Below are 57,049 nucleotides of genomic sequence, written 5' to 3'. Positions count from 1 at the left end.
CCGTTGCTGTTGATTTCCAACCGCCGCATCCAGTCCAAATTGTCCGGAGCCACGACGGAACCGGCGGTAACCCCAGAACCCTCAAAGCTTTCCACAGCCTTTTCATACCGTTCCTGCTTGAGAAGCCCGGCCACCGGATCCTGTTGCATCGCAAAGGCCGACATGGCCGCATAGGATGGTAGCTTGTTCGTCGGCGTTCCTGGCTTCGCCTCGTCATCCTGGTCGCCGAATTTATGCAGCCGCACCAGGTCGAAGGCGTTGACCAGGCGACCGCCGCACGGATCCGTAGCGTGGTGGCTGTACAGGAAAGCGCCATCGTCGTATACGATAGCGCCGCCTGTAGTAGATCCGCCCACATAGGTATAGCGCCCGCTGTCGTCATCGGCCAATGAATAGATGCCAGGCAAAAAGGTTTCCATTGCCTGCAGGACGTCGTACACCCGGCAGAATGCCCCTACAACCCCCGGCTTTACTGTTGGATCCCCCTGCTTAGCGGCCATACGAACATGCGTCTGCTGCGTGCCTGGGACCTGCGGCCACTCCGCCACATTCCGCCAATCGGCGTACATCGCAAGCACGCCGTCAGCACTCAGGAACGGCTTATCGCCAAAGGTAAAGACGTACTGACTATCCGCGCAGCAGCTCGGCCAGTACATTAACCGATGCGCCTGGAAGGTAGTCGGGTCGCATAGCTCAATGCCAATGATAGCCGCCAGCTTGCGCGCCAGCGGCTCATATTCATCAGCGGATGTCGTCCGATCGGTCGGGACAAGAACCCGGAGACGAGGCTTTGCTTCCTCGTGCTTCCGGGTAGAATAGACGGCATAGGCGCAGCCGAGTCCATCCAGGCGGCGCAGTATGTCCATAGTGCCGCCTGCAGGAACATTGTCCAGGTCTAGCGTCAGAACGTCCCGTCCTGTCACCGCGTTGGCCTTCCGGCGGCCGCCTGAAAGGGAGCCGGCGACGAAGCCGCCGACGTCCTTCAAGTCGTCTTGCTGGCTTTTTGGCAGGGCCAGATACTCGGCCAGCGTTTCCGTGCCTCGAACGGCCGTCCGCAGCCGCTCTACTAGCTCCGACCAGTAAATCATCTGAGGCTGCCAGTTCGTACTGTGCCGGCTGCCGGCGCTCGATATGGTTAATTGTCTGTCGTTATTCACAGCGCCTTGCCCCTTTCGCTCTACTCTGCCGTAACGCCTTGACCTTCCTTCGTTATCTCGTAGTCCACGATCTCCACCTCTTCCCGATCCGGCGACTCCAGCGAATCATCAAACGCCGACACCGCAGAACACCCGGACTTTATCAGGTGAACCATCACATCATCAGCCGACTCGCTACGTCCTTCCACCGCGTCCAGCAAGCCATTGATATTTTCATCCGTCGGCACCATACCGGTCGGCAGCGTCACGATAGCTTCACGTCGATAAGTCAATGTTTCCGTTACAAAAACTTTGAGTTTAGTTGTCATCGTCCTCGCCCTCCCTCTCATAATGCCGGTCAAGATATTCAACAAAAGCAACGGCGACGGCAGCAAGCTGGATAGCCTCTGCTCTCATGTTCTCGTAACCGCCTTTTTTCCGCGCCTCGGCTCCATTATCAAAAACAGTTTCGTTGATAGCTTCACAAAGCTCGCCGAACTCCTCACCTAAAATACCAATCCACAATGGCGGCTGGTGGTTCTGCTCGCCCCATTTACTATCCTGACGGCGGCGCTCGTAGGCAACAGCCGCTAATACCTCGTTCATCCTGTTACTAAGCATTGTATTTTGCCCCCTGTTCCAACCGATTTCCTTTAACCACCTATCGCCTGAGTAAAAATTAGCTACCGCCATGTCATACCGTTTGAGTCCGTATCGGATCGCGGCCCGTAAGCCACCCTGAAATTCCTCCGTGACTGTTATCTCGGGGGAGGCCGGCCCGCCAGTAGGGAGCGAGAATTCGATTGTGATAGTCATGGTTCTTAGTCCTCCCGTTCATCTGGAATCATGACATTGCATTCCTTGCATTCGTAGATTCCCTGGTTCCAGTGTTCAAGCTCATCGCCGCAGAAGGGGCATAGCAGGGCGTCATCCTCGTCATCGCCTTCGTCCCCATAATCAACGTCACTCTCAAGTGTCCGGCAACCCGGGCAAAACCGTGAACCACAGCAAGGGCACTCTTCCCAAAATTCGTTGCACTCCGGGCATTTGTTTCGGTCTTTCATGATTTCTCATCTCCCAGCACAAACTCGATATATTTCTGGGTTTTCCGTAAGTCTTCGTCGCCGCCTTTCCAGCGCTCTCGACAAACGTATTTGAGCACGTTACCCTTACAATAACCGCGAAACTCCTCTGGCGTTAGCTTGGCACGGATAATATCAATCGTCTCGATGCCACCGACGGTGTAATGGGATGGTCGCTCCACGGGGTCATGCTCCGGATGCTGAGCCATTGGGGCCTTCTCCAGTTGCTGCTTCAGCTCCTCCGCGGTGCGCCGCCAATTGTGTACGTCTTCTTCCAATTCCACGATGCGCTGCCGATTGTCCGCTTCTACCTGCGCCCAGCGTGCGAGCTCGCTTTCATAATCCATGATTCGATTACTTTGCTCAAGAATGCACTCAGCCTGGCTATCACACAGTTGCTTCCAGGACTGCAGGTCATTATCCGCTTCAATGAGCACATCCAGTGGATCTGTTTGCGGCTCCGCCGCCGGGGTGGGGTCTTTGGTTTCCGTCGTGTCAAGCAGCTCGCGCGCCTCCTTTGGAGTTATCCCTTTCAAGCCCCATTTCTTTACCCAATATTGCAACGTTTGGTTTTTCATCTTCCAAGCCCGCTCGATGCTAGACAACGATTTTCCGGCGGCAACGGCCTCAAGTAAATCCCGTTTTGTAAGCCCGCAATCCGGTCCCTCTTTCTCGTTTCTTCCCTTCTTGCTTTGCCGCCTCTGTTCATCATTACCGGCTATCCGAAGTCCAACCGGCATTTTAACCTTCCCGTCCGGAGCTGGCATGGCCCGATACCGCTCCAGCTCCTCCGGCGACAGCTGGTATTCGACAACCGGACCGCTGCCGCTCGATTTCAATTCAACGTCCCGATGGGGAATGGATGTTTTTTTGTCCACCTTCAACCCCTCCACTTTCTCGAATATATGTTCGGTTTGATGGCGAGATCCAGCCCCGCCGCTCCTTCTGCCGCCGCCTCGGTGGGGGATCCGGCAACAGAATATAAACCGTGCCTATCACTCGTCCGGCATCGTCCGTGATGATGTCCCAGGGTATATCCTGAAAATAAGGATCAACATTTGACATGGGGCAAGCCCCCCTAATCCTTTTGATAGAATGATGTGGCGAATCCATCAGCCTTCAGCGGCAGCCCTGGAGCCCAAGGAACAGGCTGCCCCATAATCTCCAGCACATGATCCAACATGTCGGGGTTATCGGCCTCAATGCCCACTTCATCGTGGACGTGAAGCACAGTCTCGTAACCTGCCTGTTCCAATCGTGTCAATGATACGGCCAGGCAGTCCCGAGCAATCGCCTGCACAACGTTCTCCGTCAGCTTCCCGCCGTAGGTGCTGAGCACCGTCCATTTCTTCTTTGTTTGATCCACGCCCCAATAGTGCAGCGCGGGCTTGCCGAAGTCATTTTCCTTTATGAACGGTTTTGCATAATACAACTTGCGCCCGCTAGGCAATGTAATCGTGAAAAAGTCCTGATCAGAACCGTAATGGCTCTCTCGGGAAAAGATGAGTCCCTTAATGCCAATCGTCTCCCCGTGCTGCATGACATCAAGCGCCGCAGCTTCGAGGCTGTACCACAAGTCAACGATGCGCCGATTGGCGTTACGCCAGCGAAGAACGATATCCGGAAGCTCATCTTCGGTCAGCCCCATATCTAGTGCACCCATACTGATGAGTGCGCCTTTCCCTCCCTGGTATCCAAGGGCCAGTTCTGCCACCTTACCCTTTTGCCGTAAATCGCTTCCCTTGCCAATCTGCTCAATAGGGACGCCAAACATCTGCGACGCTGACGCTTCGTAAATCTTCCCATGTGTATTAAAGACGTCCAGCCGCCACTGCTCCCCCGCCAACCAGGCAATTACGCGGGCTTCAATGGCCGAGAAGTCCGCCACAAGGAGTGTCTTCCCATCCGGGGCCACGAACGCCGTCCGGATGAGCTGAGAGAGCGTATCCGGGACATTGCCGTAAACAAACTTGAGCATATCGACTTTCTTTTCTTTGACCAGCTGGCGTGCGTACTCCAGCGTGGAAAGGTAATTTCGCGGCAGATTCTGAATCTGGACAAGACGTCCTGCCCAGCGCCCGGTTCGATTCGCTCCGTAAAACTGCAACAGCCCCCGAACGCGCCCATCCTCACAGGCTGCCTGCTTCATGGCCTGGTACTTCTTGACTGACGTCTTGGAGAGCTCTTGGCGGATCTCCAGCACTCGCCGGGCCCTGCCTTCATCCAGCACATCGATAAGCTTCGACACCGTGCCTTTCTGCAGGTTCTCGATCTCCTCGCCTGTCTCTTCCTCCAACCACTTCGTGAGCTGCTGCACGGACTTCGGATTGTCCAGGCCAGTAATCCGGATGGCTTCGGCCTTTAACTCTCCCGTCACCTGCTCATCAATCGCTAGGGCCCCCTCAACCATCTGCAAGTCACAGGCTAGGCCTCGGGCATTGATTCGCTGGTCAAGCTCCCACAGCCGCCATTCCGACGCCGGCACCGGGAACAAGGATAAACGGCGCAATATCGCCTTTTCGGCTACTACGTCGCCAACGCAGTATTCCTTAAACAACTCCCATTTTGCCGGTTCATGGTGCGGCAGCGTTCTCGTGCGCATACCGTTTTTCTTTGTTGGCTTGCACGGCACGCAAAACGTCCGGATAAGCGCCCCACCCGTACCGAGCTTACGTCTATCCTGCGGGATGCTCAGCGCCTCGCCCACAGCTGCCAAGCCTGCAGGATAACCGCAATACAGGCCGTGAACCTGTGTGCAGTGCCATTGCTCAATCGGCGAGGGCCAGAACTTGTTGAGACAGTACCACTCGAAAGCGGCATTGTACGCATGCTTTATGACCGTGGGGTCATTTAGCGCTTGGATCACTTCCAGCGGTAAAGACTCACCTTGCGCCAGGTCAACAATCTGCACTCGGCGGTCAAAGTCAAAAGACCAAGCAAAGAGAAGGATTTGAAAATCTGGGGACTGCACGTACTTGTACAGTCCCGCTTTTTTGATGTCGATCGACGAATACGTTTCAATGTCGATTGACAGATGCCGGGTCATAGGCCCCACACGCCGCCATTCAACGGCTTGCCAGTAATCGGGTCAATCTGTGGCTGCTGTGGCTGTTGCGGTGCCTGGGCGTAGCCTTGTTGACCATATTGCGGCTGCTGGGGAGCAGGTTGGCCGTACCCTTGCGGCGCTCCCCCTGTCTGCTGCTGTGCTGGCGGATGGCTAGGTTGGCCGTAAACCTGTGACGGTGTAGTATTTACCCGCCCACCGTCAGGAGTCTGCATTGACCATCCGTTTGTAGGTTGCTGACCGTATTGCTGTGGCGGCGCTGCCTGCTCCCAACCAGACGGAGCCGGTGCTGGTGTGAAGCCGGCACCGAATGCCTGCTCGGCGCTGATTCGGCCCCCTAAAGGTTCACCGTCACGAGTTTTCTGGACGGGCCCAAGACCAGCTCCAATTCCTTTTTTCTTGTTGCTGTATGGGTAAAAATTTATGTGTACCCGACCATACATGCCGCTATAGACCTCGGATTGATTAACGATTGGATTCAGATTGACATCAACTACTGATTGTTGCTGCTTGCTACTCAAAGCAATAACCCAATGGCCTTTACACTCCGGACCATACGGCTCACCGCTTTGAGGCTTGCGCCCGTCGCCGTCCCGAATCGGCACATCCGGCTGAGCTGTACCCGTCCAATAATTCAAGGCAGCCCCTTTTTGCATTGCAGCCTGAACGGCAGCGTGGATTCGCTGCATCGTTGCGGTATCTGTTTTAGGAATAAGTACGGTAAGGCTGTATTTTGGCTCCTCTCCAGGGTTATTTGCGCGAGGCGTAAACAAATTTACGTAGCTCAGTCTTACTTCACCAGTCGTAACGCTTGTCGATTCGATTTGAGTTGTCATTTGTCGTTTTCCCCCTGATCGGTTATATTTGCCGCTAGACCAGCGGCCAGATACCATTTGTTCGATATAGTAATCAGCAATTTCACCCATAAATGCTAAGCCTTACACACGTGGAGGCCAGTTCCAGCACCCCGGTTCGTCTCCAAGCTTTACATTTAGTTGGAACTCCAATTCAGTTTGCGTGAAGACGCACAAATGAACCGTTTCATCGTCCAAAATATCCGTGATAATAGCTGCATGCGGAACGACTCCAAAGTAATGCACGATTCTTCCGACAGATGGTTTCATAGAGTCTCTTAACCTCCTATATTTTCATTGCCCGAATGCTTGCTCGGGCGAGATTTGATTCACAATCGCTGGACGCTTGTCGTCAGCCGGGGCCAAGGTCGGCGCGCCCGGCTTACTGATTACATGGCCCGGTTCCTCTAGGAGCTCCCTATATTGCTTTTTACCTAGCGTTTTTTCCAGGGCGGGCGGCGTTAATGGCTGGCGCTCGTATAATAGCGCCTCGTCGATGCCTTTTTCCTGTAGGTGCTTGAATGCCGCATCCAAGTCGGCATAATCTCGGCTACCTCGACCCGCTACAGCCTTCCAGCCTGGGACGTCCCCTCCTTTAAGTGCCTCGGCGAGCGCCAACTTCTTCAGGCTGTTGTACCAAGGTATAAGTCCCTCCGCACGCTTGAGTACAATGCCGACTTCCTCCCAGCCGATGAGCGGCGGCTTCAACGGAGCCAATGGCTCTATGGACAGCAAATGTTCTACCCTCGCCCGGCAAGTCTCTTTTGCCCGGCAGAATCCGCAATGCTCACCAGGGACATACTCGCCTTTGCCCTCATAGGCTCGGGCAGCAATTGGCTTGATTGATTCCCCCCAGGCCAATAATTCCGTGGCCGATATCGACCACTCGGAAGCGTGCTCCCTTACACGGGGTTGCACAATCGCCATGTGGACCGTCTCGATACCATACAGCAGGGAGTAAGCCTGCAAGGCACCGAGAGCATACAGCTTCATCTGCGGGTTGTTCTCGGCTAACACAAGCGCGCCTTTACCGTATTTAAAATCAATGATGTGGAGCTGGCCGCTGCCGATAATGATGCAGTCCGCCGTCCCGAATCCTTCCGGAGCGTAAACGGAGTAGTCAACTCGTCTTTCAATCGCGATGTACGGAGGCACCGGAAAGGCGTGCACTACACCCTGGACATACTCTAGATAGGTGTCTGTGTGTCGAAGCATCTCCTCATCAAATAGCGGCTTGCCTTCATGCGTTTGCTCTTTCATCTTTTTCAACCGACTATTAAAGGATCGGGTGCTCATAGGCTCTACCAGCGCCCGACGCAGCTTTAACTCCGCGATTTCGTGGGCAAGCGTGCCCTCCCTCGCCGCACCGGATGTCGTATCAGGTAATGCGTCCTCCAAGCGGGCCGATGGCCTACAGACTAGCCATCGGTGTGCACTGCTGGCTGACAGCAGCGCATGCGCCCGCTCCGCATGGGCAATCTGCGTCATATTTTAGCCCCCAGGCTACGGAGATACGTCGCAAACTCACCGTACAGCTCCTTCGGGAGCTGTGTCAGCGCCTGAACTCCGCGTTGCTGCAGCCAAGATGTCAGCTCGCCTGAACGCCCCGCGTCGACGATAGGTCCGGCAGCTACGGCAAGCTGATCCAAGGTGTATGCTGGCGCAGTTGTCGGCACACCGACCGCAGCGGCTGGAGCAGGAACAACAGGAGCCTGGGGCGGAGCTACCGGAACCGCTGCTTGTGCAGGGGCGGCTGGGTCAGGTGCTGCACCATAAGCCGATTGCATTGGTGGCTGCTGGAATACGGTAACCGGCTGTTGCGGATCGTTCTGCAGGGTAGTTTGGGCTAACGGCGCAGCGGCTGCCGCCAACTTGCCGCCCAGGGATGTAGCCAGGTTATTGATTGCCCCGACCAATTCAGGGGCTTGGATAGAAATTGTGATGTTCATGTAAATAAGTCCTCCTTATTTTGTTCTTTTTGCTCAAGCAGCTGCTGTCGGCGGTCTGCAATGAGGTTGATACAACCGACGCATATGCTTCTATCACGCGCGAACTTTTTCAGGCTCTTTTCCGTGGAGCCGCAAAGGCTACAGCCTGCCCCATGCTTTTGGAGTACAATGCGATCACCATACGTATAGATTTCCATAGGCTCCTGTTCACCGATGCCCATCGTGCGGCGCAGCTCCATTGGAATAACGATGCGCCCAAGGCTATCAAGATTACGTACAATTCCAGTTGCTTTCATTGATTTCTCCTTCCGCCAGTGCTAAACTGGCTTTGAATAGTGTGTGTTCAGCTCCCGGCGGCTCCTACCCCGCTTGGAGCTGTTTTTCATTGTGCAACCTTCCTGCAGCCCGCTGGTATTGCTGGCGGTACATCTCGCGAGCCTGGCTGCATTGTGCCGTATCCCGCAGCTGTAGCAAGTTACCCAGACTACGAAGGCGTTGCTTCCTCGTCATGCCTCTCTCACCTCCTTATCAGAATTTGAAGCCCATCTTCTCGGCCTCGATGGTCGCCCAGGTCACAAACGGGAACCAATCTGCATCGATTCCGGAGTGGATGTACCTGGCGGCCAGGTGATCCAGCAGTTCATCGGGAATAGTCATGGAAGAAGCCGCCCTTCCTTTTATGCTGGTCACAGGCTACAACATCAACAGGTATAAGCTCGCCCTCTCCTTCTGACTTTCGAGCAAAAACTGTTCCCCTCGTCGTAGCTGGTTTAGAGCAGTTTCGGTAATTGCAAGTCCCTAACTCGGATGATTCTTCTTGACCCGCAATCACGATGACCACCCGGGCATGCTGGACCATGTGATCCACCGAGCAACACAGGTCAGGCCCTACTTTCCAGGCCGCTTGCCCGAAGTAAATTTCCTTTTCGCATATCGGGCAATGGTCGATGACTTCCTTGCTAGTGCTCATATGGCTTCGCCTCCTCAAACGCGCGGCGGCCAATTCCACTGGTCGTAATCATCCCCGCGCTTAACGTTTTGCGCAAAAATAATTCCAGCAGGATTGAAGATACACAGATGCACTGTCTCGTCGTCCACAACACCCGTAATAATGGCCGCACGCGGCGCAATTCCGACAAAATGGACGATCCGTCCGATTGATGGCTTTTGATTCATGCTTTTTCCTCCTAATGATTTTTTGGCTAACATTTATCCAAGCCGTTAAGCCCTTCCTTTCATCGGCTGAGTCAGCTTGTCGATTCGTGCTCGAATCTCTTGCTCCCATTCCACATCGCCCGATACATGGGCGATATATCCCAAGTTGTTGAGCTGATCCAGCCGTTCTACCAACTTGGCATTGGCCTGGATGCATTGAATCATTTCAGCCTGTTCTTTTGATGTCCAGGAGCGTTCTTGCTGGATGAAATGCAATTCCGCCATCCGGCGGTGTACCGGGTGGATGCCGATTTTGATGTCGGTCATGGCAATTCTCCCTTCTCAATGCATTGCTGCTCATACTCCAGCACCCATTCGCGACGAAAACGATACTCCTGACCTTCTTTGTAAAAGCGGATGTCACCGTTTTTTGTGCGTCGACGTATCGTCCATGTGCTGCGCTGAAAATACGCTGCCACGTCCTTGAGAGTCAAAACGGGAGGAAGGCTGTTTGTCGAAGGGTTTGTCATAGTGCTCGCCTCCTGTCATGATGCGCTGATGAGCTCTAACAGCTCGCCAAACTTACTCGCATAGTAGTGCGGTTGAGTCTCACGCGGGTTGACCGGGCTAATAAGGTTCTTCCCATAAATCAGTCCGTCATCGGTCAACGATTTAAATGCCTTGACTCCGCCATTGCTTGATGGCCGTTCCCGCTCCTCTAACAAGCCACGCTGAATTAATAGGGTGTTGAACTTAGCGGCCCCGAACGGTGCACCGTGCTTTTTCAGCAGGACTGTTGCCGATTCCGTTACATCTTCATTGACCGCGTAGGCTGGTAACGGTACATTGAGGCCATGGAGCTTTGCAAAGTCGCCCATCAGCTTCAGCTTCCCGCTTTCCGGAAGTCGGAGTATATTGCTCGCTGCCTCAAGGAAAATCATTTCTTTGCGAAATTGTAGAGTGTCAGCCGATTCCCTGACCGGATATGACTGTTCTGCATCCAGTAGGTAGCTCCGTACCGTCTGTGCAATGATGCTATCTCGTAAGAGCATCCCGATGCGGAGGATAGCCCGACGAGGGATGATGGTTAAAGAACTGGCGCGGCTTTTTATTTGACTCTCCTTCTTAAAGGAGGAGAGTTCAGATCCTGTTAATACCCGCAAACCATCTGATTCCAATTCCTCACGGTGGTCATAAATTAAACTTTCGATTGCTTTAACCCCGACTTCGTAATATTCCGCTGTTAACTCAATGTTGGTATGAATGTCGTCCGGCAGCATCGCCAGCTTCTTCACCTTGTCGAGCACGCCCACCCGGTCAATGACCGATTCCCGCAGCGTCTTGCTCTCGAGCAGTGCCAGTTGATTCATTTGCCCGCCTCTCCTTTCTTTTTTGTGCGTACCGCATTCTCGAATACAGTCTGTGATAAAGCTGTCCCCATCTCTTCCAACTGACATCCCCCGGCTCTTTTGCCCAAGATGGGTTTTGTGAATGTAATACTATCGAGGTGCCAGCCCTTTCAGCCATTCTAAATAACGATTCCTTTTTAATTTTCATGCCTGAGCCCCTATTTGGATAATATTTTTATCCATTGATGTCAAAAAAATATCCATACCCATTGACTGGATAAATATTATTATCTATAATGCATTATAGATAATTAATTTATCGCTTTTTGGACAGACTTATCCCTAGACTGTTCAAAATAGTCGGGAAATAACAACTCAACTGGCTCACCAAAATACATTGAGAGTTGGAACATCAGGTCCCTGCCAGGAGTGAAAGTTCCATTCTCAATCATGCGAAGATACACTGTTGAGATTCCGTTTTCTGAAGCTACTTGTGCTTGAGTCCCTTTTGACTTGCGACACTTCGCAAAGTAAGGGCGTTTCTTTGCCATTCGCTTCCCTCCTTTCGTTAAGTCGATTATACCGGATAATATTTTTATCCGTCAAGGGGGTAATGGATAATTTATTTTTTTGGAGGATGAATGATGACTCTCGGAGAAAAATTAGTTCGCCTGCGGGAAGAAAAAGGGCTATCGCAGTATGAAGTAGCTAACAGATTAGGAATAAAGAGACCACGCTACAACTCGTGGGAGCAGAACATTGCCAAACCTCGATTAGAAATGTTAAAAAAACTGGCCGAGTTTTACGATGTGAAGCCAGAGTATTTGCTTGGATATGAACCAGCGGAAAGCGCAACGATTCCAGAATGGGCTAATGCAAAAGATAAAAGAGACTTCAAGAAGATGCTCCTAGAGGATGCCACCGTAATGTTTGATGGTGTGCCAATCGAAGGAAAAGACCGGGAGCGCGTAATGCAGGTTCTGGAGGCCCTATTCTGGGATGCCAAGAAGGAGAGCAAAGAGAAGTTTACAAACAAACGATACAAAGAGAAATCAGACAACAATGACTAAATGTCTGGGGTGAGTTTGTAACCAATGGATCAAATCATCGGGGACTTGATAAAAAAACATAAAACGAATTGCCCATTTACAATAGCAGAGAACAGGAAAATAAAGGTAGTGCATGACAACCTCGGAAACTCGACAAGGGGATTGTATTATACAAAGCTTCGACGTCGATACATCGTTATCCACAATAAACTATGTCCGAATTGGCAACGCCTCATCTGCGCCCACGAACTCGGCCATGATGTTCTTCATTCTGGTATCAGTCATTTCTGGCTGGACGAGCATTCATTTTTCAACGTGGGTAAGTTCGAACGCCAGGCAAACACGTTTGCCGTGCATTTGCTTGCTCATGGTGACATGCTGCAACCTGGAGAATCAGTTTCCGACTTACTACGTCGGAATTATATTCCGGAAGAAATGCAAAAGTTTTATTTCTAACCTTGCGCTTTCCAGCCGTAAGGCTGTTTACATATACCCTTATACAGAACATATGTTTGGGGAGGAGGAAAAGATATGTCTAAGGAAAAGAAAGAGAAAAAGCTCCCGCCTGGCGTCCGGGAACGGGATGGCCGGTACACGTATCGTTACAGTGTCGAAGTTATTGTTGATGGGAAGAAAAAAAGAAAGCAAAAGGAGACGAAATCCTACCCAACAGCAAAAGAAGCATACGCAGCAGGGATACTTATCGAAGCGGACAAGCAGCGCGGGAAGCTGGTAGATGAGAAGAATATTACACTGGAGGCGTGGCGCAAACGCTGGCTTGAAGATTACACAATCGAGAGGGAGCCGCGAAAGTACACGTTGCGCAACAAGAAAACCGTATTCAACTCCATGCAGAGAGAATTTGGGGACGATACGAAAGTCAAGGATATTACAGGCGACGAGTATCAGCGGTGGCTCAATAATTTAAAAAAGAAGGGGCGAACACAAGGAACCATTAGAGAATACCATCAACAGGCTTCACTGATTTTTGACGACGCAGTCCGAAAAAAGATAATAGCCGAGAATCCAGCAGATAGCGCTGTAATTCCGGCCTTCAAAAAAACATTGGAGCAAATCGAGTCAGGAGAAGTGGATTTACCTAAATTTTTGGAAAAGGAACAACTGAAACATTTCCTTAACTTTGTCCGGTTCCGGGGGGGCGCACAAGACTACGCTATCTACTTGACGCTTGCATATACAGGCTTGCGCGCTGGAGAACTGCAAGCGCTAAAGGTCTCCGATTTTAACGAGCAAGAGCGCTATATCTCCGTGACAAAAACGCTCACAGTGTTGAAAAGCATCAAAGATTACGAGCTTGGCCCGCCTAAAAATGCATCATCCATTCGTAAAGTGTCGATCGGCGACAGCGTAATTAAGGCCATCAAAGCACAGTTAGAATGGAGAGAGCAAAAATTGAAAGACGGCGAAGTAGTGCATGACGCCGATTTCTTGTTCTGGTCCATCAAGTACCCTGGATATCCGGCGAGCATTAGTTCAATCGAGTACCGATTCGAACGTCTGCTCGAGGACGCTGGTCTGCCAACGTGGCTCACTCCACATAGCCTGCGTCACACTCACGTATCACTTTTGGCAGAAGCAGGCGAGCAATTGGCGGTGATCCAAGAACGACTAGGCCATAAAAACGATGAGACAACAAAGCGCATCTATCTACACGTTACGGAGCGGCAACGCAAGTTGGTACCGGATAGATTCGAGAAGATCATGAGTTCATGACACCTTACTGTGGGTAACTTGTGGGTAAATGTCTACCCTCCCCTATGACTCCTCCCCTTGCACCGCTCTACGGTACTGCCCGGGAGTCATCCCGGTTTCTTTCTTGAATTTGCGGATAAAATTCGGCACATCCATGTAACCGACCCGGATAATAATATCCTTGAGCGGTTCGTTGCCGCTCTTCAGATGGCGGATCACTTCATCCATGCGGAGCTGCCACACATGCTGCGAGAACGTATGCCCGGTCTTCTCCTTGATGGACCGGCTCAGATAAGAGACGGATACGCGATACATCTCCGCCAGCTTCTCCAGACTCAGATCATATTCGCAATAATGCTCCGAGATATAGGTGACGACCTCGTCGGTCAACGAGCGCTGCTCCGACTCCTCCTGATGCTCCACTTGACTGCAAATATAGACAACCAGCTCGCACAGCTTCGCCTCCAGCTGCTCCAGCGTCTCGAACTTCGCCAGATCGGGCACCTGCTGCGCTGTCTCCGTCAAGCCCAGCTCAGAGGCGGTCTTCAGCACGGTATTCAGCACATCGAAGCACATGCAGCGCAGCAGCGGGATCGCCGGCTCCTGCTGCTGCAGCTTCCGGAACACCGCTCCGATCGTATCCACGGCTACGGTCGCATTGCCCTGCTTCAAGCTCTGCGTCAGCTTGATGAGAGAATCTTTGGCGATCCAGAAGTTCTGATCCTGCTCATAGGTCAGATTGGAGAAGAACGTGACGCTGCCCTTGCCGTTCACGATCCGGTATTCCAGCGCCGAAGCGGCCTCGATATAAGATTGATTGAGCCGTTCGGGGCTCGCGTACAAGCTGCCGATACCCATCGTCGGAATGGCGGTCATATGCTCCTCGACAAGCCGGTGCACATCCTCCACGATCGCTTCCATGCGCGCTTCGTCATCCGTATCCGGCTCTGGCTCCATGCTGACAATGAGAGCCAACTGCTCGGTGTGGGACAGCTCGACGCCATAGGCCATCGCTTTGCCCCTCGCCAGCCCGAACTCCGTAAATTGCTGCACGAACGCTTCCCGTTCCTGGGCGGAATAAACCCGATCTACCATATATTCCCATGCGATAATAATAACAAACAGGCTCCTGCCAGGGAGGAAAATCCCTAGTTGCTGCAGCATTTCCTCCGCATCCTCCCGGCTCGGGGCGCCGCGCTTCAACAGTGTCAGCAAATACTGATTCCGGGCATACGGCTCCTGCAGATCCACCTGATTCCGATAGGAGAGCAGCGTCTCCCGAATCCATTCCAGCTCCGTCTTCCCTTTGACTCCATCCTCCGCCGCTTCGCCGGTTCCGCGCTTCAGATTCGCGAACTCGAGAAGATCGCGAATCGGGTGATACTGCCGCTTGGCAAGCAGGATGGCCAGCATCGAGCCGAACAAAATCGTCACGGCGAAAATCATTAAAATAAAGGTCTGGATATGAACGACGCGGCCGAAAAACTGCTTCGACGGCATCGCGGTGACATACGTCCAGCCGTTGGAATCCGACTTGACGGCGACGACGGATTGCTGCACTTCGCCGAGCTGTTCCGTATGGATCCCCGCCTCTACGGAGGCAAGCCGCCGCACCGCTTCCTCCTCCATCTCGCCGCCATGGCTCGCTGCGGCCAGCACCCGGCCGTCCTGGTCAAAGATATAGGCATTGCCCTGGAAATTGCTCAGAACCGACTCCATCATCCCCGTCAGCATCGACTCTTCAATCAAGTAGGTAACGGTGCCTTGCTTATAGCCCTGATTCGTCGGAATCGGCACCAGATAAGCCAGCATCCGGTTCTGGCCATGGCGGTTCACCGTCACCTGCTCGGTGGGCCGCATCGTCGGCACCTTCACGGCATTCAGGTCCCGCACGAACGTATTCTTGTTCCAGCTGGAGAAGTCGTACACATAGTCGAACATCGTGTCGACCGACATCATCCCCCGTGAGGAGTAGATCACATCGTCGCCATGAAAATATAAAAACATTTCATTCACGATCGAGCTGTTCGCCTTATATTTATCCAATGTATCGATCGCTTCCCCGCCATAATAGGCGTGACGGACCATATAAGGAGTCAGCTTGCTGTCGAAGCTGATCCGGGCCGCGATCTCTTCCAGCTCCTTCATCCGGCCGTCAATATTCCGCTTCGCCTGCTCCAATTGGCTGATGCTGGATTGCTCGATCTCGGATCGGAGATTATTAACGGCATTCTGATATATAATAAACGTCATCACAATCAAGGGCACCAAAAAAATCGATAAATACGACAGTATATATTTAAACAACAGCTGGGATTTAAAATGATTCCATCGCATTTCCCATGGCCCCCTACTATCGAATTGACAAATTGCGAATGAGACTTTTTTCGTCTGTAAGCGTTTTTATATTATATCATATGGTATATCATTTTTATATCTTTTTCGACAGTTTACGACCACCCCCCATTCTGCAGGCATAAAAAAGCACCATCCGGACTGATATTCCGGATAGTGCCATAAAATAAACTTCAAATCTTGCATCCATTTTCGATTTGATATACCAGCTTCCGCCCTTATCGGCCGCTCTTCAGCTCCGTCCACAGACGGTCATACAATTGAATCGACTTGCCGACATCGAGCAGCCACTCCGTGCGCCCAAGCTCTTCATCGGTCAGGTTGATCATCGGATTGTTCAAGTATTCCTCGCTATGGAATTCCTTCGCCTTCGTAACCGGGTTGCTGTAGCCGACAAACTCGTAGTTCTTCGCGCTGTTCTCTGGATCAAGCATGAAGTTGATGAATTTCTCGGCCAACTCCTTGTTCTTGGCTCCCTTCGGGATCGCATAGGTATCCGCGAAGATCGTGCTGCCTTCCTGCGGAACGACATAGGCCACATCCGGATTCTCCGCCGCGATGAAGGCGGCGTCGCCGGACCATACCGTCCCGATCCAGCCCTCTTCCTGGATCATCTTCTGCTTGATGTTGTCCGTATCGAAAGCGACCACATTCGGCACCAGCTTCCGCAAGTCGTCCGCCGCCGCATTGATGTCGGCCTCATTATCCGTGCTGTTGGATTTGCCTGCTTTTTTGAGCGCCATCCCGATAATCTCCCGATTGTCGTCCAACAGCAGAACCTTGCCCTTGTACTCGTCCTTCCACAGATCGGCCCAGCTTGTCGGCGCCTCGGCAATATGCTTCTTATTATAGGCAATGCCCGTTACGCCCCACATATAGATAATGGAATGCTCGCTGTTCGGGTCATATGCCGGATTTTTGAAACGGTCTACTACGTATTGGAAGTTCGGGATGTTGTCCTTGTTGATCGTCTCAAGCAAATCCTGCTTAATCATGCTGGCCACCATATAATCCGATGGCTGTATGAGATCATAATTAGCTCCGCCGGCCTTGATCTTGGCCAGAAGCTCCTCATTGTTGGCGAACACCGCCATATTTACCTTGACGTTATTCTCCTGTTCGAACTTCTCAATCATCTCTGGATTGAAATTATCCGCCCACGTATACAAATTCAACGTGTCTTTGCTCGAAGAGCATCCGGCCAACGCGGAGATTGTCAGCACTCCCGCCAATACGGCAGCGAACCATTTCATTTTTTTCAATTCTTTCTACCCCTCTCTGATCCGCAGGATCCCCGTGTTTCATTTTCAGTTGCAGCGATTCGTTTTAAAACGGCAGCATTGAGCTTTTCTTCTCGCCGTTGCCGCGGTTCAGCATCCACTGCGCCAGCACAATCAGACCGACACTGAGTAAAATGAGCAGTGTGCACAGCGCATTAATTTCCGGCGATATGCCGCGCTTGACCGAGCCGTAAATATAGATCGGCAGCGTCGTCGAGTTCGGCCCCGCCACGAAAAAGCTGATCAGGAAATCATCGATCGACAGCGTAAAGGCAATCAGCGCTCCCGCGATAATCCCCGGCCATATCGACGGCAGGGTGATGTAGCGGAAGGTCTGCCATGGCGTCGCTCCCAGATCCGAAGCCGCCTCTTCCAGTTGTCCCCCCATATTCGCCAGCCGCGAGGAGACGATGACATATACATACGAGATGCTGAACGTAATATGCGCGATGATGACCGTCGTCTTGCCTAGCGGCATATTCAGCTGGCTGAACAGCACGAGCAGCGACAGGCCCATAATGATGTCCGGCACGATGATTGGCAAGTAGAGCAGGCCGGCGATTCCTTTTTTCACCCGGCTCAGCATGCGCCGCATCGCAAGCGCTGCCATCGTGCCGAATACCGTGGATAACACCGTCGAGACGAGCGCGATAATGACGCTGTTGCTCAGCGCCTCCATCACCTGCCGGTTCTGGAACAACGACCCGTACCATTTGAAGGTAAATCCGCTCCAGCTTGCATTCAGCCGCGAATCATTGAATGAAAAGATCATAATCAATATGATCGGAATATAAATGAACAGAAGCAGCAGGAACGAGTGGCAAGCCAACAGCGGGTGCTGCTTCGATGCGGATGCTGTCTTCATGCCCTCGCCTCCTTCGATGCCTCATACTTGGATCGGAGCGCCCGTTGGAACAATCCGATAATGATCAGGGCGCTGATGACGAACACCACCGACAAGGCAGAGCCGAACGGCCAGTTGCGCGCCCCGAGGAACTGGTTCTGAATAATATTGCTTAGCATCTGCGCCTTGGCGCCGCCCAAAATATCGGTGACCACGAACATGCCTGTCGTCGTGACGAAGACGAGCACGCTTCCGGTCATAATCCCCGACCTCGTCTGCGGCAGCGTAATATGCCAGAATGCGCTCCAGCGGCTTGCGCCGAGATCGCTGGCCGCCTCCAGCAGCCGCTTATCCATCTGCTCCAGAGCGACATAAATGGGCAGCACCATGAACGGGATGAACGTATACACCATCCCGAGCAGCACGGCCCCTTTGGTATACAGCATCTGGAGCGGCTCTTGAATCCAGCCGAGATCCAGGAGCATCTGGTTCACGATGCCCTGCGTTCGCAGCAGCAGCACCCAGGCATAGGCGCGGATTAAGAAGTTAATCCAGAACGGAACCGTAATGAGAATGAGCCACATCTTCTGCCGCCCCGGGCTCGCCTGGGAAATGTAATAGGCCAGCGGATAAGCGAGCAGCAGGCAGATCGCTGTCGTCACAAGCGAGAGCCATAGCGTATCCCAGTAAATGCCCAAATAGAGCGGGTCAAAAAAGCGGGCGTAATGTTCGAGCGTAAACGTAAATACGACATTGCCCAACTCGTCGCGTTGCATGAAGGATACGGCAAAGACCGCGATCATCGGCACGACGAGAAATATCGTCAGCCACAACACGACCGGCGCAATGATGCCGAAGGAGCGTCTCATGGGCCGATAATCACCTCGTCTCTCGCGTTCCATTGAACGCCGACACGCTGTCCGATCTGCCAGGAACGGGTGTCCGTAAAATCAAGCACGGCCGTCACCGTTGTCTGTTCATTTTCCATATGAACAATCAATTTATGAATATTCCCCAAATAGACAATGTCCTGAATAATTCCTGCCTTCCGCGCCCCTTCCATCTCCTCCGAGATGCGAATCTTCTCCGGACGGACGGCGAACATATTGTCCTCATAGAACACGTTGTTCTCGCCGACGAACGTAGCCGCAAACAACGTCTCCGGGCGTTCGTAAATTTCTTTAGGCGATCCCACCTGCTCGACGCGGCCGTTGTTCATGATGACGATCCGGTCGGACATCATCATCGCTTCTTCCTGATCGTGGGTGACATAGACAAACGTAATTCCCAAATTCCGCTGCAGCTGCTTCAATTCGCTCTGCAGGTTCTTGCGGAGCTGCAAGTCAAGCGCCCCGAGCGGCTCATCGAGGAGCAGCACCTTCGGCTTGTTTGCAATCGCCCGCGCAATGGCGACGCGCTGCTGCTGTCCGCCGGACAACTGATGCGGATAGCGCGCAGCGAGCGGAGTCAGCTGTGTCAGCCGGATCGCCTCGGCAATGCGTTCACGCTGTTCCGCTTGCGGAATTTTTTTCATTTTCAGTCCAAATTGAATATTTTGCTCCACCGTCATATGGGGGAACAGAGCGTAATGCTGGAATACGAGATTCAGATCCCGTTTGTTCGGAGGCAATTGCGTCACATTTACGCCGTCCAACCGAATCTCTCCTGCCGTAGGCAGCTCGAAGCCGGCAATCATGCGCAAAATCGTGGTCTTGCCACAACCACTTGGGCCGAGCAGCGTTAGAAATTCTCCCTCATCAATCGTGAGCGACAAAGGATGTACTACGGGTTGCCCGGCAAAGTGCTTCTCCACGTTTACCAGTTGTATCAAGAGCATCAACCCCTTATATCGTCAGCCTATCCACGGGATACGGCAAGCCGCTCCGGTCGGGACGACGCCGCCGCGAATATCGGATAATATGCGATAAGAATGCATATGCGCATACCTTGTCCTCTTATCCATTAAGCAAAAAAAGCCATATCCGTTGGTATGGCTTCCCGTTCGTTCACGTTGGCGTTTTTGCATATTCAATATACATCGTTTTGCTTGGTGATACAACTATTTTTACGTAATTTCGACAATTGCATACATTCATCTTCAATGGATTGACTCATTTCATCCAGCTAAAGGACTCCCACCCACATTTTTGTAACCCCGCGCAAAAGCCCCTCGCCCGTCCGCGAATGGCGCGGAGCCGGGAAGGGGCCTTCCGTTACTTCCGATTTTATTTCATTTCGAACAGGACCTGCACCTGCGCGCGCAGCTTCACCTGGCCGCCCTGAGGAGCGGAACCGGCAGCGTCAGCGGCGGAGACGTTCATCATCGACAGCTTTTCGTTCATGACCCGCACCGTCTGCCAATCCGCGCCGGATTCCACAATCGCAAGCGCTGGGCCGACTTGGCGGTTCGCTGCCTTCGCCAGCGCCCCGGCCTTGCTCGCCGCATGCTTCACCGCCTTCTCAAGCACCTGGGACTCGAAGGCATCGCGCTTCTCGATATCGAATTGAATCTGCTGCACGCGCGTCGCATCGGCTCCGGCTACCGCGTCCACCAGATTGCCCAGCTTCGCGAGGTCGCGGTACGTCACCCGAACGGCGTGGCGGGCTTCATAACCGACGACCTTCGGTTCGCTGTTCTCCGCATATTTATATACCGGGTTGACGGAAAAATCGGTCGTTTTGACTTGGGTATCCGCAATTCCGTATTTCGTTAACACCTGCTTCGCCTTGTCGAATGCCGCGGCATTCCGCTTTTGAGCTTGCGCTGCCGTATCCGCCTTCGATTCCGTGACGATATCGACGTAAGCAATATCCGGCGCAACCTCCAATTCGCCTTGTCCCGCAACCGTAATCGTGTTTCTGTCCATAATCGCAGCCTCCCCTGCCGCCTGTGCCGACTGTGGAGCGGCGGCTCCCCATGCGCCGAACAGCAATGTGCCGACGACGACGGCTGCCACCGCCGTCCGCCGCCACTTCCGTCCATGTGCGTTCACATTCATCATCCCATACCCCTCCAGCGCTTATATTGGTAAGTTTAGCAACTTGCTTACGTTTTAAACGAGGGGAGGACCAAATAGGTTGCACCCGCGCATGAATTATTTTCCGAACAGCCTGCCCGTCTATCTTGCGGGCCGCCGCTTTCGACTAGACGGGCTACATGATTTTCATTGTCATTTGATGTAACTTGTGTTACATTCTAGTTGTCATTATTCTATTTGTTGAAAAAGGAGGGAATTTCTGTTGTTTACGCGCAAATGGGCGAAACGTGTCGCCGCAATCGTTATGGCAGTCAGTCTCCTTTCCCCCGCCACCTTGTTCGCGCAAGGTTCCGGTGCGCACGGCTTGAATCCGCAGAATGCACCTGAAAGCGGGAGCTCCCAGATCTACATAAAGAATGCGGTTCCATTTAACGGCACGGCCATCTATCACTGGACGGCCAGCTTCCAGACAACGACCCACTATCAGATTCCGAACGATATCGACATTCCGAAAGACAGCCACCGCAAAAATATTTTGGTCTATCTGACGACCGAGAAAAATACCGGGAACAACACCGAATTCGATGTCGAGCTGGAACGGTACTATCCATGGTCCGGCTGGATCAGGGAGGACACGAAGACGGGGTATGTCGGCTGGACGGCAGACGAAGTCGCCTTCAAGGGCATCAAGGATGGCGAGAGATACCGCATCCGCATCAGGGGCAACGTGAAGGGTACCGCTGATGTGTTCAGCCAATGGTAACCCGGGCTCGATACGGCACAGGACCTGAGCATGATGCTCAGGTCCTGTCTTGGTTCCGGCTCTGGAACAACGCGGCGCGTGCAGAGAGGCGCCTGGTTCGCCGGACAATCGGTATGGAGTCGGGCGGCCATCTCTTAGGCCGCTCGTGTATCATCTGCCTTATGCCTACAAGCGGCACTCAGGTCCAATTAGTTTTCCAACTCTTCCTTGCTGACCAAGGATACTAAAGCGCTTACAGCCTGTTCTGCGTCCGCGCCATCCGCTGTAATGGTGATGGACGTGCCTGAGCCGATTGCAAGACTCATGATCCCCATAATGCTCTTCGCATTTACTTTTTTATCTTCCTTTTCCACGAAGATATCCGAAGAATATTTATTCGCTTCTTGAACGAACAAGGCCGCCGGTCGTGCATGCAATCCTGTCTTCAAACGTACCACAACTGGTTGTTGAGCCATGCGGATCATACCCCCTACATTTCCTGTATAGTTTACTAATCAATTCACGTTTACGCCATTTCATTCAGTTTATCACATTATAGCATTTTAAACGATGGTACACTAGGAATAAAATTCATCCGTTTCTTATTCTTTCAGCCATCTCATCGATTTTGCGCAGCCGGTGATTGACCCCCGACTTGCTGACCTTCCCCTTCAGCATCTCCCCGACCTCCTTCAGATTCAGATCGGGATGAGCCAGGCGAACCTCCGCGACCTCGCGAAGCTTGTCAGGAAGCTGATCCAGTCCAATCTCCTTCTCAATCAGGCGGATATTCTCGATCTGGCGCACAGCCGCGCCAATCGTCTTGTTCAGATTCGCCGTCTCGCAGTTGACAATCCGGTTCACGGAGTTCCGCATATCCCGCATGATGCGGACGTCTTCGAACTTGAACAACGCCTGATGCGCCCCGATAATATTGAGGAACTCAATAATTTTCTCGCCTTCTTTAATGTACAGCACGAACCCTTTTTTGCGTTCGATGAACCGGGCATTGAGCCGGAATTGATTGGCCAGTTCGACAATAGCCTTGCAATGCTCTTCGTACATCGATGAAATCTCGAGATGGTAAGAGGATCCTTCCGGATTGTTAACCGATCCGCCGGCAAGAAATGCCCCCCGCAAATAAGCCCGTTTACAGCAATTGTTCGCGATAATCCGCTTATCTATTCCATCCGTGAACTGGAACCCTTCGGATACGATATGCAGATCATGCAGAATCTCCTGCACCTGGGAAGGAATGCGGACGATATACACATTATTTTTCTTCAAGCGCATTTTTTTACGCACGAGCAGCTCCGTATGCGCCTGATAGAACTTCTTGATGAACGTGTATATCCGGCGGGCAATCGCCGCGTTCTCCGTTGAAATATCCAGAATGACCTTGCGGTTCGAAGAGAGCTGCACGGAGCCGTTCATGCGCATTAACGCCGCCAATTCTGCCCGTTCACAGCATGCATCGGACTCCATTAACGTCAATTCTTTTTTCGTCTGCGCTGCAAAGGACATTCTCCGCTCACCTCTTTCGTAACATCCAATTCTCCACCAGCTGATAAATGTGATGGCTCAGCTTTTCCGCATCATGCCGCAAATAGGTGCGGAACAATACGAGGGAATCGGCGATCACCTTGTAACCTCTCTTCGTCACTTCATCCAAGTCCAAATGCACTGCACGCGCCCCCTGCTCGGCGTAGCGGTCCTGCACTTGAGGCGGTATCTCCCCGTCGTTCACGATGACATAATCGAAAAGATGCTCGCCCACATGCTGCTGGATGGCTTCGAGATGGTCACTGACCTTATAATTATCTGTCTCTCCCGGCTGTGTCATGACATTGCAGACGAAGATTTTGACGGCATCCGACTCCTTGACCGCCTGTGCCAGCTTCGGAACAAGCAGCGTCGGGATAATACTCGTATATAGACTTCCCGGACCGACCAGGATCGCATCCGCCTCCTGCAGCGCCTGTACGGCCTCAGGAAGCGCCTCCACCTGCTCCGGCTCAAGGAAGACCCGCTTGATGCGCTGGCCTGCCTGCGGTATGGCTGACTCGCCCTCCACGATGGTGCCGTCGGTCATCTCCGCATTCAGCACAATCGCCTGATTGGCGGCCGGCAGCACCCGCCCGCGCACGGCCAGCACCCGGCTCAGTTCACGGATGCCCGCGACGAAGTCGCCCGTAATATCCGTCATGGCGGCCAGGATCAGATTCCCAAGGCTGTGCCCAGCCAGGCCGGTTCCATTCGGAAAGCGGTATTTCAGCATCTCCGACAACGAGGGCTCCACATCCGCCAACGCCGTCAAGACGTTGCGAATGTCCCCCGGCGGCGGCATTTGCAGCTCTTGGCGCAAAATACCGGAACTTCCGCCGTCATCGGCGACCGTCACGATAGCCGTGATGTCAAGCGGCTTCTCCTTCAGGCCGCGCAGCATGACAGACAGACCGGTACCGCCGCCCATAACGACGATGCGCGGCAGCTCGCGCTCTTCTCCTATCCGCACTTCAGTATCCCCCCATCAATGCCGATCGCGTTCGGAATCCCGATGGCTTACGCGAACGACCTCCGTCTCGCTGGAACCGAGCGTGCGGCCCAAATATTCCGCGACGGCCACGGAACGGTGCTTCCCGCCAGTGCAGCCGATGCCGATGACGACCTGGCTCTTCCCTTCCTTGCGGTATTGGGGAAGCAGAAATTGAAGCAAGTCGAGCAGCTTGCTCAAGAAAGCCTGCGTCTCCGGCCATTTCATAACATAATCATACACTTCGATATCCTGGCCGGTATGCGGGCGCAACTGTTCCACATAATGAGGATTTGGCAGAAACCGCACGTCAAAAATGAGATCCGCATCGATAGGAACCCCATATTTGAAGCCGAAGGAGGTGACGTTGACCGACATGCAGTTCTGATCGGCCTGCGTGAACCTCGAGACGATGCGTTCTTTGAGCTGTGCCGGCTTGAGACTGCTCGTGTCAATCACCTGATTGGCCCAGCCCTTCAAATCCTCCAGCAGCTTGCGCTCCATCTTGATGCCTTCCAGGGGCATGCCGTTCGGCTTCAGTGGATGGCGGCGCCGGCTCTCCTTGTAGCGTTGGACGAGGACTTCATCCGTCGCATCCAAGAACAAAATTTCACAATTAATTGTATAATGTTCTCTAATATAATTCAAAGACTCCGATAAGGCCGTGAAAAACTCCCGCCCGCGCAAGTCGATAACGAGCGCGACCTTTCCGATTTTCCCTTTGGACTGCTCAATCAGCTCCGCGAATTTGGGGATTAGCACAGGAGGCAAGTTGTCTACGCAGAAAAATCCGAGATCCTCCAGGCTTTGTACCGCTATGGTCTTGCCCGCACCGGACATCCCCGTAATGATGACTAATTTGGCAAGCGCTGCCGTTTCTGTTGAATCGATCATCGTTCGTCCTCTCCCTTACCAATGCCGATTACGAACGCAAGAACAACCCAGCCGCACCAATCATACCTGCATCATTGCCTAGCTCAGCCGGCACGATCGATACGCCGCGCGTAACCGGTTCAGGTGTTAGCTTCATGAACGTCTCACGGATTTGCTCGAACAAGAACTCGCCGGCCTTCGACAAGCCGCCGCCGATAATGAACCGCTCCGGATTCAAGGTGACCGCCACCGCAGCCATGGATTTGCCCAAGTAGAAGGCTGCGCGCGCGATAATGCGGACGGCAACCTCGTCACCGGCCTTCGCCGCATCGAACACATCCTTCGCCGCGATCTCCTCCAGCAGCGACAGGGACGTGCGATCGCCGCGCTCTACCGCATCCTTCGCCATGCGGATGATGCCGGTTGCGGAGGAGACCGTCTCCAGGCAGCCCATCTTGCCGCAGCCGCACTGAATCGCTTCCAGATCCGGAATGACGGCGATATGGCCCAGCTCTCCGGCCATGCCGGAAAATCCTTGCACAATCTTCCCGTTGATAATAATGCCGCCGCCGACACCGGTTCCCAGCGTATAGCAGACGCAATTGTCGACGCCTTTGCCCGCGCCGCTCCACGCTTCTCCCAACGCCGCCACATTGGCGTCATTGTCGATCTTGACCGGCTTGCCCAACCGTTCTTCCAATATGGCACGAATCGGCACATCCTTGAAGCCTACGTTGGGCGCCAACAAGATAACGCCTTCCTTCACATTCGTAAACCCAGCGACCCCTGCACCAATTCCAGCCACCTGGCTCCAATCGTAAGGAGACTCCTCCACGATCCGGCGAATATAGTTCTCAATGTTGTCTATGACGGTATCGGGGCCCTTGGCAACTTCAGTCGGACCTTCGAACGTTTGCAGCAGCCGGCCTTCTGTATCACAAATACCGACCTTGATAGCCGTTCCGCCCAAATCGACACCCACGTAGATTTGCTCAGACATGCGTCATCCACCTTTATACTTGTAATCGTATCCTTAATCGTATGTTACTTCAGTACCCACTATACGCGAACGCCGGAAACAGGTCAAGGCGTGCGGGGCCCGCCCGCAGGGGCGATCCGGGCCCTTCCCGGGCCGATTCCGCGCGCTCTTCGCCGCCAGCCCCGCGAGATCAAATACGGAGCCCGCAGGCTCCGTCTCGACGATGAAATTGTTGCAAAAAATCTACTTATCTCGCTGCCGGGAAGTCTCGCTCCCGAGTCCGGGAAACCCCGGCCACACAGAACGGTTACCCCAAAGTCGTGCTCCAGTCGTGAACCATGCTGCCTTCCAGGAATTTCTCGCAATCCAGCGCGGCCTGACAACCGGAACCTGCCGCGGTAATCGCTTGGCGGTACTTCATGTCCTGCACGTCGCCAGCCGCGAAGATGCCCGGAACGCTCGTCTCGGTCGTGCCCGGCTTCACGATCACGTAGCCTTGCTCGTTCAGCTCGACCTTGCCGCGCAGGAAGTCGGTGTTCGGCTTATGCCCGATCGCCACGAACAAGCCGTCGGTCTCGATGACTTCCTCTGCGCCCGTGTCGTTGTTGCGCACTCTGAGGCCGGTGACGCCCATGCCCGTCGACAGCACCTCCAGCGGCGTCCGGTTCAGCGCCCAAGAGATCTTCGCGTTTTCGCGCGCCCGCTCCTGCATGATTTTGGAGGCGCGCAGTTCGTCGCGCCGGTGCACGATCGTCAGCTCCGAGGCGAAGCGAGTCAGGAAGTTGGCCTCCTCCATCGCGGAGTCTCCGCCGCCGACGACGACGATTTTTTTGCCCCGGAAGAAGAAGCCGTCGCACGTGGCGCAAGCGCTGACCCCTTTGCCGATGTTGTCCTGCTCCCCAGGAATGTTCAAATACTTCGCGCTGGCTCCGGTCGAGATAATGAGCGTCTCGGCCCAGATTTCTTCCAGACCTTCCCCCGTCAGCTTGAACGGGCGCTGCGATATATCAATATCCGTCACCCAGCCGGTCACGAATGTCGTGCCGAAGCGCTCCGCCTGCTTGCGCATGTTTTCCATCAGTTCGGGGCCCATAATCCCGTCCGGGAACCCGGGGAAGTTCTCTACGTCGGTTGTCGTCGTAAGCTGGCCTCCCGGCTGCGGACCTTCGATGACGAGCGGATTCAGATTGGCGCGCGCCAGATAGATCGCCGCTGTGTACCCCGCAGGTCCTGTTCCGATCACGACCGATTTATATACTTTCTTCTCCATATGAAAAGGCCTCCTTCACTATTAGAGGTTATTCAAAAAGTACGCTTTTGAGCCCGAAGGGATTCAGGAAAAAAGCAGCCTTCTGAACACGCCGCGTTCTCAACTTGGGAAAACGCGACTATTGGTAGATGTTCGTCTCGGTTGCCTCTGCGCCGAATGCCTCCTCGATGCGCTTGGCATGCTTCGCGACGGTCGCGGCGGATACGGCGTACCGTTCTCCTGCCTCGCTGCGGGTGATCGGATGGCCGTGCTTCTTCGCGATAAGATATTCAATCGCCGCCGCCCAAGAGTCCGCCTTCGCGATGCGCGGCACTTCATTAGGATATGACCGACGGAGAAATTCAATCCAGAGCTTCTCCGCGTCATGCATCCGAATCATGTCATACCGCCCGTTCATCCCGGTCCGGATCGAATCGATCACCTGCTGCCAGCCCGGTTCCCAGGCGGAGAGACCGCCCCCCAGATAATACCCGTCCACGAGCTGCTTCTTGCCGTTCCACTCCACTTCAAGCGCGCCCTCTACGCCAAGCAGGCGCAGCACATAGACGGTCAATTCCTTCACGTAACCGTCCTGCTCCGGATCGAGCAGCAGCCCCCGGAGCGCCTGCTTCGCCTCGTCATCATTAATGAGGCTCATCGCCTGAAGCGCCTGCAGCTTCGTCGCGGAGTCGCCCGAGCGAAGCGCCCAGAACAGGGACGAGCGTACGAGCGGATCCGACTTCAACTGCCGCTCCCATTCCTCGGCCGCCACCGCATCCCCAGCTTCGCGCCGGACATTGCGTTCCGCTGCCGCGGACCGCTCGGCCCGCCGGCCGGAGCGCGCCTTCGCCTCGTAAGGAACGCGGTAATGATAACTCGGCACCGGATCCGGAAGGCCTCCGGCGCTCCGCTGGAGCAGCTCCAAGTAATACGAGCCGATGCCGCTCTCCGGATCGAGGCGCCGGCAGGCGGCCCACCAGCCGGCCGCTTCATCGTACCGGCCGAGATGGCAGGCGGCCACCGCCGCGCAATGATAGACGCCAGGCTCGGCAGGAGATCCGGTCGCGAGCAGGCGCCGCAGATGGCGGTAAGCCTCCTCGTGCCGGCCGAGGATACCGAGCGTGTTCGCCAGCTTGAAGGCCGGCTCCCGATGGAACGGCTGCAGCTTGGCCATCCGCTCCATCAGCTCCCGCTCCTGTTCGGTCCGTCCCGCCTGCCGCTCGAATATGGCCAGATTGCATAGCGCATGCAGATGACCGGGATCCAGAGCCAGCACCTGGTGAAGCATCTCGCGGGCTTCCTTGAAGAAGCCCATATAATAATAGGCCAGCGCCAGATTGTTCCGGGCAGGCAGATCCCCGGGATTGGCTTCCAGCAGCCGCTCCAGAACGCGCCCCGCTTCCAGGAAACGGCCTTCTTCCATCATCCGCCGGGCTTCCTGATGCTCGGCTTCCGGCCCGCTCCGCGCTTCCCGGGCTTGTCCGGGCAGAGACGCCAACTCGCCGCTTCCTTCCGGCTCTGCCCCCCGGCTCAATGCGGCCGCCGCTTCCTTCAAGCCTCTGGCCGCTTCTTCGAGGGCTGCCGCATTGGCTGGAGGCTTGGCTTCCGCGTACGATCCGGGCCGGTTCATCTCGTCATGGAGCATTTCCTTCATTTCCAGCGCCTCGTTCCGGTATGCCCCCTGGGGATCAAGCGCCAGGTAAATATCCAGCGCTGCCTCCGCCTCCTGAAAACATTCAAGATAAGCGAAATTATTCGCCATATAGTAGTAGCATTCACTCATAGATGGATCAAGCTCGTTCACAATATGGCGGAGGATGAGATTCGACTCCTCGAAGCGCCCCGTCTCTGCCAACGCCCCAGCCAGATTGCACTGGTGAATCGCATCGCCGGGCTCGCATTCGACCGCTCTGCGGAAATACCGCAATGCCTTGTCATATTGCAGCCGATCTAATAATTTTACCGCGCGATCGGAATACGCGGCCGCATCTACCGGGAACATCACGACATTGCCGTGCGCATCCGCGTTGTCCCTGCCGGTTCGATGTGGCTTCTCTCCTGCCATCGCCAAGGCACCTCCTGCCGCATCATCGTTGTATACATAACCTTCAGTATACCATAATGACGCGCCTTCCCCCACCCCTTCGTTAAGCCGTTCCGAGCGGAAAGGGAATGGCTTTCTCTTGAGCAGTGGAGCGAAGACGGGAGGCAGGCAGAACCCGGGGGCGGTTCCGCCCGAATCGGCGCCCTGACTCCCCTGACGATTCCGCTTCCCGCACACAAAAAGCGGCCCCCGCTCCTCGCAGTCAAGGAACAGGCGTCCGCCCATGCAGCTGCTTACGATTCAGTTGAACTCTTGATCTTGCCGTGAACATTATAGGCATCGCGGCGCGGCCCTTGATGCCGGCGCTGCAGCTCATTCAGCACCTGCGAGAACGGCAGCTTCCGCTCGCGCAGCAGCACCAGCAAATGGAAGAGCAAATCCGCGGCCTCGCCGGTAAGCTCTAGATTATCGCCGTTTTTGGCGGCGATGAGCACCTCGGCGCTCTCTTCGCCAAGCTTCTTCAATATTTTATCGATGCCGGAATCAAATAAATAGGTCGTATACGCCCCTTCGGGCCGTCTCTCCTCCCGCACGGCGATTACCTGCTCCAGCTCCGCCAGCACCGGATACGGATCGGCGGGCCGTTCCCGTTCTGCACCATCCGCTCCGTCCCGCCATGCTCCCGAGGCCTCCGGCGCTTCAGACCCCGAATCCGTCTCGCTGCGGTCTGCGTCGAAGCAGGTGTACGTGCCCGTATGGCAGGCGGGTCCGTTCGGGATCACCTGAATCAGCAGCGTATCCCCGTCGCAATCGGCGGCCAGCTCGACAATGCGCTGCGTGTTGCCGCTGGTGGAGCCTTTATGCCACAGCTCCTGCCGGGAGCGGCTCCAGAAGATAGTCTCCCCCGTCTCGCACGACTTCAGGAGCGACTCGCGGCTCATATAGGCCATCATCAGCACCTCCCGGGTGCCCGCATCCTGAACGATCGCCGGCACGAGCCCCTGCCCGTCCCAGCGGATGCGATCCGCCAATGCCGCCCCATAGGCGCTCAGCCCTGCCGTCTTTCCCGATTCTGTCATCGCACATTCACCCCTTGCAGGCGCAGCATCGCTTTGACTTCCTGTACCGACACCTCTTTATAGTGGAAAATAGAAGCCGCCAACGCCGCATCCGCCGCGCCCTGCTGGAACGCCTCCAGGAAATGATCGGCGCGCCCGGCGCCGCCGGAAGCGATCACCGGGATGCCGACCGCATCGGATACGGCTCGGGTCAGCCGAATATCGAAGCCATCCTTCGTTCCGTCCGCATCCATGCTCGTCAGCAGTATCTCGCCGGCGCCCAGCTTCTCGGCTTCCCGGACCCATTCCAGGACGCGGAGACCGGTTGGCGTGCGGCCGCCGTGAATATAGACCTCCCATTCGCCCCATTCCTCATGGTAGCGGGCGTCCACCGCGACGACGATGCACTGCGAGCCGAAGCGGCGCGCCCCATCGCGGATAAGGGACGGCTGCTGCACGGCCGCCGTATTGATTCCGATCTTGTCCGCGCCCGCGCGCAAAATCCGCATCATATCGTCGACATGGCCGATGCCCCCGCCCACCGTGAAGGGAATCGAGATCTCGGCCGCCGTCTGCCGGACGACCTCGATCATCGTGGCCCGCCCCTCCACCGAGGCGGAAATATCGAGGAAGACCAATTCATCGGCGCCTTCCCGATCATACAAGGCGGCCAGTTCCACCGGATCGCCGGCATCGCGCAGCTGGACGAAGTTAACGCCCTTGACGACCCGCCCGTCCTTGACGTCGAGGCAAGGGATGATTCGTTTGGCTAACATGTGCATTCCTCCGTTCTCCAGGCTGTTGAGAAAGAAGTTTTGAGTAGGGAAACGGATATTTCCACCATTCTGAAAACTGCACCATTTCCCTAGACACGCCCATCCGGCAGTCGAAATCCGCAAAACTCCACGATTTCTCCAGACGCTCCTATTCAGTAAGCGAAATCCTGCATAAATACAGCAATTCGATATGGACGACTATTCCAGAAAGGGAATCCTGCAAAATGACAGGAATTTTCCCCGTTTCGCTTCGGCTTGAAGCAAAAGGGCCTAAAATGATGCAGATTTGCAGCAATTCCTCGGGATGTGGACTCATTAAGCCGAAATTCCTGTAAAATAGCAGCAATTTCCTCCGCACGTCCAAGCCCCAGGAGGCAACGATGCTTCCAGCAGGCCGATAATGCCTCCAGCAGGCCGGATAATGCGATGATGCCCCCAGCATCCGACGCGGTCGCTTGGATCCCGTAAAATCAGGCCATTGAGTAGTCTATGGGGCTTTTTACTTGTGATTGATCTCTTCTCCCGGTAGAGAAAATCGATTTAAAACGCTCTAAGAGCCAAAGTTTGGATGAGGAAAATGGACCTTCTCCACCCCTTCACAAAAAACAGGGGTTTTCCAACCGCCTGGTTCTCGCAGGCATTCGTTCCCTGAAATGAGGCTCGGTCTGTCTGTTCCCAAGACCCTTGGTTCAGGCCGGATCGGCCAGCGCCATCCTTACACGGAAGACTGACGCCCTCCGCTTCCGGCCGTCCCGGCCAGCCGGACCGCCTCCTCCAGGCGAACGCTCCCGGTATACAGCGCCTTGCCGATAATGGCTCCGCTGACGCCATCCTGGGCCTGAGCGGCCAGCGTCTCCACATCCGCCATGCTGCTGACGCCGCCCGAGGCGATGACCTGCTGGCCGCAAGCCCGGGCCAATGCCGCGATCGCCTCCACATTCGGCCCCCGCATCATGCCGTCGCGGGAAATATCCGTAAAGATGAACGTCCTCGCGCCCGCTTCGGCGAGCTGGCAAGCCAGCGCTTCCGCCTGCACCTCCGACGTCTCGAGCCAGCCGCGCGTCGCCACATAGCCGTCGCGCGCATCGATCCCGATCGCGACATGGGCGCCGTGCCGGGTCAGCACGTCTTCGACGAACGCGCGATCCTCAATCGCGGCCGTGCCGAGAATGACTCGCGCCACGCCCGCTTCCAGCAGCCGCTCCACATCCGCTCGCGTCCGCAAGCCGCCGCCCACCTGCACCGGCACGCCGACGGTGCGGGCGATCTCTCCGATGAGCCGGTCATTGACCGGGTGCCCGGCCTTCGCGCCGTCCAGATCGACAAGATGAATCCAGGATGCGCCCTCCCGCTCCCAACGGCGAGCCACATCGAGCGGAGATTCATCATAGACCGTCTCTTGGCCGTAGTCGCCCTGAACAAGCCGCACACAGCGTCCTCCCCGGATATCGATGGCCGGATAAATTGTAAATGCCGTCATACGGTTACCTCCCTTGTCACTCAAACCCCTTCACTGGAACCCCTTGTGTTTCCGTTCTGACATACTTCCTCTCTTCGGATGCAACACCTGCACGCGCTCCCGCTGTCCTGCCAATCCTGCAAAATTACAGTTTTGTTTTTTGGGGCAAAGCGTATGCGACGCCAATCCTGCAAAAAAATACATCATCTAGCCCATAGATTCCGCAATCCACCCTTTATTTCACGAAATGGATGCAACGCTGCAGGAATTTCTTCTTTTCACTGAAGAAACAGTCAAAAAACTGCACTTTTGCAGCCTTGGCCCATCATCGCCCATACCGCGCACTTTTGCAGCTTTCCCCCATCATCGCCCCCATTGCACTTTTCCCGCTCATGCCTCGCGCATTTCCTTGCCCGCGCCTCCGCCTTCTCTCCTTCTCCTTCGCGACAGACCTCTTCGACAATAGAGCCTCGGCAATCAACCCTCTTCCGTCCCGGATCGCAAATCACTCCCGGGCCGCTCGCGGGCCCTCGGCCAGACGGAGGAACCGCTCCAGCAGCACCCGGCCGGCTTCTCCGCTCTTCTCGGGATGGAACTGCATGCCGTACAGGCGGCCCCGGCCGACCATCGCCGTCACCGCATGGCCTCCGTACTCGCAGGCGGCGATCACGTCCTCCTGCTCCCCGGCGAGCACATGGTACGAGTGGACGAAGTAGACATGCCCTTCCTCCAGCCCGGCCGTCAGCGCATGATCCGCCTGCCGCCATTGCAGCCGGTTCCACCCCATATGCGGCACCTTGTAATGGCCGCCCTCGAAGCGGACGACCCGGCCGGGCAGCAGCCCGAGTCCGGCATGGCGGCCATGCTCTTCCCCTTCCTCGAAGAGGAGCTGCATGCCGAGGCAGATGCCGAGCGCCGGCTTGCCGGCCTGCACCGCCTCCGTGAACGACCGGCCGAGGCCGGTCGTCTGCAGCGATTCCATCGCATCGCCGAACGCGCCCACGCCGGGCAGAATGATGCCATCGGCCTCCGCCAGCTCTCCGGGCTCGCGGCAGATCGCCGCTTCATAGCCCAGTCGTTCCACCGCCGTGCTGACGCTGTGCAGATTCCCCATTCCGTAATCCAATACCGCAATCATCGCTTACAGCACTCCCTTGGTGGACGGAACGCCCTGCACGCGCGGATCGATCGCGGTCGCCTCGTCCAAGGCCCGGCCGAGCGCCTTGAATACGGCCTCGATAATATGGTGCGTATTCTGCCCGTAATGGACGATAACATGGAGCGTCATGCGGCTCTCCAGCGCCAGCTTCCATAGAAATTCATGCACGAGCTCGGTATCGAACGCCCCGACCCGGGCGGCCGGATAGACCGCGCGGTGCTCGAAGTGAGGCCGGTTGCTCAGATCGATGACGACTTGGGCAAGCGCCTCGTCCATCGGAACGAACACCGAGGCATAGCGCCGGATGCCCGCTTTGTTCCCGAGCGCCTCGCGCAGCGCCTGGCCGAGACAAATGCCGATATCCTCCACCGTATGGTGGTCATCGATATCCGTGTCCCCCCTCGCCTGAACGGCGAGATCGAACTGGCCATGCTTCGCGAACAGGTCCAGCATATGGTTCAGGAACGGCACGCCTGTCTCCAGGCGGCTCGTGCCCCTTCCGTCTACATTGAACGACAACTGTATATCCGTCTCATTCGTGGTGCGGGCAATGGCCGCTTCCCGCGTGTGCAATGCTTCATATTCCATTGATGGTTCCGCCCTTCTTCTCGTGTATGCTGTATTGCGGTATCGGCGCCGGACAGCTATCCCTGTCCCGGCAGCCGGTGTTCTATTCGTTCATCTGCCCGAGCCGGATTCCAATTGCGCGGGCATGCGCCTCCAAGCCTTCGTGGCGGGCGAGCTCCATAATCCGCTCCCCGTCCCTCTGCAGCGCCTCCCGGCTGTACCGGATCAGACTCGACTTCTTCATGAACATATCGACGTCGACCGGCGAAGAGAAGCGCGCCGTGCCGTTCGTCGGAATGATATGATTCGGCCCGGCGTAATAATCGCCTACCGGCTCGGAGCTGTACTCGCCGAGGAAGATCGCGCCGGCATTCTCGATCGCTCCCACCCATTCCATCGGATCGGACGTTACAATCTCCAGATGCTCCGGCGCGAGCCGGTTGACCAGCTCCACGCCTTCCTTCAGCCCGGGCGCCACTACAATGGCGCCGTACCCTTCCAGCGACTTCGCCGCAATCTCCCGTCGCGGCAGCGTGGCGAGCTGCCGCTCCACCTCGGCCGCCACCGCTTCAGCCAGTTCGCGCGAGTCGGTGACGAGCACGGCGGACGCCATCGCGTCATGCTCGGCCTGGGAGAGCAGATCGGCCGCCACATAGGCCGGCGTCGCCGTCGCATCCGCCAGGACGACAATCTCGGAAGGGCCGGCGATGCTGTCGATATCGACCGCGCCGTACACCTCGCGCTTCGCCAGGGCGACATAAATGTTGCCGGGCCCGCAGATTTTGTCCACCGGGGCGATCGTCTCCGTGCCGTAAGCCAGGGCGGCGATCGCTTGCGCTCCGCCAACCCGGTAGACTTCCTTCACGCCGGCTTCCGCCGCCGCGACCAGAATATGCGGGTCGATGCCTCCCTTGCCGCCGGTCGAAGGCGGCGTGACCATGACGATCTCGGGCACGCCCGCAACCTGAGCGGGGATGACGTTCATCAGTACGGACGAAGGATAAGCGGCGCTCCCGCCGGGCACATAGACGCCGACCCGCTTGAGCGGCCGCATGATTTGCCCCAGCAGCGTGCCGTCCGGCTGGAAATCCATCCATGACGTCCGCTTCTGCTTCTCATGGAACGCGCGGATATTCGCGGCCGCCTCGCGCAGAGCGGCGAGGAAGGTGTCCTTCACTTGCCCGTAGGCGGACTCAATCTCCTCCGGTGCGATTCGCAGCTGGGCCGGAGACAGCTCCATCCGGTCGAACTGTCCGGTATAACGGAGAACCGCCGCATTCCCCTCCTTCCGCACATCCCGGATAATCGCCTGAACCGCCTCCAACTGCTCCGGCGTTCCGTAATCCACCTTCCGCTCCACACGCCAATCCGCTGCTTCGATAATCCGCATACCTGCTCCTCCCGTCCTCTCCTGAAATGTAACGCAGGCGCCCGGGCGCATCGCCGGCTCTATCCGGCGGCGGGTCCCGTCAACCGCGAGCCTGCCATTCCGTCTATCCTTCCATATCTCCTCGCAACTGTATCTGCATAATGGCCCGCGCCCCCTACGGCTGCGGCGGCACGACGCGCTGAATCCTGTCGCATAACTGCTGAGTCGCTTCGTTCTTCATCCGATAGCTGACCCGGTTCGCAATGAGCCGGCTCGTAATGCCGAACATCTCTTCCAGCTCCACCAGCCCGTTTTCCTTCAACGTTTGGCCGGTCTCGACCATATCGACGATCCGGTCCGCCAGTCCGATTAACGGGGCCAGTTCAATCGAGCCGTTCAGCTTAATCACTTCCACCTGCTGTCCCTGTTCCCGAAAATACTGCGATGCGACATTCGGGTACTTCGTCGCGACCCGCAGATGAATGGATGGCTTCCAAGACGGAAGGCCAATCACCGACATCCGGCAGCGGGCAATGCCGAGGTCAAGCAGCTCATAGACATCCTTATTCTCTTCCATCAGCACATCTTTGCCGGCGATGCCGACATCCGCCACGCCGTATTCGACATAAGTCGGAACGTCGACAGGCTTCGCCATAATGAACTGCAGCCGCGCTTGCGGCACATCGATGATCAGCTTGCGGGAATCCTCCTCATCCTCGGGGACCGGCAGCCCCGCATCGCGGAACAGCGTAGAAGCCTGCTTGTAGATCCGGCCCTTCGGCATGGCCACCTTCAACCAATCCTGCATCATATCCCTCCTGTCTTCACGCGGGCCGCGAGGCGCAGCGCCTTTCCCGCTCCCGGCCCTGCTCCCGTCATCTCTCCTCTGTCACGATTGCCTAAAAGTGAGCACTTTGTGGTATCGGCCCCCGTCCGGCAGACCTTCGGCTTCCGCTCCGTCCCGGGAGGTTCCTGCCGCCGCACCTTCACCAAGCAGCCGGGTAACGGCAATCGCGCCTTCCGCCCGCAGCCGGGCCGCTTCCGCCAAGGCGTCCGCCCGCCTGGCCGCCTCATATTGAATCAGCACCGGCTTCGCCTGCTCCTCTTCGTACTCGCCTGGCCGGGACAACGCATCCATAATGCGCGTCGTCTTGAGCGCGAAGCCTGTCGCCGGAGCAGGGCGGCCGAATTGCTGCAGCAAATGATCATAACGCCCGCCGCTCATGACCGGGAATCCCATCTCTGCGGCATATCCTTCAAAAATGGTGCCCGTATAATAAGAAAAGTCCCCCAGCATCGTCAAATCGAGCAGCAGATGATCCGCCGCTCCATACGCTTCCAGCACTTCCCATACCTGCTCCAGATGAGCAAGCGAGGCTGCCATCTCCGGCTTCCCGGACAGCGTGCGCGCCTGGTCCAGCACCGCGCGCCCGCCCCGGAGCTGCAGCAGCGCCTCCAGCTGCCCGCTCCTCCTGGCATCCAGCCCGAGCAGGCTCGCCTGCGTCCGGTAGCCGACCACGTCCCGCTGAATCAGGAGCTGCTTCAGGCGGAGCTGATTCTCCTCATCCCCGGGCAGCGCATCCTCGAACAAGCTCTGCACATATCCGTGATGGCCGAGCGCCACCTTGAACCGCTCGATCCCCGACGCCTTCAGGCAGGCGATCGCCAGCGCGATGACCTCCGCATCCGCCTCCGGGGAACCGTCGCCCGCCAGCTCCGCGCCCGTCTGGAAGAACTCGGCCTCCCGCCCCGCTTCGTCTTCCATCGCCCGGAACACATTCGCATGATAAGACAGGCGAATCGGGAACGGCTCCTTGCCGAGCAAGGAAGACACGACGCGCGCGATCGGCCCCGTCATATCCGAACGCAGCACCATCGGCGTTCCGCGCTGGTTCAGCAGCTTGAACAGCTTCTGATCGGAGGTGGCGCTGGCCGTCCCTACCGTGTCATAGAATTCCATCGTCGGGGTAATAATTTGCGCATATCCCCAGCACTCCATCGTATGGAGCACCTTCCGCTCGATTTCTCTTAGCTTGCGAACCGCTTCCGGCAAATAATCCCGCACGCCGGACGGCTTCTCGAACATTCTCGGCTTCGACATGGACTCACCCCGTATTGATAAACATTTTACTTTAATATGGTACAGTACTACCAAGTTAATTTATTAGCAAAATGAAGTAAAAATTTAAAGGTAATATTATCACGGATCATCGTCATCGTCAATCCCTAGGCAGGTCTTCTGCAACGCTCCCGTGCACGGCAAAAAGACCGCCTGCAGAGACAGACGGTCTTGTACATTCATTATGCGCCGGTACCCGGGGTGACGGATCCCGACTTTTGCCGCGGCGCCCGCTTCGCCTTGAAGCTTCGCGGCACGGCCCCGAATCCGATCCAAGCGAGCGGGATGAAGCGGAATGCGGCATAGACGACGAGCCAGGACAAGCCGAGCGCGACGGCATAACCTCCCGCGATATACAGCATATATGCGAGCGACCCGCCTCCATGCCAAGCATATTTGCGGTACAAGGCAAGGAACACGGGATGCAGCAGGTAGATGCCGAAGGACAGATCCCCCAGCTGCACGAGAGCCTTGCGAAGCCAATCGGGCAGCTTCCGTTCCAGGAAAAAGGATAGCTGCATCAAGACGATGGCCGACGTGAGCGTGTGGAAGTTCCACAGCATCTCATAGACCAGCGAGTTGGTCCATTCGTTGGTCGAACGCGACCAGAACCACACCTGAACGTGCAGCATGGCGAACAGCAGCCAAGCGCCCCACAGCGCCAGCGACCCGATCCGGTAGCGAGACGGATTGCCCTTCTGCCCGAGCGACGTCAGCCACGGCCGAATTTTCTCGAAATTCAGCCCGACATAAGCGCCAAGAAAATAATAGCTGACATAAGACAGCGAGATGCTGCCTTTGTTGACAATCTGGAGGTCATACTTGTTCCACAGCACGAAGCCCCACTGCAGCAGCAGCCCGAGCGGAATCGACCAGGCCAATATCGTCTTGGACCGGAAGAGCTTGAGCATCAACGGGAACAAAATGTAGAACTGAATGCTGATAAAAACAAAGTATAAGTGCGTGTAAGCCGAGCCGGTCAGTAATTTCGCAAAAAAGGAATACATCGAATCCTCGAAGCCGCGGGTACGGTAATACATTAGATGCTGCATCAGAAAGTACCCGGTCGATGCGACGATATACGGTATGATCACATACAGCAGCCGGTTCCGGTAGAACTTGCCCAGCACGGCGGGCTCCAGCTTGTCCCGTCCGCCATAGTTGTAGAAGAGCACGAAGCTGCTCAGCAGTATGAAGGTCGGGGTACCGTATTTAAAAAAGATATTGAAGAAGTTGTACAGATAATACCAGTTCGAATCAACCATATCTACCGTTGCCTGCGAGGTGGAATGCACGCTGATGACGCCAATCATGGCCAGCGCTCGCACAATAGGAATGGCAGTAATGTGCTCTTTTCGGCTCATTGTCCTCCCTTTCCGACACCTGCCGGCAGGCAAGCATCTGATCAGACAGGCGCGGCCAGTTTGTACAGTCCGGCAGCGCCTGCTCCTAAGTTAACAAGGTTGGGATGTTGTAAAATGAAAAACATTTACAACATAACATTATATGTCAAAATTCGCCCGATCTCAACCGAAAAGCACCGCTTCTAATGGAGGATTCGACTAGTAAAGTTTCCGCGTGACGGTATTTTATATGCCATTATCCGAATATTTTCCCGGGAACAACTCGATGCTGCGATCCGCATCTCTCATCTTGTAGCTCAACCGGAAGTGATGCTTTAAATCGTTGAGCGCAACATACCATTTTCCGTTCTTCACGATAGGAGGGACAGACATCATCAGCTCCGCGCCGTTCCAGGTCACGGTTCGGCTCGGCTTGACCCGGGCCACCTTCGTATGCGCTCCCCCGTTCCGCATCTGCTCGATAAGCCTTGGGGTCGCAATCTGCTGATTCCCTGCATTGATTCGGAACCCGTTCCGGTTGGTCCGCCCGTTAATCCCGGGGCGAACGGTGAACGTAACCGGGATATCCAGCTCGCGGCAAATCTCCAGCACCTTGCTGTTATAGGCGCCGAACGGGAATGCCAGCAAGCTGTGCGTATTGCCCAGCTCCTGCTTCAGCACCTGCTCCGCCTTGGCCAGATCGTCCCGAACCCGCGTTTCGTATTCCTCTTCGGTCTCCTTGCGATCTTCCTTCTTCAGATACCTCTTCCAGGTCAGCATTGGCCGGAGATAGCCCCGTTCATTCACCGTGCGGTACGCATGAGAGTTGAAGGTATGGCTGTAGAAGCTCATCCCCTGCTCCTTCATCTCGCGCATCTGCGCCCAGGTCAGCTTCTTGTGCTTGGTCTGCTTCGGATTATCAATCGTCTCGACGATAACGAAGTTCGTGGCGGTCAGATGATATTTCCGCAGCACCGGGTACACCTCCGTATAGAATGTCTCGTACCCGTCATCGAAGGTAAGCAGCACCGCATTCGGCGGGACCGGCGCGCCGTTCAGCATATAATCGATATATTCATCCATGGTTATAAAATGAAACCCGCTGCTCATTATCGCCAGAAGCTGCTCCTCGAACTGCTCCGGCGAGATAAACGTGACGTTGTCCGGGTTCTTCTGCACATTGTGGTACATGAGTACAACAACCTTATCCTCATAAAAGACCGGATTATAATCCCACTGCGATTCCGGCCTCGTCGTCGGGAACAGCTGAAGCTCGTATCCTTCATCGACGATATGTACGTCTACTCCGTATGCTTGCTGCAGCGCATCAGCCGGGATATACCATTCGCCGCCCGCTTGAAGCGCGTACTCGCCTTGGTTGGCTTGACCCTTCCAGACGAGAGGGCGGCTGACAGTATCCTTCCTGTCAAGATCAATGAACAGCGCAACGCACAGCAGAGCAATCAGGAGCACCGCGCCTGCAGCACGTCTCATCCTCATTCCCTTCATCCTCTACACCATCTCTTTGTGGCATCTATCCAACATTAGCACATTCCCCAATGTTTGTCATTTCTCGCATACAACGCACCCGCTGCCACAACCTCCAACAGGAAAAACCGGCAGCCTCCCATTCGACTGCCGGATCATGATTCGGCCCCCGAACCGTCTGCCCCGCCGGAAGCCGGGTCGGCTTCGCGGATCACCCGCATCGGGTTGCCGGCGACCATCTGGCCGGGCAATACATCCTTATGCACGACCGTCCCGGCCGCGATCACGGCATGATCGCCAATCGTCACGCCTGCGAGAATGGTGCTGTTCGCTCCAATCATCACATGGCTGCCGATACAGACCTTGCCGAGACGGTATTCCTTTGTCAAATACTCATGGGCCAGCAGCGTCGTATTGTAGCCGATAATTGTGTTCTCCCCGACCTCGATATACTCCGGGAAAAAGACATCGACCATAGCCATCAGCCCGAAGGCGGTATGGCGCCCGACTTTCATCTTCAACAGATGCACATAAACCCAGCGCTTGAGCCGCACCGAAGGGCAGTAACGGGCGAACTGAACCCAGATGAAGTTCCAGACGCCCTTCCACGGGCTTACCGACCGGTAGATTTGCCACAGGCTGTTCGGCCCTTCGACAGGATGCCGCTCCAGATCTCTCACTTGGATTCCCGCTCCCATCCAACGAGTGTAAAAATATCGCGCATATCATGGATGATATGGCGCGGTTCGTATTGGCGAAGCACCGCTTCGCCCTTCAATGACCAGGCTACGCCGCAGGAGATAGCGCCCGCCGCGTTGGCCGCCTGGATATCGGCCGGGCTGTCGCCCACCATAAGCGTGGTCGCCGGATCGGCCTTCAGCTTCTCGATGGCGAGCAGCACCGGCTCCGGATGCGGCTTCGCATGCTGGACGTCGTTAATCGTGACGACGACGCCCATCTTATCCAGCAAGCCGAACATGCGCAAGGCCCGCTCTGTCGTCTCGCGCATCTTCGTCGTGACGATGCCGAGCCGGATGCCGCCCTCATGCAAGGCGCCAATCACGTCCTTCACATGCGGGAACTCACGCACCAGCTCATCATGCCGGGAAAGATTGTAGCGGCGGTAAGCGGCTTTAAGCTCCTCGACATCGTCCAAGCCGCTGAACTTCCGAAGCTGAAATTCGAGCGGCATTCCCATGCTCGGAATAATCTGCTCCCGCGTCAGCGGAGTCGGCGTGCGCTCCAGCAGCACATGCAGGAAAGTCTCGATAATCAGTTCATTGGTATCGATAATTGTTCCGTCCAGATCGAACAATACGGTACGAATCATGTTGCTATTTCTCCTTTATGTCACGTTCCTCTTGCGCAGCCGCAGACTGCTCCGCCGGTTCAGGCTTGTCCTCGGCCCCGTCCCGGGAAGAGCTGGCCTCCTCACCCGACTGCGGCATCGCAGGAGCTTCCGCCTCCGTCTTGCTTCCGGCGTCGTTCGTGCCGCGCTCGGCCGCTTCCATAACCGAGGCGGACTTGGTCGATACAATCGGATCGCGGTACAGCGCCTTCGAAGCCCCGGTTACCCGGCGGATGATGATAAGCGCGAGGCCGCCGACGATCAGGAAGATAGCCAGCAGCTGGGAGATCCGAACATTGCCGTAATTCGGATCGAGATACCCCGGCTCGAATACGACCCGCATCGGCGACCATAGCGTGCCGATGATCGATTCCACCCATCCGGATCCCTGGTAGGCCAGACTGTCGGTACGCAGCCCCTCAATGAAGAACCGGCCGATCGAATACCAGATTAGGTAGCCGATGAACACTTCCCCGCTTCTCACCCCGCGCAGCCGGCGGAAGCCGAACAGCAGCAGCACGCCCACGAAGCTCCACAGCGACTCATACAGGAAGGTCGGATGATGGAAGGTTCCGTTCACATTCATCTGGTTGACGATGAAGCTCGGCAGATGCAGCGTATCGCGGAGGAACGCTTCGGTTGTGGGCCCTCCGTACGCTTCCTGATTCACGAAGTTGCCCCACCGTCCGATCGCTTGTCCGATCAGCAAGCCCGGCGCGCAAATATCCGCGATGCGCCAGAACGAATATCCTTTTTTTCTGACATAGATAAGCGCACAAATCACGGCGCCGATTAATGCGCCATAAATGGCAATTCCGCCATGCCAGATTTTAAAGATTTCCAATAAGTTATCTTTGTAATCATCCCATTTGAAGGCAACGTAATAGATACGTGCCCCGACAATGGCGGAAGGCACGCCGAACAGCAGCAAATCCATGAAAAAATCTTGAGAAATCCCAAATCTTTTGCCTTCCCGAATTGCCAGCAGCAAGCCGACCACCGCGGCTGTGCCTAATATAATGCCATACCAGTGGACCTTGATCGCGCCGATCGAAAATGCCACCGGATCCAGCAACATCGTTGCCATCCATCCACACTCCTTATGGGTTGAGAATGCTAATCTCAATCAAAGTCTTCCATGTCCTCGGCAATCGTCTCGGTCAGCTTGTTCGTGAATTGAAGCGCCGCATTGTAGCCCATCCGCTTCAGCCGGAAGTTCATTGCAGCCACCTCGATGATGACGGCCAGATTCCGTCCGGGACGAACCGGCACAGTGACGAGCGGCACATCCGTCTCGATGATGCGCGTCGTCTCCTCATCCAGGCCAAGACGGTCATATTGCTTATCCTGTTGCCAATTCTCCAGGCGAATGACGACGCTGATCCGCTTGTTGTTGCGGATGGCGCCGGCTCCGAAGAGCGTCATCACATTAATGATGCCGATGCCGCGAATCTCGAGCAAATGCCGGATTAGCTCCGGTGCGGAACCGTGAAGCTGGTTGTCCGACGTCTGCCGAATCTCGACCGCGTCGTCGGCGACCAGACGATGGCCGCGCTTGACCAGTTCCAACGCCGTCTCGCTCTTCCCGATGCCGCTCCCTCCGGTAATCAACATGCCGACGCCATAGACATCGACCAAGACGCCGTGAATCGTCGTCGTCGGTGCCAGCTTCTTCTCCAGGAAGCTCGTAATGCGGCTGGAGAGAATGGTCGTCGCCAACTGCGTCCGCAGCAAGGGCACGTCTTCTTCCTGGCATACGTCGATAATCTCCCCCGGCACATCCAATCCCCGCGTCACGATGATGCAGGGCATCTCTTCCGAACAGAAATGATACATCCGATCCCGTTTCTCCTCTGGAGTCAGCGTCTCGAAAAACGCAAGCTCGGTCTTGCCGAGGAGTTGAACGCGCTCCTTCGGATGGTATTCGAAGTAACCCGCCATTTCCAGGCCGGGGCGATGCAAATCATCCACTGTAATCGGCCGCTTCAACCCCGGTTCCCCGGCCAGTACCTCCAGATGGAACTGCTCCACCATCTCGGCCACTTTTACTCTCTTGGCCATTCTGTTCACTCCTTCGTCTCCCGCACTCCAACCGTCCCCGCTCCTCGTCTACGCAGGCCACGAAGTGCCTATTCCTCATTGTAACCATCGTATCGGAAATCGCCGGTCAGATCAATTAGCGCGCAGGCGCATGCTCTTTGATCGGGATTGTTTTTTCATGATCGTTTCCATATATGAATATTTTGTGCAGAGTCCTCCAATTTTCAGTGTTACGTATTTACCAAATCGTGACACCATGCTATAGTGTTACTTGTTGCATGATTCGTGTTACGGGATATCCGCAGATTGGAGGTTTGATTTGCTGAGATATCTCTTTTCCAGGGCGGGCGAGGCCGTTATCGTCTTGCTGATCGTCAGCCTGCTCGTCTTCATCTTTATTCGTCTGCTGCCGGGTAATCCAGCCATGGCGCTCTATGGGGATCAGGTTCAGAAGCTTACCCCCGCCGATCAGCTGCGCATACGCGCCAACCTCGGTCTGGACGAGCCGCTCTATTTGCAGTACGTCAAGTGGCTGCAGGGCATGATCCAAGGCGATTGGGGACGCTCCTATCTGAACGGCGAACGCGTCGACGTCCTGATTGGCCAAGCCATCGGCCCGACGGTGCAGCTTATGCTGGCCGGGACATTTCTTACTCTTCTCCTCTCCCTCCTCTTCGGTACGATGACAGGCTTGAGGCCTTCCTCGAAGATGGATCGCACGGTGACTGCGGTCAGTCTCGTGCTCATGTCGTTTCCGACCTTCTACCTCGCTCTGTGCTTGATTCTGGTGTTCTCCATTGCGCTGCAATGGTTCCCCATCGCCGGAATGGGCAGCGGCATGGAAGGCTGGATCGGACGGCTCCGGCATCTTGCGCTGCCTGCCGCCGCCCTCGCGCTGTCACATATTGGTTATTACATTCGACTATTGCGGAATCACGTTACCGTCATCAACGACAAAGAATTTGTGCGGGCCCTGCGCATGCGCGGCGTCTCCCGGCATCGAATCATTTTCCGCCACATGCTGCCGAATGCGGCGCTTCCTTTCTTATCTTATATCGGCATGTCCCTATCTTTAACTTTTGCCGGATCGGTCGTTATCGAAACGCTGTTCTCCTGGCCCGGACTAGGCATGCTTGCGCTCAAATCGGCGCAAAGCCATGATTACCCCGTGCTGCTGGCCGCCATTCTGCTCAGCACCTTCGTCGTCGTGGCCGGAAGCCTCCTGATCGACCTGTTCTGCGCCTGGTACCATCCGCAGATTCGGCGGCAGCTGTTGTCAGGAGGGAGAGCGCCATGAAGTCCCGCCGCTGGATGACGAACTTATCTGTTCTGTACTTGGCTGTACTGGCCCTATGCGCCGCAGCTGCTCCGCTTCTGACCGGCTACCATCCGGTCGATGTCCAACTGGACGCGATTTTGCTGCCGCCTCAACCTGCCCATCTGCTGGGGACGGATGAGATGGGGCGTGATGTGTTGACCCGGTTTCTGTACGGAGGCCGCGTCTCCCTGGCGGTCGGGTGCGCTTCGGCATTGGTCTCGCTGCTGGCCGGCGTGGCCTACGGCATGATCAGCGGCTACTGCGGCGGCTGGATCGACCGCATCCTGATGCGGGCCGCCGACGCCCTGCTCAGCATCCCGAGCCTGCTGTTCATGATCGGGCTGCAGGCTCTGCTCAAGCCAAGCATGGTGACGGTCGTGCTCGTTATCGGCCTGACCGGCTGGATGCCGTTGGCGAAGCTGATTCGAACCGAGATTCTTGCCCTCAAAGAAGAAGCATTCATTCAAGCTTCCGCCGTGATGGGGGCCAGTCCCGTTCAATTATTTGTCCGGCATTTCGCCCCCCACTGCTTGCCGACGATACTCGTCATGACGACGACCGGAATCGGCCATGCCATCCTGTCGGAGTCGACGCTCAGCTTTCTCGGCCTGGGGATTCCTCCGCATGAGCCCTCCTGGGGCAATATGCTGGCAGGGGCCCAGAATCATCTGCTGTCCGGAGCCTGGTGGGCGGCGGTCTGCCCCGGTCTGGGCATTGCGCTCACCGTGCTGGCCGTCACCTTCCTGGGCGATGACGGGCAACAGCGATGGGGGAGCCCGCAATTCTATCGGAGGGATCGACGATGACTCAACCGCTGCTGGAGGTGCGCGATCTGACGTTAACCCTTCCGTCCACGGCTGGCATAGACGACGACATATTGACTCAACTGTCATTCACCTTGCCCGGGCGGGGCGTGACGGCGCTCATCGGCGAGAGCGGATCAGGGAAGAGCGTCACCGCCCAGGCATTGCTCGGCATGCTCCCGCGCGGCGGAGCCATCACTTCCGGCTCCATCCGCTTCAAGGGAGAGAATATTCTGAAGCTCCATCCCCGCCAGCTTCAGCGCTATCGGGGAAGCCGGGTCGGCTACGTGTTCCAGGATACGAGCGGAACCTTCGATCCGCTGCACCGCATCGGTCGCCATTTCGCGGAATTGCTCGCGATACATACGCCGCTTCCCCGCGCCGAGGGGAAGGAGCGGGCGCTGCAACTGCTTCGGGATATGCAGCTTCCCGAGCCGGAACGAGTATATGACGCCTACCCTCACGAACTGTCGGGCGGCATGCGGCAGCGTGTGCAGCTCGCGCTCGCGTTGGCTGCGGAGCCGGAGCTGCTGATCGCCGACGAGCCGACGACCGCGCTTGACATGCCGGTACAAGCCGACATCCTGCGCCTCATACGCCAATGGAGCGCTCGAACCGGGGGCGCCGTCCTGTTCATTACTCACGATCTGGGCGTCGTCGCCGAGATCGCGGACGAGGTCCTCGTCATGCGGCGCGGGATGATAGTCGAATCCGGGCCCGCCGCGCGGGTGCTTCAACGTCCGAATCACCCGTATACCCGGCAGCTCGTCGAGGACTATGCTTCCTTCTCCGCCCCGGGCGCGAAGCCGCTGCCGGACGGGCCGCTGGTCGTGGTGGCGAGCGGCTTGACCAAGACCTACCGCGCCGGACGCCGCTGGCTGCGGCGTGCCGCCCCGGTGCCGGCCGTCCGCGAGGCGTCCTTCGCGATTCGCCGCGGCGAGATGGTCGGCCTCATCGGCGAGAGCGGCAGCGGCAAAAGCACGCTGTCCCGCTTGCTGCTGGAGCTGGAGCGGCCGGATCGCGGCACCTTGGAGTGGTCCCTTGCCGGGGAAGAGGGAACCGTCGGGCCTTCCGTCCAGTGGGTTCATCAGGATCCGTTCGCTTCGTTCGATCCGCGCTGGTGGGTCGGCCGGATTATCGGTGAAGGACTCGATTATCAGCCGCGGCGGAATCGCGTTCCCGGCTCCGCCGCCGAACGGATTCGGGCAATCGCCCGCGAGACGGGGCTGTCCCCGGATCTGCTCGACCGGTATCCCCACGAGCTGTCCGGGGGCATGCGGCAGCGCGCCGCGCTGGCCCGGGCGCTCTTGTTGGAGCCGAGATTGCTTATCCTGGACGAGCCCTTCGCCAGTCTCGACATGACGCTGCAGCGGCAGATGCTGGGGCTCATCCGGTCCTGGAACGAGCGCACCGGCATGGCCGTCCTGTTCATCACGCATGACCTTCGAGCCGCTGCCCACCTCTGCCATCGCGTCATGGTCATGTATCGGGGCGAGCTGGTGGAGCAGCTTCCGGCCTCGGACTTGTCTGCTTCGGACCATCCTTATACGAAGCGCATGCTCGCATCGATTCCGGGCGCCCGATGGGCGGCGGAGCGATATGAGCCGGATTCAATTGCATTGAACTTAATCCATGGTAAGGAGTAGATATAAATGAAGCTACGATATCCATCCCTGCTCGCGTTTCTCTGCCTGGTCGGCATGCTCCTGGCGGCCTGTTCCGGGCCTGCGCCGGCGGCTCATGCGCCCTCAGGCCAAGCGCCGGGGGGAGCATCGGGGCAGACTGCTGCCGGGGTGAAGCGGCTCGTGTATGGCGCGGAGAAGGAAGTCGAGAAGCTGAATCCGATCTTGAATGACGAGCATGATGTCGATTCGATGCTGTTCCGCGGATTGACCCGCCCGACATCGGACAATGAAGCCGCGCCGGATATTGCCTTGAGCTGGACCGTCTCCGACGACCAGTTGACCTATACGTTCAAGCTGCGAACCGATGCACAGTGGGATGACGGGGAGCCGGTCACCGCCGAAGATGTCAAGTTTACGCTCGATACGCTGTTGAGCCCGCAGACCAATTCACCGATGAGCGGAGACTTCACGGAGATTCGGCAGGTGGATGTATTGGCGGCGGATGAAATCCGGATTACGCTGGCCCACCCGTTCCCGCCGCTCCTTCACAAGCTGAAGCTGGGTCTCATTCCGAAGCATGTGCTGGAGGGCCAGGATATTCATACCTCCGATTTCAACCGCAAGCCGGTTGGGAACGGGCCGTTCAAGCTCCGGGAGTGGAGAGCGGACAAGACGATCGAGCTGGTGCGAAGCGATACCTACTATGGCACCAAGGCCAAGCTTGATGAGATTCTCGTTCGTCCTGTCCCGGATCCGAATACCCGCCTGCTTCAGCTCAAGACCGGAGAACTGGATCTCGCCTTTGTCGAGCTGAACCAACGGGACAGCGTGAAGGAGCAGGATCCATTCCGGGTCATACAGATGAAGACCGTGGACTATCGCGGGATGCTGTACAATTTCCGCAATCCTTTGTTTGAAGACGCGCGCGTCCGCCAAGCCATCAGCGCCGCCATCGACCGCAAGGCGCTGGTACAGGGCGTTCTGTTCGGACATGGGGAGCCGGCTTACGGGCCGCTGCAAAAGTCATGGGCCAACTCCCCGTATCCGGAAGGGGCGGAATACCGGCCGGAGGAAGCGAAAAGGCTGCTTCAGGAAGACACCTGGCGAGGACGGCATCTTGACGAAAGACGGAAAGCGCTTCGAATTCGAATTTGTCGCGCCCGCCACCGATACTGTACGGGTCGCCCTGGTCAACGCGATCAGCACGCAGCTCAAAGCGGTCGGCATCTCCGTGATTCCGAAGCCGCTCGATTGGAACGCTATTCACTTCGATCAGGCGGATACGTTCATGATCGCCTGGGGGAGCGAGTTCGATCCGGATGATCATACCTATCCGGTCTTCCACAGCAGCCAGAGCGCAGACGGACTGTACAATTACGGGGCTTATCGCAATGCCGAGGTCGACCGGCTGCTCACGGAAGCGCGCATCGAGCCGGATCGCGAGAAAAGACGGAAGCTGTACGGCCAATTCCAGCAAGCGCTGAACGAGGATCCCGCCTTCGCCTACCTCGTGTATATTGACGCGCTCTACGGCGTAAGCAAGAAAGTCACCGGCGTCGGCGATCGTCCATTGGGCCATCACGGTTCCGGCGTGCTGTGGAACATCGAAGAGTGGGATATGAATTAAAAACGGGGGAGGGTATGCCTATGTTTGCCGGGCATGCCCTCTTGCTTTATTTTGTGGTACAGTAATAAGAAAAAGCGTGTAAGTAAGAGGTGTCCCATGAATGAATCGAATCTAAAGCGCTTTGGCGTATCCATGGACGGGAAGCTGTTGGACAAGTTCGATGAGTCGATCAAGGAGCAAGGATATGAGAACCGATCGGAAGCGTTTCGCGATCTGGTCCGCGACGCGCTGGTGAAGCAGTCGCTGGAGGCGGAAGACAAGATCGTCGCCGGCTGCATACTGCTGTTCTACCGCCACCATCACCGGAACCTGCTGGAGGACTTGGCGCGGATTCAGCATGAGATGCATGATTCGATATTGGCCACGACGCATTTCCATCTCGATCAGGACAACTGCCTGGAGATGATTGTCGTCAAGGGAAAGAGCAGCGAGCTGCGGGCGCTTAGCGATCAGATGACGACCTTGAAGGGTGTCACCTACAGCAAATTTACGGTCGCCCCGTTGGAAGAGATTCATACGTAGGCAGCGTTGCACGGCAGGCAGGTGGAGATCTTCCGCGGACAGTAGGTGACAATAGAAGGCTGCAGCCGATAGTGGGGACAGTAGGTGGCGGTAGAGGACCGCAGTCGAAGGAGAGGGCATCAGGTAGCTGTGGAAAACCGCAGTCGATAGGAAAGGGCATTAGGGTAGCTGTGGAAAACCGCAGTCGATAGGAGAGGCCATTAGGGTAGCTGTGGAAAACCGCAGTCGATAGGAGAGGGCATTAGGTAGCTGTGGAAAACCGCAGTCGATAGGAGAGGGCATTAGGGGAGCTGTAGAGGACAACAGTGGACGGCACGGACGATGACTTGACGGTCCGGTCCCAGAGAGGCGGATCTCCGCGCGTTTCGACAGTGCTTTGCACTTATCAAGCAGACTTAAGCGGGGGACGCATTTTATGACACTCAACCTAACCCAAAATAGTGCATAAATGCAGGATTGTCTCCGGTGCTTCTAGCCTCCAAAGGAAATCCTGCAAATGTACATCAATTTCATGCCTAGCCGCGATGAATTGTGATGATATAGGCAATAAAGATGTCTTTTTGCAGGAATATCCCATAAATCACCCTTAAATGGGGGAAATTGATGTAATTTTGCATTATTTTCACTAGAAAAGCTAGTTACCCTGAGTACGTGTACTCTCCCTAAGGTTGCCACCCGGATCTGACCGGACTCCCACAAGCCATCTGACTCTCATAGTTCATCTGCCCCAGTTCTCACCTAATTCCCGCATGGCATCCGACGCTCATAACCCATCAGCCCCCAGATCTCACCTGACTCTCGTAGCTCATCTGCCCTAGTTCTCATTTAATTCCCGCATGGCATCCGACGCTCATAACCCATCTGCCCCCAAATCTCACTTGACTCCCTCAAGGGCATCTAACTCTCACAACTCTTCTGCTCCCCTATTCACCTGACTCCCACTCATCTGACGTTCTGAACTCAGGCGGAACCGCAGATGCAACCTGCGCATCACCGCGCCGCGTTCTTGCCGGCCTCGCCGTGCCACGCGGTGCGCTCGTATATGCCAAAAAGCGGAGGCTCCCAGTTAGGAGACCTCCGCTTTCCATATATCGGATTAGTTTTCGAATACGTTCAATTCAGACTCCGTATCGAAAACATGCACTTTGTTCATATCGATGGCAAGCTTGACGTTCTGTCCTTCTCTCGAGTTGGAGCGGCCGTCTACGCGCGCGATTACCGTCTCGGAACCGATGCCGGTCAGGTACAGGAACATTTCATGACCCATGTTCTCTGTCACTTCAATCGACGCCGTAAATACGGTGTTCGGCGAAGCTTCCAGGAAGACTGGCTCTTCATGAATGTCCTCTGGACGAACGCCCAGTATGACTTCTTTGCCAAGATAGCCTTTTTCCTTCAGCACTTGCGCCTTGCCTGCTGGCACAACCACGTCGAGACCTGTCGTTCTGAAGCGGGTCGTGCCGTTCTCTTCGACCAGGGAACCCTTGATGAAGTTCATCGTAGGAGAGCCGATGAAGCCGGCAACGAACATGTTGAGCGGATTGTTGTAGAGCACGTCAGGTGCTGCCGCTTGTTGAATGATGCCGTCCTTCATAACGACGATCCGATCGCCCATTGTCATTGCCTCGATCTGATCGTGCGTTACGTAGATAACTGTCGTTTGCAGACGCTTCGACAATTTCGTAATCTCGGAACGCATCTGTCCACGAAGCTTCGCGTCCAAGTTGGAGAGCGGTTCGTCCATCAGGAACACTTGCGGCTCACGAACGATGGCGCGGCCGAGAGCGACACGCTGACGCTGACCGCCGGACAAAGCCTTCGGCTTGCGATCCAGCAAATGCTCGATGTCAAGGATGCGAGCGGCTTCGCGCACGCGCTTGTCGATGTCTTCTTTTTTGAACTTACGCAATTTCAGACCGAACGCCATGTTTTGGTATACGTTCATGTGCGGATACAACGCGTAGGATTGGAATACCATCGCGATGTCGCGGTCTTTTGGAGCCACGTCATTAACAAGGCGGTCGCCAATGTACAATTTCCCGTCGGAGATTTCTTCCAGACCTGCAATCATGCGAAGTGTTGTCGATTTACCGCAACCGGACGGACCAACCAGTACGAGGAACTCTTTGTCCTGAATATCGAGGTTGATGTCTTTTACCGTTGCATTATCGGATCCCGGGTACTTTTTGTAAATATGCTCTAAGCGAACGCCTGCCATGTGCGTTTCCCCCTTAACGTATATTCCTGAAATCGGTTACCCTTATTGTATCGGAACCCTGTACAAATAACTATACACAATATGCACAAAAAATGATCGTCTTATTTTGTTACTTTATACAATAGCAATATCAGTTTCACCAAGACCGCGTCGGAAAATTTACGCACATCGAGCCCGGTTTCATGCTTGATTTTATCCAATCGGTATAAAAGGGTATTGCGATGAATGTACAGCCGCTTGGCGGTCTCGCTCACGCTGCAGTCGAACTGGAAAAAATGCTGCAGTGTCGCCATGGTCTCCGGATCCGCGAAGCTGTCCGCCTTCGTGACGACCCTCTGCAGGAACTGCTTCCGCACCTCATCCGGAATGCTGTTGACCAGCCGCTCCAGATGCAGCTCCCAGGGCAGATGAATCGTGTCGGTCACGTGAAAAGCCCGGCCCAAATACAGCGTCTCCCTCAATTGTGAGACGACGCCCGGAATGCCCTTCACCGGCGTGAACGGATATCCGATGGTGAGGTGGCTCTCTCCGACCCATTCGCTTGACAATAGCTCATAGAGTCCGAGACAGTAGGACGTCAGGAGCTCTTCCATCGTCTCGCGCTCTTCGTTCTCGTCTTCTCCGGAGCCAGGCTGAGTCAACTGCTCAGGGCACAGAATGAGCCATTCCTTATCCGACAGCGGAATGAGAATAACCTCTCCGCCGAAGTAAGAGCGGAGCAATTTGTACAATTCTTGATAAGCGGGCCCCTCCCGATGGGCATGCTCGGCGACGAGCAGGAACGGCACGACTTGAATGAACAGCTTGCTTTTCCAAGAAAGACTGTCCGGCACCTCCGCATTCGCCTCGCCCTCCTTAACCCGGTCAGCAACCCAGTGCCCGAACAAGCGAGCCTGCTGCTCATCGTTAATATCCGTTGCCGCCAGCGAAGGCTTCGGACGATGCTCCATCCGCAAAATAAGCTGAAGCCATTGCCGTTCCTTCCCGGCAAGCTCCCGGCCTTCCAGCTTCAATACTTCCGTCGCCGACGTCCCCGGCTTCCACAGCATATACCAGGCGTTCCCCTGCTTCGCCAGGACCGCCGGCTGGCCGTCCGCCATCGCGTCTTCTCCGGCCCATTCCCTCCATGTCGATGATGGCACGGACAGCTTCTCCAGAGAGGTAGCCAATATATGTTCAATCTGCTGCTGCAGCGCATGCTTATCCATACCGAATCTCTCCACCCGTCTTATCCTTCTGCGTTATTGTTCCCATTGTATCATATCTGAGAGGCTGTCTTCATATGCTGCCGGACAGGTGATGAGACCGGGCGTTCAGCGGCCGATATAGACACGGCTGCCATAATTCTTCCGGTTGCCGATCGAAAAAAGACCGGGCTTGATCTAATCAAACCCGGCCGGAAAACAAAAAAACTTCAGTTCATCCACTGAAGTCTTGAAGTAAAAAACTGGTGAGCCATGAAGGACTCGAACCTTCGACACCCTGATTAAAAGTCAGGTGCTCTACCAACTGAGCTAATGGCTCTTATAAATGGTGGAGGATGATGGATTCGAACCACCGAACCCGTACGGGAACAGATTTACAGTCTGCTGCGTTTGGCCACTTCGCTAATCCTCCATATTTGAATGGTGGCTCGGGACGGAATCGAACCGCCGACACGAGGATTTTCAGTCCTCTGCTCTACCGACTGAGCTACCGAGCCTAATATTTAACTTTTCAAAAAAATAAAGTGGTGCACATAAAGCGTCGCCACTCTCACGAAAGTTAAAATGGCGGAGCTGACGGGATTCGAACCCGCGTTCTCCTGCGTGACAGGCAGGCATGTTAGGCCTCTACACCACAGCTCCTTGGTTAAATGGTGCCGGCGATAGGAGTCGAACCCACGACCTACTGATTACAAGTCAGCCGCTCTACCAACTGAGCTACACCGGCGAAGTATGGTGGACGCTGACGGGATCGAACCGCCGACCCTCTGCTTGTAAGGCAGATGCTCTCCCAGCTGAGCTAAGCGTCCTTATGAAATTGGTAGCGGCGGAGGGGATCGAACCCCCGACCTCACGGGTATGAACCGTACGCTCTAGCCAGCTGAGCTACGCCGCCATATTATAAAGGTTGTAAATCACTGTGGCGGAGAGAGAGGGATTCGAACCCTCGCGGCTGTTACACCCTAACGCTTTAGCAAAGCGCCCCCTTCGGCCTCTTGGGTACCTCTCCACATCGCATGTAAAATGCCTGTCCACCGTATTATACGCGATTCACATGCTCATATCAAGACCTTGTACCTTAAAAACTGAATGCGAAAGCAAATCATCAAATCATCTTCGTTAGGATAAGCCCTCGACCGATTAGTATTGGTCAGCTCCATGCATTGCTGCACTTCCACCTCCAACCTATCTACCTCGTCGTCTTCAAGGGGTCTTACCAATGTGGGAAATCTCATCTTGAGGGGGGCTTCACGCTTAGATGCTTTCAGCGCTTATCCCTTCCGTACTTGGCTACCCAGCTATGCCTCTGGCGAGACAACTGGTACACCAGCGGTACGTCCATCCCGGTCCTCTCGTACTAAGGACAGCTCCTCTCAAATTTCCTGCGCCCGCGACAGATAGGGACCGAACTGTCTCACGACGTTCTGAACCCAGCTCGCGTACCGCTTTAATGGGCGAACAGCCCAACCCTTGGGACCTACTTCAGCCCCAGGATGCGATGAGCCGACATCGAGGTGCCAAACCTCCCCGTCGATGTGGACTCTTGGGGGAGATAAGCCTGTTATCCCCAGGGTAGCTTTTATCCGTTGAGCGATGGCCCTTCCATGCGGTACCACCGGATCACTAAGCCCGACTTTCGTCCCTGCTCGACTTGTAGGTCTCGCAGTCAAGCTCCCTTCTGCCTTTGCACTCTTCGAATGATTTCCAACCATTCTGAGGGAACCTTGGGGCGCCTCCGTTACTCTTTAGGAGGCGACCGCCCCAGTCAAACTGCCCGCCTGACACTGTCCCCGAACCGGCTTCACGGTCCCAGGTTAGAACTCCGATACGATCAGGGTGGTATCCCAACGGCGCCTCCACCGAAGCTGGCGCTCCGGCTTCTAAGGCTCCCACCTATCCTGTACAGACCGTACCAAAGTCCAATATCAAGCTGCAGTAAAGCTCCATGGGGTCTTTCCGTCTTGTCGCGGGTAACCTGCATCTTCACAGGTATTAAAATTTCACCGGATCTCTCGTTGAGACAGCGCCCAAGTCGTTACGCCATTCGTGCGGGTCAGAATTTACCTGACAAGGAATTTCGCTACCTTAGGACCGTTATAGTTACGGCCGCCGTTTACTGGGGCTTCGGTTCATAGCTTCGCCTTACGGCTAACCACTCCCCTTAACCTTCCAGCACCGGGCAGGCGTCAGCCCGTATACTTCGCCTTACGGCTTCGCACAGACCTGTGTTTTTGCTAAACAGTCGCTCGGGCCTATTCACTGCGGCCCCCTCGGGCTATAAACCCTACCGGGGCACCCCTTCTCCCAAAGTTACGGGGTCATTTTGCCGAGTTCCTTAACGAGAGTTCTTCCGCGCGCCTTAGAATTCTCTTCTCGCCTACCTGTGTCGGTTTGCGGTACGGGCACCTTCACCTGGCTAGAGGCTTTTCTTGGCAGCATGAAATCAAGACCTTCGGTACTGTAATTTTCCCTCCCCGTCACAGCCCAGCCTTACGGTCAGCGGATTTGCCTACTGACCAGCCTCACTGCTTGGACGAGCATCCATCAGCTCGCGTCCCTATCCTTCTGCGTCCCCCCATTGCTCATAACGGCTGCGGTGGTACAGGAATTTCAACCTGTTGTCCTTCGACTACGCCTTTCGGCCTCGCCTTAGGTCCCGACTTACCCTGGGCGGACGAGCCTTCCCCAGGAACCCTTAGGCTTTCGGCGGACATGATTCTCACATGTCTTTTCGTTACTCATACCGGCATTCTCACTTGTGTACAGTCCAGCAGTCCTTCCGGTCTGCCTTCAACCCGGTACACAACGCTCCCCTACCACTGATGCAAGCATCAATCCATAGCTTCGGCGGTACGTTTAGCCCCGTTACATTTTCGGCGCAGAGTCACTCGACCAGTGAGCTATTACGCACTCTTTAAATGATGGCTGCTTCTAAGCCAACATCCTGGTTGTCTGGGCAACTCCACATCCTTTCCCACTTAACGTACACTTAGGGGCCTTAGCTGATGGTCTGGGCTGTTTCCCTCTTGACAACGGACCTTAGCACCCATTGTCTGACTCCCGGATAATAAGTCCATGGCATTCGGAGTTTGACTGAGCTTGGTAACCCTTGGCGGGCCCCGCACCCAATCAGTGCTCTACCTCCACGACTCTTCCTCCGAGGCTAGCCCTAAAGCTATTTCGGGGAGAACCAGCTATCTCCGAGTTCGATTGGAATTTCTCCGCTACCCCCACCTCATCCCCGAATTTTTCAACATTCGTGGGTTCGGGCCTCCAGTGCGTGTTACCGCACCTTCACCCTGGACAGGGGTAGATCACACGGTTTCGGGTCTACGCCTACGTACTCATTCGCCCTATTCAGACTCGCTTTCGCTGCGGCTGCGGCTTTTCACCTTAACCTTGCACGTAAACGTAACTCGCCGGTTCATTCTACAAAAGGCACGCCATCACCCATAGAACGGGCTCTGACTTCTTGTAAGCACACGGTTTCAGGTTCTATTTCACTCCCCTTCCGGGGTGCTTTTCACCTTTCCCTCACGGTACTGCTTCACTATCGGTCGCCAGGGAGTATTTAGCCTTAGCAGATGGTCCTGCCGGATTCCCACGGGGTTTCACGTGTCCCGCGGTACTCGGGATCCGTCTCGGAGGGCATTTACTTTCGAGTACAGGGCTATTACCTTCTACGGCGGGCCTTTCCAGACCTCTTCGTCTAATAAACACCTTTCTGACTCCATGTGAGACGTCCCACAACCCCGGAGAGCAAGCTCTCCGGTTTAG

The 57,049-nt window shown here is 55.8% G+C and carries 56 protein-coding genes, 8 tRNA genes and 1 rRNA gene (2 of these 65 cut by a window edge); 11 read left to right on the top strand and 54 right to left on the bottom strand.

What is annotated here, in order from left to right; genetic code table 11:
• From L6439_RS29170 to L6439_RS29135, 8 genes are all read right to left on the bottom strand, one after another.
• A protein-coding gene (locus tag L6439_RS29170; RefSeq protein WP_213468475.1) for a virulence-associated E family protein crosses the window boundary here: on the bottom strand, window positions 1-1,157 show its start. Its footprint begins 1,264 nt before the window's first position; the window shows 1,157 of its 2,421 coding nt (coding positions 1-1,157); its start codon is at window positions 1,155-1,157; its stop codon lies beyond the left edge, outside the window.
• A gap of 20 nt (window positions 1,158-1,177) precedes the next feature.
• Window positions 1,178-1,465, bottom strand: a complete 288-nt coding sequence (locus L6439_RS29165; RefSeq protein WP_213468474.1) for a hypothetical protein — start codon at window positions 1,463-1,465, stop codon at window positions 1,178-1,180.
• Window positions 1,455-1,952, bottom strand: a complete 498-nt coding sequence (locus L6439_RS29160) for a MazG-like family protein (RefSeq protein WP_213468473.1) — start codon at window positions 1,950-1,952, stop codon at window positions 1,455-1,457. Before L6439_RS29160 ends, L6439_RS29165 begins: the two co-directional genes overlap by 11 nt.
• A 5-nt stretch (window positions 1,953-1,957) precedes the next feature.
• Window positions 1,958-2,200, bottom strand: coding sequence for a hypothetical protein (locus tag L6439_RS29155; RefSeq protein WP_213468780.1), 243 nt, complete (start codon window positions 2,198-2,200; stop codon window positions 1,958-1,960).
• A complete protein-coding gene (locus tag L6439_RS29150) occupies window positions 2,197-3,096 on the bottom strand; it encodes a DUF3310 domain-containing protein (protein ID WP_237096684.1) in 900 nt (299 codons plus the stop codon). Before L6439_RS29150 ends, L6439_RS29155 begins: the two co-directional genes overlap by 4 nt.
• Window positions 3,097-3,296: 200 nt before the next feature.
• The gene (locus tag L6439_RS29145) at window positions 3,297-5,264 is read right to left on the bottom strand and encodes a DNA polymerase (RefSeq protein WP_213468472.1); all 1,968 of its coding nucleotides are present in this window, start codon (window positions 5,262-5,264) and stop codon (window positions 3,297-3,299) included.
• Window positions 5,261-6,208, bottom strand: coding sequence for a DUF2815 family protein (locus L6439_RS29140; RefSeq protein WP_213468471.1), 948 nt, complete (start codon window positions 6,206-6,208; stop codon window positions 5,261-5,263). Before L6439_RS29140 ends, L6439_RS29145 begins: the two co-directional genes overlap by 4 nt.
• A 222-nt stretch (window positions 6,209-6,430) precedes the next feature.
• A complete protein-coding gene (locus L6439_RS29135; protein ID WP_213468470.1) occupies window positions 6,431-7,624 on the bottom strand; it encodes a DUF2800 domain-containing protein in 1,194 nt (397 codons plus the stop codon).
• A gap of 178 nt (window positions 7,625-7,802) precedes the next feature.
• On the opposite strand from L6439_RS29135, the gene L6439_RS29130 reads away from it, so the two are divergent.
• Entirely contained in the window at window positions 7,803-7,946 is a 144-nt protein-coding gene (locus tag L6439_RS29130; RefSeq protein ID WP_213468469.1) for a hypothetical protein, read from the top strand.
• Window positions 7,947-8,081: 135 nt separating this feature from the next.
• Here L6439_RS29130 and L6439_RS29125 read toward each other — a convergent pair whose 3' ends face one another.
• From L6439_RS29125 to L6439_RS29095, 8 genes are all read right to left on the bottom strand, one after another.
• Window positions 8,082-8,381 (bottom strand): AbrB/MazE/SpoVT family DNA-binding domain-containing protein, encoded by a 300-nt coding sequence (locus L6439_RS29125; RefSeq protein WP_213468468.1) that lies wholly within the window; start codon window positions 8,379-8,381, stop codon window positions 8,082-8,084.
• Between the two features lie 232 nt (window positions 8,382-8,613).
• Window positions 8,614-8,742 (bottom strand): hypothetical protein, encoded by a 129-nt coding sequence (locus L6439_RS29410; protein WP_269155969.1) that lies wholly within the window; start codon window positions 8,740-8,742, stop codon window positions 8,614-8,616.
• A complete protein-coding gene (locus L6439_RS29120) occupies window positions 8,726-9,055 on the bottom strand; it encodes a hypothetical protein (protein ID WP_213468779.1) in 330 nt (109 codons plus the stop codon). Before L6439_RS29120 ends, L6439_RS29410 begins: the two co-directional genes overlap by 17 nt.
• 14 nt (window positions 9,056-9,069) lie before the next feature.
• Window positions 9,070-9,261 (bottom strand): hypothetical protein, encoded by a 192-nt coding sequence (locus L6439_RS29115; protein ID WP_213468467.1) that lies wholly within the window; start codon window positions 9,259-9,261, stop codon window positions 9,070-9,072.
• Between the two features lie 45 nt (window positions 9,262-9,306).
• Entirely contained in the window at window positions 9,307-9,567 is a 261-nt protein-coding gene (locus L6439_RS29110; RefSeq protein WP_213468466.1) for a DUF7667 family protein, read from the bottom strand.
• Complete coding sequence (locus L6439_RS29105) at window positions 9,564-9,770, bottom strand: helix-turn-helix domain-containing protein (RefSeq protein WP_213468465.1); 207 nt, start codon at window positions 9,768-9,770, stop codon at window positions 9,564-9,566. Before L6439_RS29105 ends, L6439_RS29110 begins: the two co-directional genes overlap by 4 nt.
• A 15-nt stretch (window positions 9,771-9,785) precedes the next feature.
• Window positions 9,786-10,610 carry a hypothetical protein gene (locus tag L6439_RS29100; protein WP_213468464.1) on the bottom strand — a complete coding sequence of 275 codons (825 nt, stop codon included), beginning with the start codon at window positions 10,608-10,610 and terminating at the stop codon, window positions 9,786-9,788.
• Window positions 10,611-10,900: 290 nt separating this feature from the next.
• A complete protein-coding gene (locus tag L6439_RS29095; protein WP_213468463.1) occupies window positions 10,901-11,140 on the bottom strand; it encodes a helix-turn-helix transcriptional regulator in 240 nt (79 codons plus the stop codon).
• A gap of 90 nt (window positions 11,141-11,230) precedes the next feature.
• On the opposite strand from L6439_RS29095, the gene L6439_RS29090 reads away from it, so the two are divergent.
• The 3 genes from L6439_RS29090 (at window position 11,231) to L6439_RS29080 (ending at window position 13,372) form a co-directional block, all read left to right on the top strand.
• The gene (locus L6439_RS29090; protein ID WP_213468462.1) at window positions 11,231-11,659 is read left to right on the top strand and encodes a helix-turn-helix domain-containing protein; all 429 of its coding nucleotides are present in this window, start codon (window positions 11,231-11,233) and stop codon (window positions 11,657-11,659) included.
• 24 nt (window positions 11,660-11,683) lie between these two features.
• On the top strand, window positions 11,684-12,094 hold the full coding sequence (locus tag L6439_RS29085) for an ImmA/IrrE family metallo-endopeptidase (RefSeq protein WP_213468461.1): 411 nt from the start codon (window positions 11,684-11,686) through the stop codon (window positions 12,092-12,094).
• 75 nt (window positions 12,095-12,169) lie between these two features.
• Window positions 12,170-13,372: a tyrosine-type recombinase/integrase gene (locus L6439_RS29080; protein WP_213468460.1), complete on the top strand. Its 1,203-nt coding sequence runs from the start codon at window positions 12,170-12,172 to the stop codon at window positions 13,370-13,372.
• Window positions 13,373-13,414: 42 nt separating this feature from the next.
• On the opposite strand, the gene L6439_RS29075 is transcribed toward L6439_RS29080, so the two are convergent.
• The 6 genes from L6439_RS29075 to L6439_RS29050 all read right to left on the bottom strand — a co-directional run bounded on the left by L6439_RS29075 (window position 13,415) and on the right by L6439_RS29050 (window position 20,832).
• Complete coding sequence (locus L6439_RS29075; protein WP_213468459.1) at window positions 13,415-15,688, bottom strand: helix-turn-helix domain-containing protein; 2,274 nt, start codon at window positions 15,686-15,688, stop codon at window positions 13,415-13,417.
• A gap of 236 nt (window positions 15,689-15,924) precedes the next feature.
• On the bottom strand, window positions 15,925-16,968 hold the full coding sequence (locus L6439_RS29070) for an ABC transporter substrate-binding protein (RefSeq protein WP_269155968.1): 1,044 nt from the start codon (window positions 16,966-16,968) through the stop codon (window positions 15,925-15,927).
• Between the two features lie 64 nt (window positions 16,969-17,032).
• On the bottom strand, window positions 17,033-17,851 hold the full coding sequence (locus L6439_RS29065) for an ABC transporter permease (protein WP_168182692.1): 819 nt from the start codon (window positions 17,849-17,851) through the stop codon (window positions 17,033-17,035).
• Entirely contained in the window at window positions 17,848-18,699 is an 852-nt protein-coding gene (locus L6439_RS29060; protein WP_168182691.1) for an ABC transporter permease, read from the bottom strand. The genes L6439_RS29065 and L6439_RS29060 overlap by 4 nt, the downstream gene beginning before the upstream one ends.
• Window positions 18,696-19,667 carry an ABC transporter ATP-binding protein gene (locus L6439_RS29055; RefSeq protein WP_168182700.1) on the bottom strand — a complete coding sequence of 324 codons (972 nt, stop codon included), beginning with the start codon at window positions 19,665-19,667 and terminating at the stop codon, window positions 18,696-18,698. Before L6439_RS29055 ends, L6439_RS29060 begins: the two co-directional genes overlap by 4 nt.
• A gap of 388 nt (window positions 19,668-20,055) precedes the next feature.
• On the bottom strand, window positions 20,056-20,832 hold the full coding sequence (locus L6439_RS29050; protein ID WP_172879057.1) for an SIMPL domain-containing protein: 777 nt from the start codon (window positions 20,830-20,832) through the stop codon (window positions 20,056-20,058).
• A gap of 238 nt (window positions 20,833-21,070) precedes the next feature.
• Here L6439_RS29050 and L6439_RS29045 point away from each other — a divergent pair, with 238 nt between their 5' ends.
• The gene (locus L6439_RS29045) at window positions 21,071-21,571 is read left to right on the top strand and encodes a hypothetical protein (protein ID WP_168182689.1); all 501 of its coding nucleotides are present in this window, start codon (window positions 21,071-21,073) and stop codon (window positions 21,569-21,571) included.
• A gap of 188 nt (window positions 21,572-21,759) precedes the next feature.
• Here the strand turns inward: L6439_RS29045 and L6439_RS29040 are convergent, their stop codons facing one another.
• The 21 genes from L6439_RS29040 to hprK all read right to left on the bottom strand — a co-directional run bounded on the left by L6439_RS29040 (window position 21,760) and on the right by hprK (window position 43,975).
• Window positions 21,760-22,026, bottom strand: a complete 267-nt coding sequence (locus L6439_RS29040; RefSeq protein ID WP_006678144.1) for an HPr family phosphocarrier protein — start codon at window positions 22,024-22,026, stop codon at window positions 21,760-21,762.
• A gap of 115 nt (window positions 22,027-22,141) precedes the next feature.
• Window positions 22,142-23,074: a DNA-binding protein WhiA gene (whiA, locus tag L6439_RS29035; protein ID WP_168182688.1), complete on the bottom strand. Its 933-nt coding sequence runs from the start codon at window positions 23,072-23,074 to the stop codon at window positions 22,142-22,144.
• Between the two features lie 7 nt (window positions 23,075-23,081).
• Complete coding sequence (locus L6439_RS29030; RefSeq protein ID WP_168182699.1) at window positions 23,082-24,023, bottom strand: gluconeogenesis factor YvcK family protein; 942 nt, start codon at window positions 24,021-24,023, stop codon at window positions 23,082-23,084.
• 57 nt (window positions 24,024-24,080) lie between these two features.
• Entirely contained in the window at window positions 24,081-24,977 is an 897-nt protein-coding gene (gene rapZ / locus L6439_RS29025; RefSeq protein ID WP_168182687.1) for an RNase adapter RapZ, read from the bottom strand.
• A gap of 28 nt (window positions 24,978-25,005) precedes the next feature.
• Entirely contained in the window at window positions 25,006-25,956 is a 951-nt protein-coding gene (locus tag L6439_RS29020; RefSeq protein WP_168182686.1) for an ROK family glucokinase, read from the bottom strand.
• Window positions 25,957-26,242: 286 nt separating this feature from the next.
• Window positions 26,243-27,205, bottom strand: coding sequence for a thioredoxin-disulfide reductase (trxB, locus tag L6439_RS29015; RefSeq protein ID WP_168182685.1), 963 nt, complete (start codon window positions 27,203-27,205; stop codon window positions 26,243-26,245).
• Between the two features lie 118 nt (window positions 27,206-27,323).
• On the bottom strand, window positions 27,324-29,249 hold the full coding sequence (locus tag L6439_RS29010; protein ID WP_168182684.1) for a tetratricopeptide repeat protein: 1,926 nt from the start codon (window positions 29,247-29,249) through the stop codon (window positions 27,324-27,326).
• Window positions 29,250-29,521: 272 nt separating this feature from the next.
• On the bottom strand, window positions 29,522-30,307 hold the full coding sequence (hisIE, locus tag L6439_RS29005; protein WP_168182683.1) for a bifunctional phosphoribosyl-AMP cyclohydrolase/phosphoribosyl-ATP diphosphatase HisIE: 786 nt from the start codon (window positions 30,305-30,307) through the stop codon (window positions 29,522-29,524).
• On the bottom strand, window positions 30,304-31,062 hold the full coding sequence (gene hisF, locus L6439_RS29000; RefSeq protein ID WP_168182682.1) for an imidazole glycerol phosphate synthase subunit HisF: 759 nt from the start codon (window positions 31,060-31,062) through the stop codon (window positions 30,304-30,306). Before hisF ends, hisIE begins: the two co-directional genes overlap by 4 nt.
• 715 nt (window positions 31,063-31,777) lie before the next feature.
• A complete protein-coding gene (gene hisA, locus L6439_RS28995) occupies window positions 31,778-32,542 on the bottom strand; it encodes a 1-(5-phosphoribosyl)-5-[(5-phosphoribosylamino)methylideneamino]imidazole-4-carboxamide isomerase (RefSeq protein WP_213468458.1) in 765 nt (254 codons plus the stop codon).
• A 484-nt stretch (window positions 32,543-33,026) separates the two neighbouring features.
• A complete protein-coding gene (gene hisH / locus L6439_RS28990) occupies window positions 33,027-33,659 on the bottom strand; it encodes an imidazole glycerol phosphate synthase subunit HisH (RefSeq protein WP_213468457.1) in 633 nt (210 codons plus the stop codon).
• 3 nt (window positions 33,660-33,662) lie between these two features.
• Complete coding sequence (gene hisB / locus L6439_RS28985) at window positions 33,663-34,268, bottom strand: imidazoleglycerol-phosphate dehydratase HisB (RefSeq protein WP_168181777.1); 606 nt, start codon at window positions 34,266-34,268, stop codon at window positions 33,663-33,665.
• A gap of 82 nt (window positions 34,269-34,350) precedes the next feature.
• On the bottom strand, window positions 34,351-35,637 hold the full coding sequence (hisD, locus tag L6439_RS28980; protein WP_213468456.1) for a histidinol dehydrogenase: 1,287 nt from the start codon (window positions 35,635-35,637) through the stop codon (window positions 34,351-34,353).
• A gap of 154 nt (window positions 35,638-35,791) precedes the next feature.
• Complete coding sequence (gene hisG / locus L6439_RS28975; protein ID WP_213468455.1) at window positions 35,792-36,424, bottom strand: ATP phosphoribosyltransferase; 633 nt, start codon at window positions 36,422-36,424, stop codon at window positions 35,792-35,794.
• Between the two features lie 81 nt (window positions 36,425-36,505).
• On the bottom strand, window positions 36,506-37,717 hold the full coding sequence (locus tag L6439_RS28970; protein ID WP_213468454.1) for an ATP phosphoribosyltransferase regulatory subunit: 1,212 nt from the start codon (window positions 37,715-37,717) through the stop codon (window positions 36,506-36,508).
• A gap of 200 nt (window positions 37,718-37,917) precedes the next feature.
• Window positions 37,918-39,099 (bottom strand): acyltransferase, encoded by a 1,182-nt coding sequence (locus tag L6439_RS28965; protein WP_213468453.1) that lies wholly within the window; start codon window positions 39,097-39,099, stop codon window positions 37,918-37,920.
• Between the two features lie 225 nt (window positions 39,100-39,324).
• Window positions 39,325-40,578: a polysaccharide deacetylase family protein gene (locus L6439_RS28960; RefSeq protein WP_213468452.1), complete on the bottom strand. Its 1,254-nt coding sequence runs from the start codon at window positions 40,576-40,578 to the stop codon at window positions 39,325-39,327.
• A 143-nt stretch (window positions 40,579-40,721) separates the two neighbouring features.
• Entirely contained in the window at window positions 40,722-41,246 is a 525-nt protein-coding gene (locus tag L6439_RS28955) for an acyltransferase (protein ID WP_172879064.1), read from the bottom strand.
• Complete coding sequence (ppaX, locus tag L6439_RS28950; RefSeq protein ID WP_213468451.1) at window positions 41,243-41,896, bottom strand: pyrophosphatase PpaX; 654 nt, start codon at window positions 41,894-41,896, stop codon at window positions 41,243-41,245. Before ppaX ends, L6439_RS28955 begins: the two co-directional genes overlap by 4 nt.
• Before the next feature lie 4 nt (window positions 41,897-41,900).
• Window positions 41,901-43,001: a prolipoprotein diacylglyceryl transferase gene (lgt, locus tag L6439_RS28945; RefSeq protein ID WP_213468450.1), complete on the bottom strand. Its 1,101-nt coding sequence runs from the start codon at window positions 42,999-43,001 to the stop codon at window positions 41,901-41,903.
• A 35-nt stretch (window positions 43,002-43,036) separates the two neighbouring features.
• Window positions 43,037-43,975, bottom strand: a complete 939-nt coding sequence (hprK, locus tag L6439_RS28940) for an HPr(Ser) kinase/phosphatase (protein WP_168181768.1) — start codon at window positions 43,973-43,975, stop codon at window positions 43,037-43,039.
• A 298-nt stretch (window positions 43,976-44,273) separates the two neighbouring features.
• On the opposite strand from hprK, the gene L6439_RS28935 reads away from it, so the two are divergent.
• From L6439_RS28935 to nikR, 6 genes are all read left to right on the top strand, one after another.
• The gene (locus L6439_RS28935; protein ID WP_213468449.1) at window positions 44,274-45,251 is read left to right on the top strand and encodes an ABC transporter permease; all 978 of its coding nucleotides are present in this window, start codon (window positions 44,274-44,276) and stop codon (window positions 45,249-45,251) included.
• Window positions 45,248-46,078, top strand: a complete 831-nt coding sequence (locus L6439_RS28930) for an ABC transporter permease (protein ID WP_213468448.1) — start codon at window positions 45,248-45,250, stop codon at window positions 46,076-46,078. Before L6439_RS28935 ends, L6439_RS28930 begins: the two co-directional genes overlap by 4 nt.
• Window positions 46,075-47,721, top strand: a complete 1,647-nt coding sequence (locus L6439_RS28925) for an ATP-binding cassette domain-containing protein (protein ID WP_213468447.1) — start codon at window positions 46,075-46,077, stop codon at window positions 47,719-47,721. The genes L6439_RS28930 and L6439_RS28925 overlap by 4 nt, the downstream gene beginning before the upstream one ends.
• 6 nt (window positions 47,722-47,727) lie before the next feature.
• A complete protein-coding gene (locus L6439_RS28920) occupies window positions 47,728-49,023 on the top strand; it encodes an ABC transporter substrate-binding protein (RefSeq protein ID WP_237096682.1) in 1,296 nt (431 codons plus the stop codon).
• A complete protein-coding gene (locus tag L6439_RS28915) occupies window positions 48,989-49,327 on the top strand; it encodes a hypothetical protein (protein ID WP_237096681.1) in 339 nt (112 codons plus the stop codon). Before L6439_RS28920 ends, L6439_RS28915 begins: the two co-directional genes overlap by 35 nt.
• A 96-nt stretch (window positions 49,328-49,423) precedes the next feature.
• Window positions 49,424-49,849, top strand: coding sequence for a nickel-responsive transcriptional regulator NikR (gene nikR / locus L6439_RS28910; protein WP_168181763.1), 426 nt, complete (start codon window positions 49,424-49,426; stop codon window positions 49,847-49,849).
• 1,096 nt (window positions 49,850-50,945) lie between these two features.
• Here the strand turns inward: nikR and L6439_RS28905 are convergent.
• From L6439_RS28905 to L6439_RS28855, 11 genes are all read right to left on the bottom strand, one after another.
• Entirely contained in the window at window positions 50,946-52,067 is a 1,122-nt protein-coding gene (locus L6439_RS28905) for an ABC transporter ATP-binding protein (protein ID WP_168181762.1), read from the bottom strand.
• 101 nt (window positions 52,068-52,168) lie between these two features.
• On the bottom strand, window positions 52,169-53,275 hold the full coding sequence (locus tag L6439_RS28900; protein WP_168181761.1) for a PucR family transcriptional regulator: 1,107 nt from the start codon (window positions 53,273-53,275) through the stop codon (window positions 52,169-52,171).
• A gap of 240 nt (window positions 53,276-53,515) precedes the next feature.
• Window positions 53,516-53,591 (bottom strand) — tRNA-Lys (locus tag L6439_RS28895).
• Window positions 53,592-53,598: 7 nt separating this feature from the next.
• Window positions 53,599-53,684 (bottom strand) — tRNA-Tyr (locus L6439_RS28890).
• Between the two features lie 9 nt (window positions 53,685-53,693).
• Window positions 53,694-53,769: transfer RNA gene (locus tag L6439_RS28885), tRNA-Phe, on the bottom strand.
• 68 nt (window positions 53,770-53,837) lie between these two features.
• A tRNA-Asp gene (locus tag L6439_RS28880) sits at window positions 53,838-53,914 on the bottom strand.
• A gap of 9 nt (window positions 53,915-53,923) precedes the next feature.
• Window positions 53,924-53,999, bottom strand: a tRNA-Thr gene (locus tag L6439_RS28875).
• Between the two features lie 6 nt (window positions 54,000-54,005).
• Window positions 54,006-54,081, bottom strand: a tRNA-Val gene (locus L6439_RS28870).
• A gap of 9 nt (window positions 54,082-54,090) precedes the next feature.
• Window positions 54,091-54,167: transfer RNA gene (locus tag L6439_RS28865), tRNA-Met, on the bottom strand.
• 25 nt (window positions 54,168-54,192) lie between these two features.
• Window positions 54,193-54,281: transfer RNA gene (locus tag L6439_RS28860), tRNA-Ser, on the bottom strand.
• A gap of 111 nt (window positions 54,282-54,392) precedes the next feature.
• Window positions 54,393-57,049 (bottom strand): 23S ribosomal RNA (locus tag L6439_RS28855); it runs 271 nt beyond the window's last position.

It is taken from the genome of Paenibacillus dendritiformis (assembly GCF_021654795.1).
In the GTDB taxonomy this organism is placed as follows: domain Bacteria; phylum Bacillota; class Bacilli; order Paenibacillales; family Paenibacillaceae; genus Paenibacillus_B.
This window is presented reverse-complemented; position numbering and strand designations above follow the sequence as displayed.

Excerpts from the sequence above, each read along its gene's own strand:
- L6439_RS29165 (WP_213468474.1), bottom strand. The coding sequence starts at position 1,465 with ATGACAACTAAACTCAAAGTTTTTGTAACGGAAACATTGACTTATCGA.
- L6439_RS29160 (WP_213468473.1), bottom strand. The coding sequence starts at position 1,952 with ATGACTATCACAATCGAATTCTCGCTCCCTACTGGCGGGCCGGCCTCC.
- L6439_RS29155 (WP_213468780.1), bottom strand. The coding sequence starts at position 2,200 with ATGAAAGACCGAAACAAATGCCCGGAGTGCAACGAATTTTGGGAAGAG.
- L6439_RS29145 (WP_213468472.1), bottom strand. The coding sequence starts at position 5,264 with ATGACCCGGCATCTGTCAATCGACATTGAAACGTATTCGTCGATCGAC.
- L6439_RS29140 (WP_213468471.1), bottom strand. The coding sequence starts at position 6,208 with ATGGGTGAAATTGCTGATTACTATATCGAACAAATGGTATCTGGCCGC.
- L6439_RS29135 (WP_213468470.1), bottom strand. The coding sequence starts at position 7,624 with ATGACGCAGATTGCCCATGCGGAGCGGGCGCATGCGCTGCTGTCAGCC.
- L6439_RS29125 (WP_213468468.1), bottom strand. The coding sequence starts at position 8,381 with ATGAAAGCAACTGGAATTGTACGTAATCTTGATAGCCTTGGGCGCATC.
- L6439_RS29410 (WP_269155969.1), bottom strand. The coding sequence starts at position 8,742 with ATGACTATTCCCGATGAACTGCTGGATCACCTGGCCGCCAGGTACATC.
- L6439_RS29120 (WP_213468779.1), bottom strand. The coding sequence starts at position 9,055 with ATGAGCACTAGCAAGGAAGTCATCGACCATTGCCCGATATGCGAAAAG.
- L6439_RS29115 (WP_213468467.1), bottom strand. The coding sequence starts at position 9,261 with ATGAATCAAAAGCCATCAATCGGACGGATCGTCCATTTTGTCGGAATT.
- L6439_RS29110 (WP_213468466.1), bottom strand. The coding sequence starts at position 9,567 with ATGACCGACATCAAAATCGGCATCCACCCGGTACACCGCCGGATGGCG.
- L6439_RS29105 (WP_213468465.1), bottom strand. The coding sequence starts at position 9,770 with ATGACAAACCCTTCGACAAACAGCCTTCCTCCCGTTTTGACTCTCAAG.
- L6439_RS29100 (WP_213468464.1), bottom strand. The coding sequence starts at position 10,610 with ATGAATCAACTGGCACTGCTCGAGAGCAAGACGCTGCGGGAATCGGTC.
- L6439_RS29095 (WP_213468463.1), bottom strand. The coding sequence starts at position 11,140 with ATGGCAAAGAAACGCCCTTACTTTGCGAAGTGTCGCAAGTCAAAAGGG.
- L6439_RS29090 (WP_213468462.1), top strand. The coding sequence starts at position 11,231 with ATGATGACTCTCGGAGAAAAATTAGTTCGCCTGCGGGAAGAAAAAGGG.
- L6439_RS29085 (WP_213468461.1), top strand. The coding sequence starts at position 11,684 with ATGGATCAAATCATCGGGGACTTGATAAAAAAACATAAAACGAATTGC.
- L6439_RS29080 (WP_213468460.1), top strand. The coding sequence starts at position 12,170 with ATGTCTAAGGAAAAGAAAGAGAAAAAGCTCCCGCCTGGCGTCCGGGAA.
- L6439_RS29075 (WP_213468459.1), bottom strand. The coding sequence starts at position 15,688 with ATGCGATGGAATCATTTTAAATCCCAGCTGTTGTTTAAATATATACTG.
- L6439_RS29065 (WP_168182692.1), bottom strand. The coding sequence starts at position 17,851 with ATGAAGACAGCATCCGCATCGAAGCAGCACCCGCTGTTGGCTTGCCAC.
- L6439_RS29060 (WP_168182691.1), bottom strand. The coding sequence starts at position 18,699 with ATGAGACGCTCCTTCGGCATCATTGCGCCGGTCGTGTTGTGGCTGACG.
- L6439_RS29055 (WP_168182700.1), bottom strand. The coding sequence starts at position 19,667 with ATGCTCTTGATACAACTGGTAAACGTGGAGAAGCACTTTGCCGGGCAA.
- L6439_RS29050 (WP_172879057.1), bottom strand. The coding sequence starts at position 20,832 with ATGATGAATGTGAACGCACATGGACGGAAGTGGCGGCGGACGGCGGTG.
- L6439_RS29040 (WP_006678144.1), bottom strand. The coding sequence starts at position 22,026 with ATGGCTCAACAACCAGTTGTGGTACGTTTGAAGACAGGATTGCATGCA.
- whiA (WP_168182688.1), bottom strand. The coding sequence starts at position 23,074 with ATGTCCTTTGCAGCGCAGACGAAAAAAGAATTGACGTTAATGGAGTCC.
- L6439_RS29030 (WP_168182699.1), bottom strand. The coding sequence starts at position 24,023 with ATGGGCGGCGGTACCGGTCTGTCTGTCATGCTGCGCGGCCTGAAGGAG.
- rapZ (WP_168182687.1), bottom strand. The coding sequence starts at position 24,977 with ATGATCGATTCAACAGAAACGGCAGCGCTTGCCAAATTAGTCATCATT.
- L6439_RS29020 (WP_168182686.1), bottom strand. The coding sequence starts at position 25,956 with ATGTCTGAGCAAATCTACGTGGGTGTCGATTTGGGCGGAACGGCTATC.
- trxB (WP_168182685.1), bottom strand. The coding sequence starts at position 27,205 with ATGGAGAAGAAAGTATATAAATCGGTCGTGATCGGAACAGGACCTGCG.
- L6439_RS29010 (WP_168182684.1), bottom strand. The coding sequence starts at position 29,249 with ATGGCAGGAGAGAAGCCACATCGAACCGGCAGGGACAACGCGGATGCG.
- hisIE (WP_168182683.1), bottom strand. The coding sequence starts at position 30,307 with ATGACAGAATCGGGAAAGACGGCAGGGCTGAGCGCCTATGGGGCGGCA.
- hisF (WP_168182682.1), bottom strand. The coding sequence starts at position 31,062 with ATGTTAGCCAAACGAATCATCCCTTGCCTCGACGTCAAGGACGGGCGG.
- hisA (WP_213468458.1), bottom strand. The coding sequence starts at position 32,542 with ATGACGGCATTTACAATTTATCCGGCCATCGATATCCGGGGAGGACGC.
- hisH (WP_213468457.1), bottom strand. The coding sequence starts at position 33,659 with ATGATTGCGGTATTGGATTACGGAATGGGGAATCTGCACAGCGTCAGC.
- hisB (WP_168181777.1), bottom strand. The coding sequence starts at position 34,268 with ATGGAATATGAAGCATTGCACACGCGGGAAGCGGCCATTGCCCGCACC.
- hisD (WP_213468456.1), bottom strand. The coding sequence starts at position 35,637 with ATGCGGATTATCGAAGCAGCGGATTGGCGTGTGGAGCGGAAGGTGGAT.
- hisG (WP_213468455.1), bottom strand. The coding sequence starts at position 36,424 with ATGCAGGATTGGTTGAAGGTGGCCATGCCGAAGGGCCGGATCTACAAG.
- L6439_RS28970 (WP_213468454.1), bottom strand. The coding sequence starts at position 37,717 with ATGTCGAAGCCGAGAATGTTCGAGAAGCCGTCCGGCGTGCGGGATTAT.
- L6439_RS28965 (WP_213468453.1), bottom strand. The coding sequence starts at position 39,099 with ATGAGCCGAAAAGAGCACATTACTGCCATTCCTATTGTGCGAGCGCTG.
- L6439_RS28960 (WP_213468452.1), bottom strand. The coding sequence starts at position 40,578 with ATGAGGATGAGACGTGCTGCAGGCGCGGTGCTCCTGATTGCTCTGCTG.
- ppaX (WP_213468451.1), bottom strand. The coding sequence starts at position 41,896 with ATGATTCGTACCGTATTGTTCGATCTGGACGGAACAATTATCGATACC.
- lgt (WP_213468450.1), bottom strand. The coding sequence starts at position 43,001 with ATGGCAACGATGTTGCTGGATCCGGTGGCATTTTCGATCGGCGCGATC.
- hprK (WP_168181768.1), bottom strand. The coding sequence starts at position 43,975 with ATGGCCAAGAGAGTAAAAGTGGCCGAGATGGTGGAGCAGTTCCATCTG.
- L6439_RS28930 (WP_213468448.1), top strand. The coding sequence starts at position 45,248 with ATGAAGTCCCGCCGCTGGATGACGAACTTATCTGTTCTGTACTTGGCT.
- L6439_RS28925 (WP_213468447.1), top strand. The coding sequence starts at position 46,075 with ATGACTCAACCGCTGCTGGAGGTGCGCGATCTGACGTTAACCCTTCCG.
- L6439_RS28920 (WP_237096682.1), top strand. The coding sequence starts at position 47,728 with ATGAAGCTACGATATCCATCCCTGCTCGCGTTTCTCTGCCTGGTCGGC.
- L6439_RS28915 (WP_237096681.1), top strand. The coding sequence starts at position 48,989 with ATGATCGCCTGGGGGAGCGAGTTCGATCCGGATGATCATACCTATCCG.
- nikR (WP_168181763.1), top strand. The coding sequence starts at position 49,424 with ATGAATGAATCGAATCTAAAGCGCTTTGGCGTATCCATGGACGGGAAG.
- L6439_RS28905 (WP_168181762.1), bottom strand. The coding sequence starts at position 52,067 with ATGGCAGGCGTTCGCTTAGAGCATATTTACAAAAAGTACCCGGGATCC.
- L6439_RS28900 (WP_168181761.1), bottom strand. The coding sequence starts at position 53,275 with ATGGATAAGCATGCGCTGCAGCAGCAGATTGAACATATATTGGCTACC.